Source organism: Stenotrophomonas sp. TWI1151 (assembly GCF_039673135.1).
In the GTDB taxonomy this organism is placed as follows: domain Bacteria; phylum Pseudomonadota; class Gammaproteobacteria; order Xanthomonadales; family Xanthomonadaceae; genus Stenotrophomonas.
Map to the genome: position 1 here is coordinate 1 of NZ_JBDJLA010000016.1, position 56723 is coordinate 56723.

50 protein-coding genes (1 of these 50 running past the window's edge) are annotated in these 56723 nt (G+C 67.3%); 18 read left to right on the forward strand and 32 right to left on the reverse strand.

The annotated features are described in order from the left end of the window. Positions 1-294: 294 nt before the first annotated feature. Genes murU through ABE422_RS16605 form a run of 4 tightly spaced genes read right to left on the reverse strand, consistent with a single transcriptional unit; the run spans position 295 to position 3911 of the window. The gene (gene murU, locus ABE422_RS16590; protein ID WP_346483355.1) at positions 295-1008 is read right to left on the reverse strand and encodes an N-acetylmuramate alpha-1-phosphate uridylyltransferase MurU; all 714 of its coding nucleotides are present in this window, start codon (positions 1006-1008) and stop codon (positions 295-297) included. Then, entirely contained in the window at positions 1005-2030 is a 1026-nt protein-coding gene (locus ABE422_RS16595) for a phosphotransferase (protein ID WP_346483356.1), read from the reverse strand. Before ABE422_RS16595 ends, murU begins: the two co-directional genes overlap by 4 nt. Before the next feature lie 58 nt (positions 2031-2088). Continuing rightward, positions 2089-2358, reverse strand: coding sequence for a GlsB/YeaQ/YmgE family stress response membrane protein (locus ABE422_RS16600; RefSeq protein ID WP_019185648.1), 270 nt, complete (start codon positions 2356-2358; stop codon positions 2089-2091). Between the two features lie 59 nt (positions 2359-2417). Next, positions 2418-3911 carry a M20 family metallopeptidase gene (locus ABE422_RS16605; RefSeq protein ID WP_313212597.1) on the reverse strand — a complete coding sequence of 498 codons (1494 nt, stop codon included), beginning with the start codon at positions 3909-3911 and terminating at the stop codon, positions 2418-2420. 253 nt (positions 3912-4164) lie between these two features. On the opposite strand from ABE422_RS16605, the gene ABE422_RS16610 reads away from it, so the two are divergent. The 4 genes from ABE422_RS16610 (at position 4165) to ABE422_RS16625 (ending at position 7293) form a co-directional block, all read left to right on the forward strand. Beyond that, positions 4165-4440: a ComEA family DNA-binding protein gene (locus ABE422_RS16610; RefSeq protein WP_313212612.1), complete on the forward strand. Its 276-nt coding sequence runs from the start codon at positions 4165-4167 to the stop codon at positions 4438-4440. Positions 4441-4904: 464 nt separating this feature from the next. Further along, on the forward strand, positions 4905-5909 hold the full coding sequence (locus tag ABE422_RS16615) for a L,D-transpeptidase (protein WP_313212613.1): 1005 nt from the start codon (positions 4905-4907) through the stop codon (positions 5907-5909). Between the two features lie 27 nt (positions 5910-5936). Next, the gene (locus ABE422_RS16620; protein ID WP_313212598.1) at positions 5937-6644 is read left to right on the forward strand and encodes a murein L,D-transpeptidase catalytic domain family protein; all 708 of its coding nucleotides are present in this window, start codon (positions 5937-5939) and stop codon (positions 6642-6644) included. Positions 6645-6681: 37 nt separating this feature from the next. Then, positions 6682-7293 (forward strand): HutD family protein, encoded by a 612-nt coding sequence (locus ABE422_RS16625; protein WP_346463850.1) that lies wholly within the window; start codon positions 6682-6684, stop codon positions 7291-7293. A gap of 17 nt (positions 7294-7310) precedes the next feature. Here ABE422_RS16625 and ABE422_RS16630 read toward each other — a convergent pair whose 3' ends face one another. The 18 genes from ABE422_RS16630 to ABE422_RS16715 all read right to left on the reverse strand — a co-directional run bounded on the left by ABE422_RS16630 (position 7311) and on the right by ABE422_RS16715 (position 25628). Further along, the gene (locus ABE422_RS16630; protein ID WP_346483357.1) at positions 7311-8924 is read right to left on the reverse strand and encodes a flavodoxin domain-containing protein; all 1614 of its coding nucleotides are present in this window, start codon (positions 8922-8924) and stop codon (positions 7311-7313) included. After that, the gene (locus tag ABE422_RS16635; RefSeq protein WP_313219147.1) at positions 8921-9901 is read right to left on the reverse strand and encodes an FAD:protein FMN transferase; all 981 of its coding nucleotides are present in this window, start codon (positions 9899-9901) and stop codon (positions 8921-8923) included. The genes ABE422_RS16630 and ABE422_RS16635 overlap by 4 nt, the downstream gene beginning before the upstream one ends. A 122-nt stretch (positions 9902-10023) precedes the next feature. Continuing rightward, on the reverse strand, positions 10024-10830 hold the full coding sequence (locus tag ABE422_RS16640; RefSeq protein WP_346483358.1) for a DUF4198 domain-containing protein: 807 nt from the start codon (positions 10828-10830) through the stop codon (positions 10024-10026). Positions 10831-10855: 25 nt separating this feature from the next. Then, positions 10856-11374, reverse strand: coding sequence for a DUF2271 domain-containing protein (locus ABE422_RS16645; RefSeq protein ID WP_313217466.1), 519 nt, complete (start codon positions 11372-11374; stop codon positions 10856-10858). A gap of 22 nt (positions 11375-11396) precedes the next feature. Then, positions 11397-12035, reverse strand: coding sequence for a PepSY-associated TM helix domain-containing protein (locus ABE422_RS16650; RefSeq protein ID WP_345784554.1), 639 nt, complete (start codon positions 12033-12035; stop codon positions 11397-11399). A 150-nt stretch (positions 12036-12185) separates the two neighbouring features. Beyond that, positions 12186-14609 (reverse strand): TonB-dependent receptor, encoded by a 2424-nt coding sequence (locus tag ABE422_RS16655; RefSeq protein WP_346483359.1) that lies wholly within the window; start codon positions 14607-14609, stop codon positions 12186-12188. A 139-nt stretch (positions 14610-14748) separates the two neighbouring features. Beyond that, positions 14749-15186: a hypothetical protein gene (locus ABE422_RS16660; RefSeq protein ID WP_313217470.1), complete on the reverse strand. Its 438-nt coding sequence runs from the start codon at positions 15184-15186 to the stop codon at positions 14749-14751. A 120-nt stretch (positions 15187-15306) separates the two neighbouring features. Beyond that, positions 15307-15993, reverse strand: coding sequence for a Fe2+-dependent dioxygenase (locus ABE422_RS16665; protein WP_313212606.1), 687 nt, complete (start codon positions 15991-15993; stop codon positions 15307-15309). A gap of 51 nt (positions 15994-16044) precedes the next feature. Further along, on the reverse strand, positions 16045-18366 hold the full coding sequence (locus ABE422_RS16670; RefSeq protein WP_346463860.1) for a catecholate siderophore receptor Fiu: 2322 nt from the start codon (positions 18364-18366) through the stop codon (positions 16045-16047). A gap of 146 nt (positions 18367-18512) precedes the next feature. Next, positions 18513-18893: a hypothetical protein gene (locus ABE422_RS16675; RefSeq protein ID WP_346483360.1), complete on the reverse strand. Its 381-nt coding sequence runs from the start codon at positions 18891-18893 to the stop codon at positions 18513-18515. 89 nt (positions 18894-18982) lie between these two features. Then, positions 18983-19315: a non-heme iron oxygenase ferredoxin subunit gene (locus ABE422_RS16680; RefSeq protein WP_346466299.1), complete on the reverse strand. Its 333-nt coding sequence runs from the start codon at positions 19313-19315 to the stop codon at positions 18983-18985. After that, positions 19312-19848 carry a GNAT family N-acetyltransferase gene (locus ABE422_RS16685; protein ID WP_346483361.1) on the reverse strand — a complete coding sequence of 179 codons (537 nt, stop codon included), beginning with the start codon at positions 19846-19848 and terminating at the stop codon, positions 19312-19314. Before ABE422_RS16685 ends, ABE422_RS16680 begins: the two co-directional genes overlap by 4 nt. A 106-nt stretch (positions 19849-19954) precedes the next feature. Continuing rightward, on the reverse strand, positions 19955-21211 hold the full coding sequence (locus tag ABE422_RS16690; RefSeq protein ID WP_346483362.1) for a cysteine desulfurase: 1257 nt from the start codon (positions 21209-21211) through the stop codon (positions 19955-19957). Further along, entirely contained in the window at positions 21208-22470 is a 1263-nt protein-coding gene (sufD, locus tag ABE422_RS16695; protein WP_313217484.1) for a Fe-S cluster assembly protein SufD, read from the reverse strand. Before sufD ends, ABE422_RS16690 begins: the two co-directional genes overlap by 4 nt. Continuing rightward, positions 22470-23234: a Fe-S cluster assembly ATPase SufC gene (gene sufC, locus ABE422_RS16700; protein WP_088432788.1), complete on the reverse strand. Its 765-nt coding sequence runs from the start codon at positions 23232-23234 to the stop codon at positions 22470-22472. Before sufC ends, sufD begins: the two co-directional genes overlap by 1 nt. Positions 23235-23279: 45 nt before the next feature. Continuing rightward, complete coding sequence (locus ABE422_RS16705; protein ID WP_346483363.1) at positions 23280-23690, reverse strand: lysozyme inhibitor LprI family protein; 411 nt, start codon at positions 23688-23690, stop codon at positions 23280-23282. Next, on the reverse strand, positions 23687-25162 hold the full coding sequence (gene sufB, locus ABE422_RS16710) for a Fe-S cluster assembly protein SufB (RefSeq protein ID WP_259261287.1): 1476 nt from the start codon (positions 25160-25162) through the stop codon (positions 23687-23689). The genes ABE422_RS16705 and sufB overlap by 4 nt, the downstream gene beginning before the upstream one ends. Positions 25163-25175: 13 nt before the next feature. Continuing rightward, positions 25176-25628 (reverse strand): SUF system Fe-S cluster assembly regulator, encoded by a 453-nt coding sequence (locus ABE422_RS16715; RefSeq protein WP_026070170.1) that lies wholly within the window; start codon positions 25626-25628, stop codon positions 25176-25178. A 172-nt stretch (positions 25629-25800) separates the two neighbouring features. Here ABE422_RS16715 and ABE422_RS16720 point away from each other — a divergent pair, with 172 nt between their 5' ends. Together ABE422_RS16720 and ABE422_RS16725 are read left to right on the forward strand one after the other, a co-directional pair. Then, entirely contained in the window at positions 25801-26268 is a 468-nt protein-coding gene (locus ABE422_RS16720) for an SET domain-containing protein-lysine N-methyltransferase (RefSeq protein WP_176990804.1), read from the forward strand. 121 nt (positions 26269-26389) lie between these two features. Then, complete coding sequence (locus ABE422_RS16725; RefSeq protein ID WP_313212433.1) at positions 26390-26932, forward strand: type 1 glutamine amidotransferase domain-containing protein; 543 nt, start codon at positions 26390-26392, stop codon at positions 26930-26932. 39 nt (positions 26933-26971) lie between these two features. Here ABE422_RS16725 and ABE422_RS16730 read toward each other — a convergent pair whose 3' ends face one another. The 4 genes from ABE422_RS16730 to ABE422_RS16745 all read right to left on the reverse strand — a co-directional run bounded on the left by ABE422_RS16730 (position 26972) and on the right by ABE422_RS16745 (position 29225). After that, positions 26972-27568, reverse strand: a complete 597-nt coding sequence (locus ABE422_RS16730) for a DUF1439 domain-containing protein (protein ID WP_346483364.1) — start codon at positions 27566-27568, stop codon at positions 26972-26974. A 102-nt stretch (positions 27569-27670) separates the two neighbouring features. Next, a complete protein-coding gene (locus tag ABE422_RS16735; protein ID WP_346483365.1) occupies positions 27671-28204 on the reverse strand; it encodes a hypothetical protein in 534 nt (177 codons plus the stop codon). Positions 28205-28256: 52 nt separating this feature from the next. Further along, on the reverse strand, positions 28257-28601 hold the full coding sequence (locus ABE422_RS16740; RefSeq protein WP_313217492.1) for a DUF3861 family protein: 345 nt from the start codon (positions 28599-28601) through the stop codon (positions 28257-28259). Between the two features lie 225 nt (positions 28602-28826). Next, on the reverse strand, positions 28827-29225 hold the full coding sequence (locus ABE422_RS16745; protein WP_019185677.1) for an HU family DNA-binding protein: 399 nt from the start codon (positions 29223-29225) through the stop codon (positions 28827-28829). A gap of 364 nt (positions 29226-29589) precedes the next feature. On the opposite strand from ABE422_RS16745, the gene ABE422_RS16750 reads away from it, so the two are divergent. Both ABE422_RS16750 and ABE422_RS16755 read left to right on the forward strand, forming a co-directional pair. Continuing rightward, the gene (locus ABE422_RS16750) at positions 29590-30024 is read left to right on the forward strand and encodes an OsmC family protein (protein WP_123728599.1); all 435 of its coding nucleotides are present in this window, start codon (positions 29590-29592) and stop codon (positions 30022-30024) included. 85 nt (positions 30025-30109) lie between these two features. After that, positions 30110-31783, forward strand: a complete 1674-nt coding sequence (locus ABE422_RS16755; protein WP_346483366.1) for an amidohydrolase — start codon at positions 30110-30112, stop codon at positions 31781-31783. A gap of 16 nt (positions 31784-31799) precedes the next feature. On the opposite strand, the gene ABE422_RS16760 is transcribed toward ABE422_RS16755, so the two are convergent. Continuing rightward, positions 31800-32675 carry a PhzF family phenazine biosynthesis protein gene (locus ABE422_RS16760; protein ID WP_346463878.1) on the reverse strand — a complete coding sequence of 292 codons (876 nt, stop codon included), beginning with the start codon at positions 32673-32675 and terminating at the stop codon, positions 31800-31802. A gap of 205 nt (positions 32676-32880) precedes the next feature. Here ABE422_RS16760 and ABE422_RS16765 point away from each other — a divergent pair, with 205 nt between their 5' ends. The 3 genes from ABE422_RS16765 to murD are packed head-to-tail and all read left to right on the forward strand — an operon-like array spanning position 32881 to position 38260. Beyond that, positions 32881-35484: a bifunctional aspartate kinase/diaminopimelate decarboxylase gene (locus tag ABE422_RS16765; RefSeq protein ID WP_313217499.1), complete on the forward strand. Its 2604-nt coding sequence runs from the start codon at positions 32881-32883 to the stop codon at positions 35482-35484. Between the two features lie 33 nt (positions 35485-35517). After that, complete coding sequence (murL, locus tag ABE422_RS16770) at positions 35518-36870, forward strand: UDP-N-acetyl-alpha-D-muramoyl-L-alanyl-L-glutamate epimerase (protein WP_346483367.1); 1353 nt, start codon at positions 35518-35520, stop codon at positions 36868-36870. Beyond that, positions 36851-38260 carry a UDP-N-acetylmuramoyl-L-alanine--D-glutamate ligase gene (gene murD / locus ABE422_RS16775; protein ID WP_346483368.1) on the forward strand — a complete coding sequence of 470 codons (1410 nt, stop codon included), beginning with the start codon at positions 36851-36853 and terminating at the stop codon, positions 38258-38260. The genes murL and murD overlap by 20 nt, the downstream gene beginning before the upstream one ends. 48 nt (positions 38261-38308) lie before the next feature. Here murD and ABE422_RS16780 read toward each other — a convergent pair whose 3' ends face one another. Then, on the reverse strand, positions 38309-38905 hold the full coding sequence (locus ABE422_RS16780) for an SMI1/KNR4 family protein (protein WP_346483369.1): 597 nt from the start codon (positions 38903-38905) through the stop codon (positions 38309-38311). A 149-nt stretch (positions 38906-39054) separates the two neighbouring features. On the opposite strand from ABE422_RS16780, the gene ABE422_RS16785 reads away from it, so the two are divergent. Further along, positions 39055-39855, forward strand: a complete 801-nt coding sequence (locus tag ABE422_RS16785) for a dienelactone hydrolase family protein (protein WP_346463885.1) — start codon at positions 39055-39057, stop codon at positions 39853-39855. Positions 39856-39885: 30 nt separating this feature from the next. On the opposite strand, the gene ABE422_RS16790 is transcribed toward ABE422_RS16785, so the two are convergent. After that, on the reverse strand, positions 39886-40884 hold the full coding sequence (locus ABE422_RS16790; protein ID WP_313212422.1) for a polyprenyl synthetase family protein: 999 nt from the start codon (positions 40882-40884) through the stop codon (positions 39886-39888). 304 nt (positions 40885-41188) lie between these two features. Here ABE422_RS16790 and ABE422_RS16795 point away from each other — a divergent pair, with 304 nt between their 5' ends. Continuing rightward, a complete protein-coding gene (locus ABE422_RS16795; protein ID WP_313217509.1) occupies positions 41189-42802 on the forward strand; it encodes an alpha glucosidase in 1614 nt (537 codons plus the stop codon). An 810-nt stretch (positions 42803-43612) separates the two neighbouring features. On the opposite strand, the gene ABE422_RS16800 is transcribed toward ABE422_RS16795, so the two are convergent. Both ABE422_RS16800 and ABE422_RS16805 read right to left on the reverse strand, forming a co-directional pair. Beyond that, positions 43613-46372 carry a TonB-dependent receptor gene (locus ABE422_RS16800; protein ID WP_313217511.1) on the reverse strand — a complete coding sequence of 920 codons (2760 nt, stop codon included), beginning with the start codon at positions 46370-46372 and terminating at the stop codon, positions 43613-43615. A gap of 266 nt (positions 46373-46638) precedes the next feature. After that, a complete protein-coding gene (locus tag ABE422_RS16805) occupies positions 46639-48705 on the reverse strand; it encodes a glycoside hydrolase family 97 protein (protein WP_346483370.1) in 2067 nt (688 codons plus the stop codon). A gap of 233 nt (positions 48706-48938) precedes the next feature. Here ABE422_RS16805 and ABE422_RS16810 point away from each other — a divergent pair, with 233 nt between their 5' ends. The 5 genes from ABE422_RS16810 to ABE422_RS16830 all read left to right on the forward strand — a co-directional run bounded on the left by ABE422_RS16810 (position 48939) and on the right by ABE422_RS16830 (position 55398). Beyond that, positions 48939-51140 (forward strand): Six-hairpin glycosidase-like protein, encoded by a 2202-nt coding sequence (locus ABE422_RS16810; protein ID WP_346483371.1) that lies wholly within the window; start codon positions 48939-48941, stop codon positions 51138-51140. After that, complete coding sequence (locus tag ABE422_RS16815) at positions 51137-52624, forward strand: MFS transporter (RefSeq protein ID WP_346483372.1); 1488 nt, start codon at positions 51137-51139, stop codon at positions 52622-52624. Before ABE422_RS16810 ends, ABE422_RS16815 begins: the two co-directional genes overlap by 4 nt. Beyond that, complete coding sequence (locus ABE422_RS16820; protein ID WP_346483373.1) at positions 52624-54345, forward strand: alpha-amylase family glycosyl hydrolase; 1722 nt, start codon at positions 52624-52626, stop codon at positions 54343-54345. The genes ABE422_RS16815 and ABE422_RS16820 overlap by 1 nt, the downstream gene beginning before the upstream one ends. A 91-nt stretch (positions 54346-54436) precedes the next feature. Further along, a complete protein-coding gene (locus tag ABE422_RS16825) occupies positions 54437-54934 on the forward strand; it encodes a GNAT family N-acetyltransferase (protein ID WP_313212077.1) in 498 nt (165 codons plus the stop codon). 71 nt (positions 54935-55005) lie between these two features. After that, a complete protein-coding gene (locus ABE422_RS16830; protein ID WP_346483374.1) occupies positions 55006-55398 on the forward strand; it encodes an SseB family protein in 393 nt (130 codons plus the stop codon). 9 nt (positions 55399-55407) lie between these two features. Here ABE422_RS16830 and ABE422_RS16835 read toward each other — a convergent pair whose 3' ends face one another. Next, a protein-coding gene (locus ABE422_RS16835; RefSeq protein WP_346483375.1) for a M1 family aminopeptidase crosses the window boundary here: on the reverse strand, positions 55408-56723 show its final stretch. The gene runs 2269 nt beyond the window's last position; 1316 of the gene's 3585 nt are visible here — the last part of the coding sequence; its start codon lies off the right edge, out of view; its stop codon occupies positions 55408-55410.

Below are 56723 nucleotides of genomic sequence, written 5' to 3' on the forward strand. Positions count from 1 at the left end.
GGCGGAGAGCAGCCGACCAACGGTCGGCTCTACCATCGGGCGGAGAGCAGCCGACCAACGGTCGGCTCTACCATCGGGCGGAGAGCAGCCGACCAACGGTCGGCTCTACCATCGGGCGGAGAGCAGCCGACCAACGGTCGGCTCTACCATCGGGCGGAGAGCAGCCGACCAACGGTCGGCTCTACCATCGGGCGGAGAGCAGCCGACCAACGGTCGGCTCTACCATCGGGCGGAGAGCAGCCGACCAACGGTCGGCTCTACCACCGGGTCGCCCAAAGGGGGGGGGGCGGTGTTTTATCCGTGCGGGGATTGCAACTGGGCGTCCAGCTGCGCCAGACGCTCCGGCGTGCCTACGTCGGTCCATCGGCCGCGATGGTGCTGGCCGGTCACACGGCCCTGCGCCATCGCGTGGCGCAGGAGGGGGACGAGGCTGAACTGCGGCGGTGTCGCGCCGGCCCCGGTGGTGTCGCCGATCACCGCCCGCCAGCCGTCGAGGATCGCCGGGCGGTACACGCCGATACCGGCATAGGTGAGTCGCGCGCTGTCGCCGTCATCGCTGACGCGACCATCGGCGTGCAGGATGAAATCACCGCGCGGGTGCTGCGCGGGATTGTCGACCAGCACCAGATGCGCATCGCCGGCAGGCGTGCGCGGCAACGTGGCGACCTCCATATCCGTCCACACATCGCCGTTGATCACCAGGAACGGTGCCTCGCCGAGAATCGGCAGGGCATTGAGGATGCCGCCACCGGTTTCCAGCGGCACGGCGCCCTCATCGATGAAGTGCAGGCGCAGCCCCCAGCGCGCACCGTCGCCCAGCGCGGGTGCGAACTGGTCACCCAGCCAGGCGGTGTTGATCACCACCTCATCGATGCCGGCGGCAGCGAGCCGTTCCAGGTGCCACACGATCAGCGGCTTGCCCCCGACCACCAGCAGTGGCTTGGGCGTGTGCAGGGTCAGCGGGCGCATGCGCTCGCCCTTGCCGGCCGAGAAGATCATGGCCTTCATGGGCGCGCCTGCACCGGTTCGGCGATGCGGGCCAGGGCCGGTTTGATGCGCAGCTCGAACAGGTCGTGCAGTGGGGCCAGCTCGGGATGGCGCGGCAGCACTTCATCCAGATAGCGGATGAAACGGGGTGCATCCTCGAAGTAGTGACCCTTGCCGTCGCGGTCGCGCAGGCGCACGAACAGGCCGAGAATCTTCAGGTGGCGCTGCACGCCCATCCAGTCGGCGTCGCGCAGGAACTGCGGCCACGGCCGCACCGGCAGGCCGGCGGCCAGGGCGAGCGCGTGATAGCGCGCCAACCACGCGTCCACGCGTTCGATCGGCCAGCTCAGGAACGCATCCTTGAACAGGCTGACCGGGTCGTAGGCGATCGGCCCGCGCACCAGATCCTGGAAATCCAGCACGGCCGGCCCGCCGTCGATCGGCATCAGGTTGCGCGGCATGAAATCGCGGTGGGTCAGCACCTGCGGCTGCTGCAGGGCGTTGTCCATCAGCAGGCGGTGCATGCGCTGCAGGTGCTCGATCTCGCCGCCGTCCAGTGCCAGGCCGAGGTGACGTTGCAGGAACCATTCGTCGAACAGCCCGGCATCACGCTGCAGCAGCGCCTCGCCGAAGCTGCCCATGCCCTCGGGCACCGGGATGGACTGCAGCCGGATCAGTTGCGCGAAGGCGGCATCGAACCAGGCATCGGCGTTGTCGGTGTCGATATGGCGGGCCAGCGTCGGGCCGCCCAGGTCTTCCAGCAGCAGGAAGCCGTTGTCTTCATCGCGTGCCAGTACCTGCGGCACGCGCACGCCGTTGGGCTCGAGCAGGTCGTGCATGCGCAGCCACGGGCGCACATCCTCCAGCCCGGGCGGGGAATCCATCACGATGTGGCTGCCGCGCGCGCTGGTGGCGCGCCAGTAGCTGCGGAAACCGGCATCGACCGACGCACGGTCAAGCGCGGTGGCCGGGTCGCCGAGGGCGGCGCAGGTCCACTGCCGGCGGTGTTCGGCGCGCAGCGGATCGGAAGCGGGATCGTTCATGGACGGGTACGTCGAAGCGGCGCCGGAAGGCGCGCGGGAAGAAAGAAGAGGGCGATGCTCAGCGCTTGCTGCTGAACAGCCGGAGCACGGCCAGGACCGCGACCGCACCGAGGATCGCGCCGATGAAACCGGCAGGCTCGCCGCGGGCATACCAGCCCATGTACTGGCCGAACCAGCCGGCCAGCAGGGCGCCGACGATGCCGAGCACGATGGTCAGCAGGCAGCCCATGCGGTTGTTGCCGGGCATGAAGAAGCGCCCGAGCAGACCGACGACGAAGCCGACCAGGATGATGTAGAGCCAGCTGGTGCTGCCAAACAGTCCGTTCATGCCAAATGCGTCAGTAGAGGTGGACGCAGCCTAGCAAGGCCAGGCTGCGTCCGCCAACGTCAGCAGCAGCCGTGACCACCGTGACGGGTGCCGCTGTCGGCGGCGACCGGCGAACCGCTGGTCTCGCCACGCAGGCTGGCCGCGTAATGCTCGCTGATCACCTTGGACACGCAGGAGGTCACGCGCTTGCCCATCGGGATGTGCAGGAACTCGTTCGGGCCGTGTGCGTTGGAGTGCGGGCCGAGCACGCCGGTGATCATGAACTGCGCGCCCGGGAACTTCTCGCCGAGCATGCCCATGAACGGGATCGAGCCGCCTTCGCCCATGTACATCGCCGGCTTGCCGAAGAAGGTCTGGCTGGCGTCGTCGATCGCCTGGGTCAGCCACGGCGCCATCGCCGGGGCATTCCAGCCGCTGGAGGCCTTCTCCAGGTCCAGCTTCACTTCCGCACCGTTCGGCGGATCGCGCAGCAGGGCTTCTTTGAGCAGCTCGCCGCAGGCTTTGCCGTCAGCGGTCGGGGGCAGGCGCAGCGACAGCTTCACCGCGGTATGCGGGCGCAGCACGTTGCCGGCCGAGGCCAGCGGCGGCAGGCCGTCCACACCGGTGACCGACAGCGCCGGGCGCCAGGTGCGGTTGAGCACCAGTTCGGCCAGGTCGTCGTTCATCGGGCGCAGGCCATCGACCATCGGGAATTTCTCGAAAATCGCGGTGTCCACCACTTCAGCGGCACGCTTGGCCTGTTCCTGGCGCTCGGCCGGGATTTCGACATTCATGCCGTCGATCAGGATGCGGCCGGTGTTCTCGTCCTCGATGCGCGAGATCAGCTGGCGCAGCAGGCGGAAGCTGGACGGGATCACGCCGGAGGCATCGCCGGAATGCACGCCTTCGTTGAGCACCTTGACCGAGAAGTTGCCGCCGGTCAGGCCGCGCAGCGAGGTGGTGCACCACAGCTGGTCGTAGTTGGCGCAGCCCGAATCCAGGCACACCACCAGCGAGGGCTTGCCGATGCGGTCGGCCAGGTGGTCGACATAGGCGGGCAGGTCGTAGCTGCCGGATTCTTCGCAGGCTTCGATCAGGATCACGCAGCGCGCGTGCGGCAGGCCTTGTTCCTGCAGCGCCAGCACGGCGGCCAGCGAACCGAACATCGCATAGCCGTCATCGGCGCCGCCGCGGCCGTACAGCTTGTCGCCGCGCAGCACCGGGATCCACGGACCCAGGTCGTCGTCCCAGCCGGTCATTTCCGGCTGCTTGTCCAGATGGCCGTACAGCAGGATGGTGTCGTCGCCGGTCTCGGCGCCGGAGGCCGGGATTTCCAGCAGCAGCAGCGGGGTGCGGCCTTCCAGGCGCACGACCTCGACGGTCAGGCCCGGCAGGTTCTGGGCGCGGGCCCAGGTTTCCATCAGGGTGACGGCCTGTTCCATGTAGCCGTTGGCGACCCAATCGGCGTCGAACATCGGCGATTTGTTGGGGATACGGATGTAATCGACCAATTGCGGGACGATCTCGTTGTCCCACTTTTCACTGACGAATTGGCCGAGCTTGGCGCTGTCCATCTGAACTCCGGAGTGCTTTTGACAAGTCCCGCCATTCTACGCCTGCGCTGGGGTAGGTATTTCCCTACACCACGTCGGGTGTTAGGCCTGCTGTGTGAAGGTGCCGTGGACGATAGGCTGTGTGTATGTGGCGAGGGACGCTGGAACCTTCGACAGGATTGCCGGCAGGGGCCGGTTCCGAGCCACAAGGAGTTACACGGTGGGACCTTGGTTTTCGTGCAGGGCGCTGGTGCTGGGACTGCTGTTGAGCGGAATGGCCTTCGCGGCCGATCGGATCAACATCAATACGGCGGACGCGTCGACGCTGCGGCAGGGACTGGCGAACGTGGGGCCGATGAGGGCCGAAGCGATCGTCGCGTACCGGCGACAACACGGACCCTTTGAACACGTCGAGGATCTGGCGCGGGTGAAGGGGATAGGGACAGCTACCGTCGAACGGAATCGACAACGGATGACGACCGGGGCCAGGCAGGCGCCGGCCGAGGCACCGCCCAGGAGGGCAGCGCCGGCCTCCGTACCAAGGCGCTGAACAACAGGACAGGTCGGGACAGGCAGGACGCCGGTCACTGGTCGCCACGGCAGGATGCCGCGGCGGCACCGACAGCTGCAGGGAGGCAGCACGCAGGGAGGCGGCGCGGAAGGATTGGCGCGGACCCACCAGGACGGTGGCATCCAGACCCCGGGAAGGGTTGAGATGGCGGAAGCATATACGGCCGAGTGCAGGACGCATGGCCGGCACCCAGACTGGGCAGGATGCACAGGGGGAAGGCGGGATGCCGACAAGGATGTATCGATTGCCCGGTCTGCACAGGATGTGTGGCCGGGCAATTACTTTTTGGGGCGCACGAAAACCGGCAGCAGGGCTGCGCGTGTTTTCGCGAACGCATGCAGGCACTTCGTGTAGCGTGGCGGCATCTCTTCGAATGGATGCACGACATGGCAGTACGCAGCACGCTGTTGAGTCTGGCCCTCGGGACGCTGCTGGCGACCGGGATGCTTCCCGCCACGGCCGCCAACAGTGCGCCGACGGCCAGCAAGACGACCGAGGCCCCGCGCGGTCCCACCGATCTCAAGCCCGGCGAGTTTCTCTGGCATCCGGAGATCTCCCCGTCCGGCCCGATCGTGCTGGTGGTCAGCCTCGATGAGCAGCGCGCCTACGTGTACCGCAACGGCATCGCGATCGGCATGAGCACGATCAGCTCGGGCAAGACCGGGCATGAAACCCCCACCGGCGTGTTCACGATCCTGCAGAAGGACAAGGACCACAAGTCCAACCTCTACAACAGCGCGCCGATGCCCTACATGCAGCGCCTGACCTGGGACGGTATCGCGCTGCACGGCGGCAGCCTGCCCGGTCACCCGGCCTCGCACGGCTGCGTGCGGCTGCCACAGGCGTTCGCGCAGAAGCTGTTCGGCGAAACCCACCGTGGCGATACCGTGGTGGTGGCCGATGCCAAGAGCGCGCCGATGACGCTGGCCTATCCGGCCGTGCTGGCGCCGGTCAGCAGCACCGGCAAACCGCTGGTCGAGAGCACCGACGCCCCGGCGCATTACTGGAACGATGCGGCGGCCCCGGCCGGCCAGGTCGGCATTCTGGTCAGCCTGCATGATCAACGCCTGTATGTGCTGCGCGATGGCGTGCTGATCGGCGAGTCGCGGTTGGAGGCCAAGGCCTTGCCGGCGTTCGAGGGCACCACGTTGTTCGTGATGGGCCAGGGCTACCAGGACAACCCCAGCCCGCTGGACCCGCACCGCCCGCTGCACCGCTGGACCGCCTACCCACTGCTGGGCCAGACCGCCGCCAATGCCACCCCGGACCTGCTCGCCACGCCGAGCCTGCCGATGGCGCTGCCGCCGGAATTCGCCGAACAGCTGTACAGCGTGCTGGTGCCCGGCACCACGCTGCTGGTGACCAGCCTGCCCGCGGTTCGCCCGGTGGCCGATGAACAGAACCTGCAGCCCGTCTTGGAATCCGACGCCGGCGGGTCCACGTTGTAAGCGTTGCCTCCGGTTGGTGTGCTGCCCATGCCCGTTGTGAAATTGCTGCCTGCCGCGTTCTGCGGCCTGATCGCGTCCGCCACGGCGGGCGCGGCCAGCCCTGCGCCGGCCCCGGAGGCGAATCCGGTGCAGATGGCCGAGATGCTCTCCAAGGCCGCACCGGCTGCGGACAAACACGTGTTGCAGCTGGCGGCCCGCGCGATGCGCTGTGCGTTGCGCCGGCCGGAACTCGGCGTCGACCCGGGCAAGTTGAGCGTGATCGATTACTCGCGGCCGTCGACCGAACCGCGCATGTGGATTTTCGATCTGACCCGCCAGCGGCTGCTGTTCGAGGAGTGGGTCGCGCATGGGCGCAACAGCGGTGACAACCGTACCCAGCACTTCTCCAACAAGGACGGCAGTTTCATGTCCAGCCTGGGCGCGTTCACCGCCAAGGAAACCTACATGGGCGGCAACGGATATTCGCTGCGCCTGGAAGGGCTGGAGCCGGGCTTCAATGACCATGCCCGCGACCGCGCGATCGTCATCCACGGCGCGCCGTACGTGAATCCGGCGATCGCGCGCCTGCAGGGCCGGCTGGGCCGCAGCCTGGGGTGCCCCGCTGTGCGGCTGTCCGTGGCGCGGCCACTGATCGACAGTCTGCGCGGCGGCACGATGGTGTTTGCGTATTACCCCGACAAGGACTGGCTGGCGCGTTCGCGCCTGCTGGAACCCGATTGCGGCGGCGTGTCCTGAGGCAGCTCTGCTGCGTCGGCTCAGGCACACTGGCGCCATGTCGACCGATACCGTCCTGAGCGCGGCCAGCCGCGTCATCCCCTCCTTCGAATACCGCCGCGAACGCTGGCGCAACGGCCTGGGCTGGACCCGCGAGATCCTGCGCGTGCCCGACAACGACGATTGGCAGGTGCGCCTGTCGATCGCCGAGATCGAGCAGGACGCCGCGTTCTCGGCCTTTCCCGGGATCGACCGCGAACTGGTGCTGCTGCGTGGCGAAGGCCTGCACCTGCGGTTCGCCGATGGCGCACTGCATACCCTGATGCCGCCGCACGACCGCCTGCGGTTTGCGGGCGAAGCGCAGGTGACCGGCGAACTGATCGACGGGGTGACCCACGATTTCAATCTGATGTGGCGGCGCGATGCCGTGCAGGCCGAGCTGCTGCACCGGCCGCTGGTGGGCAGCATGTTCTTCTTCACCGAACCGGCGGCGGCGTGGGCGATTCATCTGCTTGCCGGCCAGGCCGAATTCGAAGGCGAGCCGTCGCTGGCACCGCTGGCCGCCGGTGATACCGCCTGGTTGGCCGCCGGTGAGCGCCGCCGGTTTGCCTTGCACGGCGGCGGCGAGTTGCTGGCGATCCGTGTCACTGCGGGGGGCCGCAACGCCTGAGGGCCTGCCGACAATCCTCAGTACACGTCGCGCCGGTAACGTCCGGCCACGATCAAGGCCTCTTTCCCGTCGCGGCCCAGCGCCTGCTCGATCACCGCATCCACCGCCGGGGCCATGCCCTGCAGGCTGCCGCAGACCAGGATCGTGGCACCGTCGTGCACCCACTGCTGCAGCGTGTGGATCTGCGCCTGCAGCCGGTCCTGCACGTAGTGATGCTCACCACCGTCGCGACTGAACACCGTATCCAGACGCGCGATCCAGCCGTCGCGCTGCCAGGCGCGCAGGTCGTCGCCGAAGAAGAAATCGTGCGCGGCCGTACGCTCGCCGAACAGCAGCCAGTTGCGGCGCGCGCCGGCACTGATGCGCTCGCGCAGGTGGGCGCGCAGGCCGGCGATGCCGGTGCCGTTGCCGATCAGGATCAGCGGCGTTGCCGCTGCCGCACCGTGGAAGTTCGGGTTGCTGCGGAAGCGCAGATCGATGCGGCCCTCCAACGCAGCGTGATCGCACAGCCAACCACTGCCCAGCCCCGGGGTGCCATCAGGACGCAGCTGACGGCGCAGCAGCAACTGCACCTGGCCTTCGGCAGGCAGGCTGGCGATGGAGTACTCCCGGTGCGGCAGCGGGCGTAGCGCGGCGACCAGTGCGTCTGTGTCGGTAAACGCGGCCGTCTCGTCGCTGCTGGGCAGATGCGCCCGCGCGAGATGCGCACGCAGCGGCTGTCCATCGATGTCCGCATCGCCCTCACAGGGGGTATCGCGCAGCCAGGCCTCGACCTCGGCCGGCGAATGCTGCGGCCCGATCTCGACCACGTCGCCGGCCTGCCACGTCGGCAGCACGCCATCGGCAGGCACCAGGGTGATGCGGTAGGTCGGTGCGCCCGGGCTGCCCGGGTTTTCCAGATGGCGCGCCTGCAGTTGCCAGGGCAGATAATCGGCCGGGGCCCAGTCCGGCAGTTCGGTCGCTTCACCACCGAGCTGGCCGAGCAGTTGCTGCCAGTGGCGCAGTGCGCCGGGATCGGCATTGTCCACTTCGACGGTATCGAACAGCGGATGCGCACCGTGCTGACGCAGCCACGCATCGAGCTGGTGGCCAAACGCGCAGAAATGCCCGTAGCTGCGATCACCCAGTGCCAGCACGCCGTACTGCAGCTGCGGCAATGCGAGCGCCTGTGGCATCACCTTGCGCAGGAAGGGCAGGGCATGATCCGGCGCATCGCCTTCGCCGGTGGTGCTGACCACGAACAACACCTGCCCGCTGCGCTGCAGAAGCTCGGCCGTCACCGCATGCAGCGCGCGGATGCGGACCGGCAGGCCGGCAGCGCGCAACGCCTGCGCACTGCGTTCGCACAGCTGCTGCGCGAAGCCGGTCTGGCTCGCCCAGACAAGCAGGATCGGTGCGGGTCCGTTGTCGGCCACGTGGTCTTCGCGCGCGCGCCCGCGCCACCAGATCAGCGTGCAGAACGCGGCATAGCCCACCAGGCTGCCCGCTGCCCAGCGCCACTGCGAGGCCAGGGGTGCGCTCTGCCACCACGCGTCACCCAGATGCAGGCGCAGCAGCGCCCAGGCGATGACCGCCAGCAACAACATGACCGCCAGGTTGCCCAGCCACGCACGGGAAGGACGCAGACTCATGCCGCGCCCACGCGGTCGTCGGCGAGCAGGTGCTCGAATGCGGGACTCATCTGTTCCTCGATCCCGTGCGCGCCCCGGCTGACAACGCGGGCGGCCAGTGCATGGGTGCGCGCAAATGTGATGCCCTCGTCGGGGCCCATCACCGTCAATGCGGTGGCCCAGGCATCGGCCTGCATGGCACTGTCGGCGACCACGGTGACCGCGGCCGCAGCGCGCGTGACCGGTGCACCGGTGCGCGGATCCAGTGTGTGGCTGAACTGCTCGCCGCCCTGTTCGAAGTGATGCCAGCGATCACCGGAGGTGGCCACCGCCCGATCTCCCAGCGCGAGCACGCGTGGCGGATGGTCTGCCTGTGCATCGTCTTCCGGGGCCGATTCCACCAGCACGCGCCACGGCTGGTCATCAGGCTTGCGGCCAAAGCCGTGCAGCTCGCCGCCGACCTCCACCAGTGCGGCGTGCACCCCGTTCCCGCGCAGCCACCTGCTGACCTGATCGACACCAAATCCCTTGGCAATCGCCGACAGATCCAGCGCCAGCCCACCGGGTTGCAGCAGGCGACCGGGCTGCCACTGCAGCCGTTCCCACCCACACCGCGCACGGGTGGCGGCGAGGGCGGCCGCATCGGGAATGCGCCGGGCCTGCGCCTGTGCGCCGAATCCCCACAAGGCCACCAACGGGCCGATGGTCGGATCGAAGGCGCCGCCGCTGCGCTGTGCGATGTCCAGCGCGCACTGCATCACGGTGTCGAACAAGGGCGGCAGCGCCTGCCACTCACCCGCGGGCGCACGGTTGAAGCGCGCGATATCGCTGTCGGCTTCCCACGTGCTCATCTGCGCCACGATGGCGTCCAGCTGCGCCTGGATGCCGGCGTGCAGCGGGTGCAGGTCGCGGCTGCGCGCCACGGCCAGCTTTACCTGCCAGGTGGTGCCCATGGTGTGGCCGCCGAGGCTGGCGATGTCGAGATCCGGGTTGTTCATGGGGATGGGCACGTCGGGCCTAGTAAGCCCGATGGCCGGACTGCGTCGGGTGAAAAGCCCCCGTCGTGTCGACGGGGGCGGGGTGAGGTGGACGGCGCGTGCAGCGGCCGCGCCGAAGGCCGTTACTCGGGCAGCACTTCCAGCGTGGCCACGTAGCTCAGGCGACGCTTCTTGGCTTCCTTGATCGAGGTCTTGCTGTCCTCGGTGCCGGTTTCCAGCCAGTACATGCCTGCTTCCGGCCAGGTGACGACGAACTCGCCCTTGGCATCGGTGCTGACCTTGATCTCGTCCTGGGCGTTGCGGTACCGGGTGCCGCCGCGGGTGATCTCGAACGCCAGGCCGGCGGTCGGCTTGCCGTCGACCAGCACGCGGAAGCGCGCGGCTTCACCGGCGACCAGATCGTTCGGGTGAGCCAGCGCGATCATCTCGATGCCCTGGTTGGTCGGCTTGAGCGCGGTGTCGTTCGGGGAGCCGTTGGTGACGAAGGTTTCCACGCGACCGACCGACTGCGAGACCTGCAGGTTCCTGGCGTTCTTCGGCACTTCGGTGGCGAAGGTGGCCGGCGTACCGCGCCAGCGCTTGGGCTTGCCGTCCTCTTCCCAGCTGGCCGACAGACCGTTGTTGATCGTGGCCAGGCGGTAGGTGCCCTGCTGGGTCAGCTCGACATCGAACACGCTGCGGAACTTGCCGGTCGCCGCGTTCTGCGGCTGCACGGTGCTGCCGTCCGGCGCGGTGATGACCAGGCTGTCCAGGCGCAGCGGCACGTGGTTGAAATAGAACAGGTCGTTGGAGACCGCCGCATCGACGGTGATCCACGGGTTGGTGCCCGCGATCACGGTCTGCGAGGGCTGCAGCCAGGCCTTGTGGGCCAGGGCGGAGAACGGAAGTGCGGCGGCCATGGCGGCGGCGAGGACGAGCGTGCGCTTCATCGAAAAACTCCAGGTGGATGGGGGATCAGGGCTTGGCGGTCAGGGTGACCAGACCGAGTTCGGTCGCGCCCTGGGCCTTGCCGGACTGGGCGGACGTGGCCGGCCAGGTGAAGGGGATCTTGAGCAGTTCGCGGCCGCCGACTTCGCGCACCGCTTCCACCACGAGGGTGTAGTTGCCCGGTGCCAGCGCCTTGAGCGCCGGCTGCTTGTCGCTGAAGGAGAGCGCGTGCTTGCCGACCGGGCGGGTCGGGCCGGTCACGCCGTCCACCGGCACCTCCAGCGTGCGGCCGCTCTTGCGCCACCACTGGCGCAGGTCGGGCAGCCACTTGGTGCCATGGCCTTCGGCGTTGCCGGTCTGCTGGTACCAGACGGAGAGGTTGGCGGCGACCTTCTGGTCGGCCCCTTCCAGCCACACGGCCACATACGGGCGGTGGTACTCGGCCACGTTGAGCTTGGGCACCTCGACGTTGATGTCCAGGGTGGTGGCATAGGCCGGCGAGGTGGCCAGCAGGCCGCTCAGGGCGATGGTCAGGGTGACGCGCATGGTGCGGCTCCGGAAGGGACGGTCAGTGGATGAGGATCAGGGCGATCAGCAGCGGGATCAGCAGGCCCAGGCCGACCAGCGGCCAGGTCATGCGGCGCTGGCGGGCATGCAGGTGCAGCAGGAACAGGCCGGTGATGCAGAACACCAGGCAGGCCACGGCGAAGATATCCAGGAACCAGCCCCAGGCGGGCCCGGCATTGCGCCCTTTGTGCAGATCGTTGAAATAGGACACCCAGCCGCGTGCGGTGGATTCGTATTCCACGTCGCCCGTTTCGCGGTCGATGCTCAGCCAGGCATCGGCCCCCGGGCTGGGCATGGAGAGATAGATTTCGCCATCGGACCATTCGGCCGGGCGGCGCCCGATCGAGATGCCGAGCTGCGCATCCAGCCAGCGGCTGGCCACCCGGGGAATGGGCGCGTGGCCATCGGCGCGGTCGCCCAACTTGCCGAGCAGGTCAGCAGGCAGCTCGAGCTGGCGGCTGACCACCTGCGGCGTGGCTTCGATCCTGGCCGCGTGGTTCAAGGTGATGCCGGTCGCGGCGAACAGCAGCATGCCGATCAGGCACACCGCCGAGCTGATCCAGTGCCACTGGTGCAGCGTGCGCAGCCAGAAGCCGCGGCGTTGTTGTTGCACGCTGGAAGAAGGAGCGCTGGTGGCCACGGTCGGGAGAGAGAGTACTGAGGGGCGAATTACACCATTGATGAGAATGATTCGCAATTTGTGAAAAAAGAAGGCAGCGTTCCGTCGCCGGCGCGCTGCCCGAGGTCAAGGCCAGCGGCGACGTCACTCAGGACGCCGCCGCGGTGTGCCTCAGAACTTGGCGTTCAATGAGATCCAGTAGCTGCGACGCTGATCCTTGGTGGCGTAATCGTCCACGCAGCTGAACTCGCTGTCGCTGATCAGCACGCATGACTGCGAGACGAAGTCCTTGTCGAACAGGTTGTTGACCCGCGCGTTGACGGTCAGCCACTTATTGATATCCCAGCTGCCGCCGAGGTGGAAGATCGTGTAGTCCTCGTAATAGCGGGTCTGCGAGCTGCTCACGCCGCCGACGTTGCTGACCAGCGTGTCGCGGTAGCGGTCGTAGCGGCCTTCGCCGATCAGCGACAGGCTCACCGCCTCGCTGATCTGCCAGTTCAGGCTCGCATTGGCCATGTGCTTGGCCGGGTTGCCGGTGATCGGCAGGCCCTTGCCGGTGCCGCTGGTCTGCTCGCTCTTGGTCCAGGTGTAGTTGCCGCGCAGCTGCAGGGTGTCCAGCAGATCGACCTGGGCGGCGGCTTCGACGCCGCGGGTTTCGGCCTTGTCGATGTTCACGCTCTGGCCGAAGGTGCTGTAGCCCAGCTCGGCCCAGCCCGGACCGATGTCCACGCAGTAGCTGCCATCGTTCGGGGCGACTTCGCAGTTGGCGAAGGTGCCGCCGCTGGCGATCTTGTCATCGAACTTGTTGAGGAAGCCGGTGAGGTTGAAGCCCCAGCGATCGCCTTCGTAGTAAGTGGCGATTTCGTAGTTGGTGCTGGTTTCCGGCTTCAGGTTGGGCGAGCCGACCAGCGGGGTCACGCCCTGGCCGCCGAAGCCGACGATGCCCGGGAACAGCTGATCCGGACGCGGGGTCTTGTAGCCCGTGCTGACGCCGCCCTTGACAGTCCAGGCATCGCTGGCGTTCCACACCAGGTAGGCGCGCGGGCTGACGTGGCTGCCGAAGATGTTGTGATCGTCATAGCGCACGCCGACCGTGGCGGTCAGGGTATCGGTCAGCGACCAGTTGTCCTCGGCGAACAGCGCCCACATGCGGTGCTGCTGCTTGACGTTGTTCTTGTAGCCGTTGCCGTCCATGCCGAACACGCCATCGACCATGTCGGTGTCGTTGTACTGGCCGCCCACGGTGAGCTTGTGCGCGCCGAAAGTGAGATCGAGCATGGTGTCCAGCACGTTGCCCTTCAGCTCCATCGTGCGCAACGGGCGCGGCAGGAAGGCCTGCAGGCGCGCCAGTTCGGCGGCGTTGAGTGCGCCCAGTCCGTTGCGTGCGCCGGCCGCGCAGTTGGCGGCGGCACCGGTGCGGCGGCAGACGTCGTTCCACAGGCCCTGCAGATCGGCGCGTTCGTCCAGGGTCAGCGGCAGCGAGCGGCCGAGGTTGTTGCTGGTGATGTGGGTCAGCGTGGTCTGCCAGGTGCCGAACTCATAGCGGCCCTGATGGGTCAGCGCCAGCTGGTCGCGCTCGTAGCGCTGGTAGGCGGTGTAGCCCACGCGCGGCTGCACCACGCGGCGGGTGATGTTGCCCGGGCCGTTCGGATTGCGGATCGTCGCATTGCCGACGCGCCACAGGCTGGCCAGGCTGTCCAGGGTGCCGGTCTGGCCTTCGCTGTTGTCGTACTTCTGGCGCGACACGTCGTAATCCAGCCACAGCTCGTGGTCGTCATTGACGATGAAGTTCAGGCGCAGGCCGGTGTTCCAGTTGGTGTTGGCCACCGCCTTGCCGCCGCCACCGAAGCCGATGCTGCGCGACCACAGCGTGCCGTCCGGCAGCGGCAGGTCATCCCATTCCGGGTTGGAGGCTTTGGCGTCGTAGTAGCTGCCGCGCACCGACAGGCCCAGGCGGTCCTTGACCAGCGGGCCACTCAGGTAGACATCGGTGCTGCGGGCATCACCGAACTGGTCGTCCTGCTGCATCGTGAAGCCTTGGGTGACCGCGCCATGCCACTCGGTCTGGTTGCGGCGGGTGATGATGTTGATCACCCCGCCCATCGCATCGGAGCCGTACAGGGTCGACATCGGGCCGCGGACCACTTCGATGCGTTCGATCGCATCCAGCGGTGGCATGTACGAGAACTGGCCGCCACCGAAGTTGTTCGGGTACAGGTTGCCGGCGTTGCTCTGGCGGCGACCGTCGATCAGCACCAGGGTGTAGTCCGAGGGCATGCCACGCATGGAAATGGTGGCGCGGCCGTTCTTGTCGGTCGGCTCCATGCCCACGTCGATGCCTTCCACGTCGCGCAGTGCATCCACCAGGCTGGTGTACGGGCGCTTGCTCAGCTCCTCGCGGCTGATCACGCTGATGCTGGCCGGGGCATCGGCGATCTTCTGCTCGAAGCCGGCGGCGGTCACGACCACCTTGTCCAGCGTGGTCGGGGCGGCGGCCTCGCCGTTGGCGAAGGCCGGGGCGCTCAGCGCACCGAGCAGGGCGATGGACAGGGTGCAGCGGGACAGGGACGTGCGACGACGATGGCGCTGGGCCATGGGGGTAACCTCGGAAAGAAGAACGCGGACGCAACGCGGCAGGCCGCAGGGCGGCAACACGCGCAGGAATCAGGGAGGCCCGGAACGGGCAGAGCGTGCGTGACCGCGCGGGGCGCGATGGCGCCGCGGGCAGTCGGGTTCAGCCCTGCGGAGGGGCCTGGCCGCGCTGGACGCGCAGGCCGGGTGCAGCAGGCAGCGGCGTGGCCGGTGCCGAATCAATGGCGGGTACGACCCGTGGCGGCTGTGCTACCAGCGTGGCCATCAGCGCATCCAGCGATTCCACGACCGGTGGCAGCGACGGCTGCGGCGGTGGCGTGGAAGCAGGGCGCGCGCTGGCGACCCGGCGCGGCTTGGCCGGGGTGTCTTCCTGCACCGCGGTCTCACCGCCGCCGACAGGGCGCTCGTCCATTGGCATCTGCAGGACCATCACGGTGCTGCCCGGGGCAACGCGCTCGAGTACCGGCAGGCCGGTAAACAGCATCGCCAGCACCGCCAACCACGCCAGCACCACAGGCAGCGCCGGGCGCTGCCCGCGCATGGCGGTGGCAAAGCTGCGATGGCGGTGGGGGTGGCGCAAGGGAAGATCCCGAAAGGGCGGACCGGACCTCCGGTTCGCAACGCGCCGAGATTGTAGTGAGAAATGTTCCCAAGCGCAAATGGGAATGATTTGCGATTGCGGGGGCCTATGGCGCCAGGCTCAGATCTCGCTCCAGCGTCGCAGGAGATTGTGATACACGCCGGTCAACTGCAGCACGGCCGCGCTGTCGGCACCGGTGGTGCGCAGCGTTTCGATCGCACTGTCCATCTCCAGCAGCGTGCGCCGCGCGCTGTCATCGCGCACCATGCTCTGCACCCAGAAGAATGAGGCCAGCCGCGACCCACGGGTGACCGGATTGACGCGGTGCAGGCTGCTCGAGGGATACAGCACCAGATCGCCGGCGGGGAGCTTCACCTCGTGCTCGCCGTAGGTATCGCTGATCACCAGCTCGCCGCCGTCATAGTCGTCCGGCGCGGTGAGGAACAGCGTGCACGATACGTCCGAGCGCAGATGACTGCGCTGTCCGTCCAGCTGGGTAATCATCACCGCCCCATCCACGTGGAAGCCGTACTCGCCGCCGCCCTGGTAGCGGTTGAAACGGGGCGGCAGAATCCGCAGTGGCAATGCCGCCGCGAAGAACAGCGGATGCCGGTCCAGGGCGCCCAGCACGATCCGGCCCAGCTCGGCCTTCAGGGGCGAGGCGTCGGGCAATTGTTCATTGCGCTTGACCTGCGCGCCCTGCGCGCCGACGGTCTCGCGCCCATCGGCCCATGCCGCCTCGGCCAGCGCGCGCTGGAGGTGGGCCAGTTCATCCGCGCTCAGTATGTCGGGAACATGCAGCAACATGACAGGGTCCTTGTACGACGCAGGGGAGGGCTCCCCTGCGTCGGCCGGTGGTCAGAAGCGGAAGTCCGCACTGAACAGGACGGTGCGCGGGGCACCCGGGGTGTAACGGTAGCCGCTCTTGTTGATCGCAGCCACGTACTGCTTGTCGAACAGGTTGTAGGCGTTCAAGCGCAGCACCAGGTGCTCGTTGATGGCATACGAAGCCACCGCATCGTAAACCGTGTAGGACTTGGTGAAGGCCGGGGTACCGACCGCACCGTCGGTGCCGCGATGCATCTGGCCGGCGTAGCGCACGCCGCCGCCGATCGTCAGGCCGGACGGGAAGGCATAGCTGGTCCAACTGGTGAAGGTGTCGCCCGGGGTGTAGGTCAGGTTGCGGGTGCCGTCGGCGGCGACGTTGGCGCCTTCTTCCACCTCGGTATCCAGATGGCTGTAACCCGCCGAAACCGACCAGTTGTCGGTGATGCGGCCCACGGTGGAGACTTCGATGCCCTGCACCGACTTCTTGCCGGTTTGGGTCGGGTTGCCCGCATCGTCCAGGACCTGCGTGTTGATCTCGTTGCTGACCTCGGTCTTGAACAGCGCCACGTTGAAAGCGAGTGCGTCATCGAGGAAGGCCCACTTTGTCCCCACTTCGACGGTCCTGGCTTTCTGCGGCTCCAGGCTCGGATTGTCAGCGCTGCTGGTAGAGGCGCTCAGCTGGAAGTTGCTGCCGCCCGGCGGCTGCTGGGAGAGGGCGTAGTTGGCGTACAGGCTGACGATGTCATCGACCTTGTAGACCGCGCCGAGCTTCCAGTTGAGCAGGGTGTCCGAATGTTCAAGCGAGGGATTGGCGATCACGGTGCCAACCGGGTTGGCGCCACAGGCCGGACCACGGCCGCCGCACACCGACGCACTCTGGTACTCGGTCGAGTAGTGGTCCGCGCGCAGACCTGCGGTGACCAGCAGGCTTTCGCCGAGGTTGAGGGTGTCGAAGAGATAGATCGAGGAGGTGGTGGTCTTGCCGTGGCTGTCGGCGCCGTTGTGTGCCCAGGTCAGTCCGGTCGCGTTCCAGTCCGGGGCATACAGGTTGGCCGGCGACCAGGTGGTGCCACCGGTGGCGGCCTGGCCGAAGCTCTTGAGCTCCTCGCGGGTGAATTCCAGGCCGGCGCTCAGGTTGTGCACGATCGCCCCGGTGGTGATATCCGCCCGCAGGTTGAGCTGGTCGGTCAGGATCGTGTTCTGCTGGTCCTTGAAGGTCGGCAGGCTGCGCGCGATGGTGTAGCTGGCTGGATCGGCCGGGTTGGTGAAGCGGATGTTGCCGGTCGGTGCGCCATTGGCACCGCGCGTGCCGGTACCCATGAACGCGGTCAGCAGGTAATCCTGGTCGGTGCGGCCCCAGCGGGCGGTGTTGGTCACGCGCACGGCGTCGTTGATGTCGTGCTCGATGCGGAACGTCGCCATCTTCGCGGTGACATCGTCGTGGTCGGCGCGGGTGCCGTAGAAATTCTCCGGATCGACCGGCTGGCCGGCCAGCTGCTCCAGGCTGGGCTGCGGCGTCCAGCCCGGCAGGCCCAGGGTCGGCACGCCGCCGTCGGGCACGTTGTCCTGGTCCACGTAGAGCAGGTTGAGGAAATAGCGCGTGCTGGTGCCCAGGCCGAACGCCAACGACGGTGCGATGCCCCAGCGGCGGTTGTTGACGTGGTCGCGGCCGGGTTGGTCGCTGTCCTGCCACATCGCATTCACGCGCAGCGCACTGGTTGCGCCGAGCGCCTGGTTCCAATCGGCGGTGCCGCGCTGCTGGCTGTCGGTACCGGCCGAGACCGTGCCCGACACGGCGTTGTGCAGGTTGGCCTGTTTGCTGACCATGTTGATCGCACCCGTGGGTGCCGAGCGTCCGTTGTCGGTGCCGGCCGGGCCCTTGGCTACCTCCACCTGCTCGGTATTGAACACATCCCGCGAGATCGAGCCGAGGTCGCGCACGCCATCGACGAAGATGCTGCTGGAGGTGTCGAAGCCGCGCATGAAGATGCTGTCGCCGGTGTTGGTGTTGCCGTTCTCACCCACGTAGAACGTACCCACCCCCGGGCTGTTGCGCAGCGCATCGGTCAGCGTGGTCGCGCCCTGCTGATTGAACAGGTCGCTGGTGATCACCTGGATCGTCTGTGGGGTGTCCTGCAGCGACTGGGTGAACTTCGGGGAAGCGACCTTGTCGGCCTTGAAGCCGCGCACGCCGCGCACATCGATCTGATCCAGGGTCTGCGGCGTGTTGCCACTGGACTGGGCGTGCGCGATGACCGGCAGGACAGCCAGGCTCAGCCCGGTGACCAGGCCGGCAGTGGCGCGACCGGCAACGGTGCGCGGAAAGGAAGAATGCTTGCGGCTCTTGATCATGGTGTGGACGATCCGGGAAGGGAAAGACGGGCGGCGCGGCGCGCGCGGGGAACAGCGGCCGGCAATGGAGACGCGGGCACGCGAAGCCGTTCGCACTGCGCACAGGCGCAGGCACGGCACGCCCCACGCGGTGCGTGGGGCAGGGATCAGGCGTGGGGAGGCGCGTGGCCGGGATTGAGCCGCAGCGAAGGTTCCAGCCGCTGCCGCCGCAGCGCATCGGACGGCCACAGCGGGACCAGGGTCGTCCAGGCGGTGCGCCGCTGACGCAGGGGCACGCCGACATGGCCGAGTTCGGGATCGGGGCCGGACTCGGCGGCCGACGGGGGCTCTGCCGCCGGGAGCTCGGGCACGGGCATGGCCGGGGCGGTCGCCGTCGGCGAGATGTCCCAGGCCAGCGAGGTCCGTGCCGGCGCCTTGCCTGGCTCAGCGCTGCGCTGGGGTCCGCTCAGCCCGCGGCACGCCAGCAGCACCACGCAGAGCGTGGCCCACAGGGCAAGAGCGCCAAGAAGAGAGCGGTGGGCGGACACGGGCTACCGGACGGGCGCGACCGGCTGGCCGCAATGCCTATCGTAATAGGAATAATTCGCGTTTTCAAAAAGCCGCCGTTCAGCCCGGCTCAGTCGCGGTCGTCGCGGGCCCAGACCGCGTCGTGTTCCCGCTTGACCGGGAACTTCGCGACCGGCGAGTAGGCGGGGGCGCACAGCGCGGCGCCGTCGCGGATATCGAAGCGGGCCCCGTGCAGGACGCACTCGATGCTGGCCTCGCCGATATCAAAGGTGCCCGAGGACAGCTCGAACTCGTCGTGGGTGCACTGGTCTTCCAGCGCGTACAGCTCGCCGTCCAGGTTGAACACCACGATCGGCGTGCCGGTCACTTCATCAAAGGTGCTCTTCATCTCGCCCGGCAGCAGCTCGGCGCTGGCGCAGACGAAGGTCCAGGTGTCGCTCACGCCGGCACCGCCAGCGGCTTTTCCAGGATCTCGAAGCGCAGGTCGTCGCGCTTGGGGATGCCGAAGCGTTCATCGCCATACGGGAAGGGCTTCTTGATGCCGGTGCGCTGGTAGCCGCGGCGCTCGTAGAAGGCGATCAGTTCGTCGCGGATGTCGATCACCGTCATCTGCATGACCGGCACGCCCCACTCGCGCGCGGCGTGGGCTTCGGCGGCCAGCATCACCTGCTTGCCGACGCCGCCGCCCTGCTGGGTCGGGTCCACCGAGAACATGCCGAAGTAGCCCTTGCCCTGGTCATCGGCGATATGTGCGCAGGCCAGCAGCTGGCCCTCGCGCTCGGCCAGCAGGATGGTGCTGCGCGGGCGCTCGATGTCGGCCTGAAGACCCTGCGGGTCGATGCGGGCGCCATCGAGGAGGTCAGCCTCGGTGGTCCAGCCGGCGCGGCTGGCATCGCCCCGGTAGGCGGAGGTGACAAGGGTGACGAGGGCGGGGATGTCGGCCAGCGTGGCGGCGCGGTAGGTCAGGGTGCTCATGCCGCCATTTTAGGCTGGCCGGGGCCCGGACGGAAACGACCGGGGCGGGCAACGAAAAACGCCGTGGCAGGCCACGGCGTTCCAGGGGGGCACAGACGAGGCGGGCTCAGCCCAGCAGCTTGCGCACCTTGTTCAGCGCCACGATGAAGCGCTCGATCTCGTCATGCGTGTTGTAGAACGCCAGCGAGGCGCGGCAGGTCGCGGCGACGCCGTAATACTGCAGCAGCGGGTGCGCGCAGTGCTGGCCCGAGCGCACGGCAACACCTTCCAGATCCAGCAGGGTGGCCAGGTCGTGCGAATGCGCGCCCTCCACCAGGAAGGAGACCACCGCCGCCTTGTCCGGCGTGGTGCCGAAGATGCGCAGGCCGTCGATCTTGCCCAGTTCTTCGTTGAAGTGCGCCAGCAGCTCGGTTTCGCGTGCTTCCACGTGGTCCAGGCCGAGCGATTCGAGGTAGTCCACCGCCACGCCCAGGCCGATGAAACCGGCGATGTTCGGGGTGCCGGCTTCGAACTTGTGCGGGGCATCGTTGAACACGGTGCCCTCGAAGCTCACTTCCTTGATCATCTCGCCGCCACCAATGAACGGCGGCATGGCGTCCAGGTGTTCGCGTTTGGCCCACAGCGCGCCGGTGCCGGTCGGGCCGCACATCTTGTGCCCGGTGATGGCATAGAAGTCGCAGCCGATCGCGGGGATGTCGACCTTGCGGTGCGGTGCGGCCTGCGAGCCGTCCACCACGGTGATGATGCCGCGCTTGCGGGCCTCGCGGCAGATCTCGCGGACCGGATTGACCGTGCCCAGCACATTGGACACATGGGCAACGGCGAGCAGCTTGACCTCGGGGGTCATCGCCGCACGCAGTGCGTCCAGATCCAGGGCACCCTCCGGGGTGATCTCGGCCACGCGGATCGTCGCGCCGGTGCGCTGGGCGACCAGCTGCCAGGGCACGATGTTGGCGTGGTGTTCCATGCGCGAGACCAGGATGACATCGCCGGCCTTCAGCCGCGGCAGTGCCCACGAATAGGCGACCAAGTTGATCGCGAAGGTGGTGCCGCTGCACAGCACGAGCTCGCTGGCGCGCACATTGAGGAAGCGTGCCAGCTTGTTGCGTGCGCCTTCGTAGGCATCGGTCGCCTCGGTGCCGAGCGCATGCACCGCACGGCTGACGTTGGCGTTGTAGCGGCGGTAGAACTCGTCCAGCGCGCCGATCACCTGCACCGGCTTCTGGCCGGTGTTGGCGTTGTCGAAGTACACCAGCGGCTTGCCGTGCACTTCGCGCATCAACAGCGGGAAGTCCAGTCGCACGCGGTCCCAATCGGGCGCGGCGCCGGTATCGGCGACCGGGCGCGGCGTGGACAGGTTCATGCCACGCCCGCCAGGGCCAGTGCACGGGTGAGCTGGGCGGTGAGCTGCTCGGTCAGGCGTGCGTCGAGCGCGTTCAACGGTTCATGGCAGAACGCCGCGCTCAGCAGCTGCTGCGCGCGATCGGCCGGCAGGCCGCGCGAGCGCAGGTAGAACAGCGCATTCGCATCGAGCTGGCCGACCGTAGCACCATGGGCGGCCTTCACTTCGTCGGCGTCGATCACCAGCGTGGGCTGGGTATCGATCTCGGCATCGGCCGACAGCAGCAGGTTCTTGTTGGACAGGTTGGCGTCGGTGCCATCGGCGCCTTCGCGGATGTGGATGCCACCGTGGAAGACCACGCGGCTGCGGTTGGCCGCCACACCACGCCAGACCATTTCCGAGGCGGTATCGCGTGCGATGTGCTCGATGCCCAGGCGGGTATCGACATGGCGGCGGCCGTTGCCGAGCAGCACGCCGTTGGCGGTCAGCTGGGCGTTGTCGCCTTCCAGGCGGACGTTGAGCTCATGGCGGCTCAGCGCGGCGCCCAGTTCCAGATCGACACGACGGTACTGCGCGTTGCGGGCCAGCACGGCGTCGGTGCGCAGCAGCGAGGTGGCGCGGGTGGCGTCGGCCTGCACACGGGCGTGCGAGAGCACGGCATCCTGTGCCAGGTGGACGTGCACGAGGGTGTTGTCCAGGTGCGCGGCATCACCGACATGCAGGTGGTGCTCGACCACGCCCAGCGCAGCGCCAGCGCGAAGTTCGATCAGGTGGCGGTGGTGCCAGGACAGATCGGTCTCGCCAGCCACGCTGATGAAGACCAGCTGCAGCGGCGTCTCGACCTGCACGCCGGCTTCCACGCGCAGCAGCACGCCTTCATCGGCGAGCGCGGCGTTGAGGCGGGCGAACACTTCCTCGCTGCGCTCGAAGCGGCGGCCGAGGAAGCGAGCGGCTTCATCGCCCGCGGCCAGCGCCGACGACAGGGTCGCCAGCTGCACACCGGCCGGCACCGCGGCGACATCGCTCAGCGCGCCGGACGGGCGACCATTGACGAACACCAGCCGCGGCGACGGAATGTCGGCCAGCAGGGCGGCATCGACCACGGCCGGGGCGAGCGGGGCGGGCTGGAAGCTGCGACGCTCCAGCTGGCGCAGGGAGGTGTATTTCCAGGCTTCGGTGCGCGGGCCGGGCAGGCCGGCCTGCAGGGCGGCATCCAGCTCGGCGCGACGTGCATCGCTGCCGCAGAAGCCGCTGGCGAGGGAATCGAGCAGGGCGCTCATCAGACCGCTGCCTCCGGCACCACGCGGTCCTTCAGGAAGTGGTAGCCATGGGCTTCCAGTTCCAGGGCCAGTTCCGGGCCGCCGCTCTGCACGATCTTGCCGTCGGCCAGCACGTGCACCACGTCCGGCTTGATGTAATCGAGCAGGCGCTGGTAATGGGTGATCACGATGAAGGAGCGGTCCGGCGAACGCAGCGCGTTGACGCCGTCGGCCACGCTCTTGAGCGCGTCGATATCCAGGCCGGAGTCGGTTTCATCTAGGATCGCAAGCTTCGGCTCGAGCACGGCCAGCTGGAAGATCTCGTTGCGCTTCTTCTCGCCACCGGAGAAGCCTTCGTTGACGCCGCGGTGCAGCAGCTCGTCCTTCAGGTGCAGCACGGCCAGCTTCTGGCGGACCAGCTTGAGGAACTGCATCGAATCCAGCTCTTCCTCGCCGCGCGCCTTGCGCTGGGCGTTGAGCGCCGCGCGCAGGAAGTAGGTGTTGTTCACGCCGGGGATTTCCACCGGATACTGGAAGGCCAGGAACAGGCCGGCGGCGGCGCGTTCTTCCGGCGCCAGCTCGAGCAGGTCACGGCCTTCGAACTGCACGCTGCCTTCGCTCACGTCATAGCCGTCGCGGCCGGCCAGGACGTTGCCCAGGGTGGACTTGCCGGCGCCGTTGGGGCCCATGATGGCGTGCACCTGGCCGGGCTTCACGTCGAGCGAGAGGCCCTTGAGAATCTCTTTTTCGCCAATGCGTGCGTGGAGGTTGTCGATCTTCAACATGTCGATAATCGTCTTGTCAGATAGGGGAACTGGAGGCAGCGCGACTCAGAGGTCGTATTCGCTGCGCTCGAGGAATTCGTTGCGCAGGTAAGTGACCCGCGTGGTGGTCAAGGCCGCCTTGGCGCCGGAATACAGCATCGGATACATCGAGCCGTACAGCAGGCGCGGGTTCTCGTCATCGCCCACCGGGTAGCGCGCGTCCAGATCGGCGTCGCGCAGCTGGACCCACAGGCGCTGCGCTGCTTTCATCTTTGCCAGTGCGACCGGCTCGCCGGCCAGCTTGGCCACGATCTGACGGTACACCGCGTTCAGCTCGGCATCGGCCTGCTTGAGCGCGTTGTCGGCGCAGGCATTGAGCTCGAGCTGGTTGCCACCCGGATCGCATTGCACGTCCTGCGCGGCCACCGGCGCCACCGCGCCCAGCAGCAGACCCAGGCTGATCAGGGCACGGATCATCCGACCGAGCCTTCCAGGCTGACTTCCAGCAGCTTCTTGGCTTCCACGGCGAACTCCATCGGCAGCTCGCGGAAGACCTGCTTGCAGAAGCCGTCGACGATCATCGAGACCGCGTTTTCCTGGTCGATGCCACGGGCGCGGCAATAGAACAGCTGGTCGTCGGAGATCTTGGAGGTGGTCGCTTCGTGTTCGACCGTCGCGCTGGGGTTCTTCACCTCGATGTAGGGGAAGGTATGCGCGCCGGACTTCTTGCCGATCAGCAGCGAATCGCACTGGGTGTAATTGCGCGCGCCTTCGGCGCCGCGATCGATCTTCACCAGGCCACGGTAGGTGTTCTGGCCATGGCCGGCGCTGATGCCCTTGCTGACGATCTTGCTCTTGGTGCGCTTGCCGATGTGGATCATCTTGGTACCGGTGTCGGCCTGCTGACGATGGTGGGTCAGCGCGACCGAGTGGAACTCGCCGACCGAATCATCGCCAAGCAGCACGCACGACGGATACTTCCAGGTGATCGCCGAGCCGGTCTCGACCTGGGTCCAGGTGACCTTGCTGCGCGCACCACGGCACTCGGCACGCTTGGTGACGAAGTTGTAGATGCCGCCCACGCCGTTCTCGTCGCCCGGGTACCAGTTCTGCACCGTGGAGTACTTGATCTCGGCGTCTTCCAGCGCGACCAGCTCGACCACCGCGGCATGCAGCTGGTTCTCATCGCGCATCGGCGCGGTGCAGCCTTCCAGGTAGGACACGTACGCCTTGTCTTCGCAGATGATCAGCGTGCGCTCGAACTGGCCGGTGTGGCCGGCGTTGATGCGGAAGTAGGTGCTCAGTTCCATCGGGCAACGCACGCCCTTGGGGATGAACACGAAGCTGCCGTCGGAGAACACCGCCGAGTTGAGCGCGGCGAAGTAGTTGTCGCCGACCGGCACCACGGTCCCCAGGTACTGCTTGACCAGTTCCGGGTGTTCCTTGATCGCTTCGGACATCGAGCAGAAGATCACGCCCTTCTCGGCCAGTTCCTTGCGGAACGTGGTGCCGACCGAAACCGAATCGAACACCGCATCCACGGCCACGCCGGCCAGCTTGGCGCGCTCATGCAGCGGCACGCCGAGCTTGTCGTAGGTGTCCAGCAGCTCCTTGGGCACATCGTCCAGCGAGGCGTACTTCGGGCCCTTCGGCGCGGAGTAATAGCTCAGCGCCTGCAGGTCGATCTGCGCGATCTGCAGCTTGGCCCAGTCCGGCATCGGCATGGTCAGGAAGTGGCGGTAGGCGTCCAGCCGCCACTGCGTCATCCACTCCGGCTCGTCCTTCTTGGCCGACAGGGCACGGATGGTGTCCTCGTCCAGGCCGGGCGGCAACGAGTCCGATTCGATGTCCGTGATGAAGCCCGCCGAATACTTGCGGCCGAGCTGCTCATGGATCTCGCGGTTGGGGGTATCGCCGGTGGCGACGGTATCGAGGGTATCGGTGGCCATGGGGGCTGCCTGATCAGGAGACGACATCCGCCGCGATCGCGCGGCGGTGGGCGTCAACAAGGGGAAGAGGGGGCAGGATCTGCGCCAGGGTGACCGCGCGCAGCGCTTCGGACACCACGTCGTTGATCATCCGCCAGCTGCTGCGCGCGCCACACTGCAGCTCGCGGCCGCACTGGCTGTGGTCGTGGGCGCACTCGGTCAGGCCCAGCGGCCCTTCCATGGCTTCCACGATCTCGAACAGCGTGATCTGGTCTGCCGCGCGGGTCAGCCGGTAGCCGCCACGGACGCCGCGCAGGCCTTCGACCAGACCGGCCTGGGCCAGCGGCTTGAGCAGCTTGCTGACGGTGGGCGGTTCCAGACGGGCGAACTCGGCCAGTTCAGTGGCACTGAGCACCTCGCCCGGGCGGGCAGCGAGCACGGTCAGCACGACGGTGGCGTAATCGGTGAGCTTGGTGACGCGGAGCATGTGGGGTGCAGAACCATAAAGCGGACTGAAATTGTACGCTTTTCTCCGGCGGCATCCAACCCGCCCGTTCAGGCGCCCGCAGGGCGGCCCTGGGCGCGTATTGAACCGCATCGCTTTGGCAATCACAAAGATTAAGCGAGAATCGGGGCTTCCCACCGCAACGGTCAGCCAGATGCCCAAGAAGATCCAGGCCCGCAAGTCCACCATCCATGGCAATGGCGTGTTCGCGCTGGCGCCGATCAAGAAGGGCGAGCGGGTCATCCAGTACAAGGGTCTGCTGCGCAGCCACGCCGACGTGGATGCCGACGACACCGGGGATGTGGAGAGCGGTCATACCTTCCTGTTCACCCTCAACGACGACTACGTCATCGATGCGAACTACAAGGGCAACGACGCGCGCTGGCTCAACCACAGCTGTGATCCGAACTGCGAAGCGGTGATCGAGGAAGCCGAGGGTGACAACCGCCGCGAGGACAAGGTGTTCATCGAGGCGATCAAGGACATCAAGCCGGGCGATGAATTGACCTACAACTACGGCATCACCCTGGCCGAGCGTCACACCGCGCGCCTGAAGAAGATCTGGGAATGCCGCTGCGGGTCGAAGAAGTGCACCGGCACGATGCTGCAGCCCAAGCGCTGATCCCTCCGGTCGCCACCGGCCGTGGGCCGGTGGCTGTCCCGACACGATGTGCACATCGTGGTCACCGCCGCCCAATGCGGCCGTGGCCACACTGAGCGCTCCTACTTACTGGAGCCGCTCCATGGCACACGTACTCAACGGCAAGCACATCGCGATCCTCGCCACCGATGGCTTCGAACAGTCCGAGCTGCAGGAACCCAAGCGCCTGCTGGAATCCTGGGGCGCTTCGGTCAAGGTGATCGCCCCGGGTGACGCCCGCACGATCCGCGGCTGGAAAGACAAGGACTGGGGCGAGGAGGTCACGGTCGATGCACCGCTGAAAGGCGCCAAGGCCGACGATTACGACGCGCTGGTTCTGCCCGGCGGCGTGATCAATCCCGACAAACTGCGCATCGACACCGATGCGGTCGCGCTGATCAAGGCCTTCGGTGGGGCGGGCAAGCCGGTGGCCGCGATCTGCCACGGCCCGTGGCTGCTGGTCGAGTCTGGCCTGGCCAAGGGCCGCAAGGTGACCTCGTGGCCGTCGCTGAAAACCGATCTGGGCAATGCCGGTGCGGAGTGGACCGATGCCGAAGTGGTGGTGGATGGTGGCCTGATCACCAGCCGCAAGCCGGGTGATATTCCCGCCTTCGCCGATGCGGTGGCCAAGGCGTTGGCCGGTTGATCGTGTGGGCACCGACCCAGGTCGGTGCCCACCATCGCGTTAGTTGCTGAGCAGCCCGGCCGGCACCAGCGCGCCGAGATCCTGGTTGAAGGTGACCACCAGCTTGCCGTTCTCCACCTGCGCCGACTGCACCTGCAGCGTGCCGAGCACCGCGGCCACGCTCGGGTCGATCTTGTAGATCGGCTCGCGCTGGGCGTAATCGGTGAGCCAGGCATTGAGCAGGCCGCGCGTACGCGAATCCAGCTTGCCGCCGTTGTTGGCCGGGGTGAAATCGTCGACCGTCGGCTCCTGCAGGTGGAAGCCCTGGGTCTGCGCGTCATAGCGCAGGCCGCTGCTCAGCTTCACTTTGCCCAGCGGCGCCGGGTTGCCGCCGGCGGTCGCCATGGCGACATCGAAGCCCAGGTCCAGCCGGCTGCCCTGCGGAAGGGTCAGCTGCGGATGGCTCACCGTCATTGCGATCAGGCCCCCCAGCGCATTCTGCGTGCGCGGGAAGCTGCCATCGAGGTACTGCTGCACATCGGCGGCGCCGACCGACAACTGGCGGCCGGAGACGCTGGGCGCGGCCTGCGCGCCGATGGCGGCGGCCAGCAGCACGGTGCAGGCGGCGAGGCGGGACAACAGCGGGCGAACGTTCATGGCGGCAGGCCGTGGGGAATGAGATGCCAACAATAGCGCGCGTGGCTGAATCCAGCTTTGACGTGCGCGGTCAGGATGCGCCGGTGCACCCTGCCGATGCAGTCAGTTCAGTACCGGCTGGATCGAGGCGCCGTGGATCTCCCACCCGCTCCCATCCGGGCGAGGCTGCAGCCGATACCAGCCCTCGAAACGCAGCGTGCTGGTCCCGGTGCTGACCCGGATCTGGACCGGCACTTCGCGCAGCCGGGAGGGCTCGGCGGTGTCCCGTGCGATCGGGGCGCTGGTCTTGATGCGCAGCCCGCGGAAGTCGGGCAATGCGCGAAGAGCGGCATCGTCCGGGTGGCCGCCCGGGCCGCCGCCGGTCCACTGTGCGTCGGCGGTGGCGACGTCGCCCTGCCCCAATGCACTCAGATAGCGATGCACCAGCGAGGGCTCATCCAGTGCGTCCGCGGCCACTGCGCTGAGTGGGGTCGGTGCCGCGGCGGTGGGTGGGGGCGTCGGTGCACTGTGCTGTGGCACGTCATCGGCGTGCGCTGCGCCTTCGCGCGCCGCAGCTGACTCGGTCAGGGGCGGCTGCTGCTGGCAGGAGCAGCCGTGCAGGAACAGCAACGGAAGCAACAGGACGGCGCGGCGCATGCAGGACTCTCCCCGGAGAGCGCCGAGTGTAGCGCCACGCCAGGCGCTTGGCTCAGGGCGCGCCCTGGATCGACTCCAGCGCGGCGAGCACCTCATCCAGCTGCGGTTGCAGCACGGTGAGCGGGTGGCTGGGTTCCTCGGCGTGGCGCTGGGCGAGATCGCGCAGCAGCTGGGTGGCCACGATGGCCGCGGCACGTTCGTCACCGCTGAGCCCGGTGTTGCGCCGCGCGATTTCCAGCAGGCGCATCCAATCCTGCTGCGCACGATGCTCCAGCTCGATGGTGCAGCGCCCGCTGCACTGCAGGCCGTCCTTTTCGATCGGGGTGACGGTGATGCGGTAACGCTGGGAAGAAGAGCTGGCCATGGCTGCCTGCGCGGTGGGGGACAAGGCCACCATAGGCTGCGATGTGTGCCGCGGCGACAGGCGCGGTCGCACGCAGTGTTCCACCCTGTGCGTTCCGCTCGGTTCTGCGATGCCGTGGATCGCGGCAGGACAGGCATCTTCGCGCCACGTGGGCGCCGCACACGTCTCTGGCAACGCTGTGTTTCGCTGCGCGCGCGTCACCAAAAAAAACGGGACGGCATATGCCGTCCCGTCCGGGTGCTGCAGGAAGCGCGCAGATTAGAGCGCGGCATCCTTGAGCTTCTTGAGCGGACGCACCTTCAGCTTGGTGGACGCCGGCTTGGCGGCGAACCACTGCTCTTCCTTGGTGAACGGGTTGATGCCCTTGCGCTTCGGCTTGGCCGGCACGCTGACGGTGGAGATCTTCAGCAGGCCCGGCAGGGTGAAGCTGCCCGCGCCCTTCTTGTGCACCGAAGCGGCGACGGCGCCTTCCAGCGAGGCGAGCACGGCGCGCACGTCCTTGGCGACAACGCCGGACGCTTCAACGATGTGTGCAACCAGACCAGACTTGCTCAGCACTTCCTTGATCGGCTTGGGAGCGGCCGGCTTCGCGGCTGCCTTCGTAGCGACTTTCTTTACTGCCTTCTTCGGGGCAGCCTTCTTAGCGGTCTTTGCCATGGTTTCCTGTTCCGTGAACGGTTGGTTGTTTGGTCGCGCCGAACCCCGTCGGCAAGCGAAATGTAGGGCAACTATGGGGCGCCGCCAATAGGCAAACGCATAAAAATTGGTGATTTCCACGCCCTTCGTTACCGCAGTGCATCAGGTCATAGCCAAAAAACAGGGTCCGCCCTCGCGGCGGAGGCCATCGGTCATGGACCGTCGCACCCCGACTGTCGCACGAAAACTACTTGAAAACAGCATCGATCTTGATGGCCGATTCAGCTGGGAGCGCCGCCTGCCGTGGCGCTGACGGCGGCCAGACACGGTGCTAACGCGGGGCGGTCTAGGCTGGCTTGGCCATTCATCCCGCAGGAGATCAACGATGGGTATTTCGCGTCATGCCACCGCGCATTGGGAAGGTGACCTCAAGACAGGCAAGGGACAATTGAGCACGCCCCAGAGCGGCTTGATGGACAAAACCCGCTATGCCTTCAGCAGCCGCTTCGGTGATGAGAAGGGCACCAACCCGGAAGAACTGATCGCCGCCGCACACGCCGGCTGCTTCACGATGGCGCTGTCGGCCAAGCTCACCGAGGCCGGTTTCGTGCCGACCTCGCTGGATACCGAAGCCAAGGTGGACCTCTCGATGGAGGGGGGGCCCCAGCTGTCGCAGATCACGTTGAAGGTGAAGGCCGTAGTGCCGAACATCGAGGCCACCCAGTTCCGTGCCATCGCCGATGACGCCAAGCAGAACTGTCCGGTGTCCAAGGCGCTGAGTGCGGTACCGATCAGCCTTGAGGCCGAGTTGGCCGGCTGATCCGCGCCCGCCATTGGTGCACAGCAGATTGTGATGGGAAAGCGGCGGCCGCATAGTCGCCGCTTTCCTGTTGTGGGGTATCTGCATGCGTCCGACCGCTCTTGCGGCCCTGATGGCCTGCCTGCTGGCCGGCACCGCGCAGGCCGATGTGCGCCTGCTGACCGCCGCGACCATCCATACCGGGGATCCCGACGCGCCCGCCGCCACAGCGCTGGCGTGGGATACCGGCACCGGGCGCGTGCTCGCCGTCGGTGATCGCCAGGCACTGTTGACGCTGTATCCGCTGGCAGCGCTGACCGACGTCGGCCACGCCACCGTGATCCCGGGGCTGATCGATGCGCATGCACACCTGATGTTCCTGGGCGGCACCCTGATGCAGGCCGACCTGACCGGCGCGGCCGGCACCCAGGACATCGTGGCGCGCCTGCAGCGCTTTGCGGCCGACAATCCCGAGGGCTGGCTGCTGGGCAGCGGCTGGGACCAGAACCGGTGGCCGGACAAACGGTTCCCGACGGTGGCCGATCTCGACGCGGCGTTCCCGGACCGGCCGGTCTGGCTGGGTCGCATCGATGGTCACGCGGGCTGGGGCAACAGTGCGGCACTGCGCGCGGTCGCACGGCAGCCGGGCCAACGCGCGTTGAAGGGCAACTGGCAGCCGGCCGGTGGGCGCATCGTGCGCGATGCCAAGGGGCAGCCGAGCGGGGTGTTCATCGATGAAGCGATGAGCCTGGTGCAGGCGGCGATCCCAACGCCCAGCGACGCCGCCCGCGAGCAGATGCTGACCCGCGCACTGGATAAAGCGGTCAGCCAAGGCCTGACCGGTGTGCACGACATGGGCGTATCGCGCGCCGATCTGGCCCTGATGCGCCGCTTCGCCGATGCCGGCGCGCTGCCGCTGCGCATCGATGCGTATGCCGATGGCAATGGCGATGCCCTCGCGGATCTGTGTGCGCAGGGCGCGTACCAGCATGCCGGTGGCCGCCTGGAAATGCGCGGGGTCAAGCTCTTCATGGACGGCGCGCTGGGCAGCCGCGGTGCCGCGCTGCTGGCCGATTACAGCGACGATCCGCACAACCGTGGGCTGCTGGTGACCTCGCCGGCCGATTTCGAAACGGCGGTGCGCAAAGCCGATAGCTGTCATGTCCAGGTCGCCACCCATGCGATCGGGGATCGTGGCAACCGGATCGCACTGGATACCTATGCCAGGGTGCTGGGCGAGCGCCGTGGCAGCGACCATCGCTGGCGGATCGAGCATGCGCAGGTGGTGGCGCTGGAGGACATTCCGCGCTTTGCCCACCTCGGCGTGATCGCCTCGATGCAACCTGCCCACGCCACCTCGGACATGGGCTGGGCGCAGGATCGGGTCGGTCCCGAGCGCATCCTCGGGGCCTATGCGTGGCGGCGGATGCTGGGCTCCGGTGCCCGTCTTGCGCTTGGTTCGGATTTCCCGGTGGAACAGGTGGATCCCCGCCTGGGCCTGTATGCCGCGGTCACCCGCCAGGACCGTGCCGGCCAACCGCCGGCGGGCTGGCAGCCCGATCAGCGCCTGACCGCGGCCGAAGCGCTGCGGGGGTTCACTGCCGACGCCGCGTGGGCAGGCCATGACGAGGCCCAGGTCGGCCGGTTGCAGCCCGGCCTGCGCGCGGATTTCGTCGTGCTCGATCGCGATCCGCTCAGCATCGCGCCTACCGAACTGGCGGACCTGCAGGTGCGCTCGACCTGGGTCGATGGCGCACCGGTGTACGACGCGGCGCGTTGACGCGCCGCCGCCGGGATCACCAGTCCAGCGTGCCGCGGATGACGGTCTGCACCTGGCCGCCGGACCAGACATCGCCATGGTCATCGATGCGCAGGGTCAGGCGCGCATCGTGGCCCACTTCGCGACCCTGGCTGACCACATAGCCGTGCGCGGTGCCAGGCAGCGCGTCGCGGCTGTCCAGCCACGCAGCCAGCACCGCATTGGCCGCACCGGAGGCGGCATCTTCAAAGCGGCGACCGTTGCCGACGAACGCACGCACCGCAAGATCCCACGCCTGGCCCTGGCTGCGTGCATAGGCGAAGACCCCCATGCTGTCGGTGGCCTCGGCCAAGGTCGCCACGGCATGCCAATCCGGGGTGAGCGCGCGCAGGGCGGCCTCGTCAGCGAGTTCGACCACCCACCAGCTGCGGCCACCGGCCATGCGCGCCGGCGGCAGATGGCCCAGCGGCCAGCCCGCCAGCGCGGCCTGCAGGCGCGGGTCGGCGGCCGTGGTCACTTCGGCCACCGCGGCGCGCGGGGTACGGATCGCGATGGTGCGGGCCTCACCGCTGCCGTCCACGCGTAGCGGCAGGGCCCCGGCGATGCCGTCCTGGACCAGCATGCCCTCGACCGGTGCGGCCACGCCCAGCTCCAGCACGGCATGCGCGGTGCCCACGCTGGGGTGGCCGGCGAACGGGACTTCCTTCTGCGGGCTGAACATGCGGATGCCGTAGCTCGCGCCCGGGGCTGCAGGCGGGAACACGAAGGTGGTCTCCGGCAGCCGGGTCCAGCGGGCGATGGCCTGCATCGCCGTCTCGTCCAGGCCCTGTGCATCGAGCACGACGGCCAGCGGGTTGCCGGCGCCGGGGTAGGGCGAGAACACATCCAGCTGCAGGAAACGACGGGAGGTCATGGCGGGGCGCTCAACGAAAAACGGGCGGGCAGCTTACCAACCGGGGCCGTGTTCCGGGCCCTGTGTGGCGGCCTGCGCACCGGTCCGGGGACAAATCCACCCGACCTGGGCCGCCCTGGCCCTGCAACGGGCAGGCTTGGCATAGAATCGGGGGTTCGGCCCGGCGTGCCGGGCGATCCCCCTCACTACCCAAACCTCCACCTCCATGTCAGCTTCCCCCCTTGTCGATCGCTGGATCGTACTGAAGTTCGGCGGCACCTCCGTGTCGCGTCGTCACCGCTGGGACACCATCGGCAAACTGGCGAAAAAACGGGCGGAAGAAACGGGCTCGCGCGTGCTGGTGGTGGTATCGGCGCTGTCCGGGGTGACCAATGAACTCACCGCGATCGCCGATGGCGCCGCCGACAGCCGCGACCGTATCGCCGCGCTGGTCGCGCGCCACCGCGAATTCCTGACCGAGCTGGAGCTGGACGCCACCGCGCTGGACGTGCGTCTGGACGCGCTGGCCGGGCTGCTGGACGATCCGCGTGCCGCTGGTCGGCCGCTGGAGTGGCAGGCCGAGGTGCTGGGCCAGGGCGAACTGCTGTCCTCCACCGTCGGTGCGGCCTACCTGCGCGCCAGTGGCCTGGATTTCGGCTGGATGGACGCGCGCGAGTGGCTCGATGCACTGCCGCCGCAGCCCAGCCAGAGCGAGTGGTCGCAGCGCCTGTCGGTGAACTGTCAGTGGCGTGCCGAGGCCGATTGGGCCACGCGTTTCCGCGCCCAGCCGACCCGCATGCTGATCACCCAGGGCTTCATCTCCCGCCATGCCGATGGCGGCACCGCCATCCTCGGTCGCGGTGGTTCGGATACCTCGGCGGCGTACTTCGGCGCGCTGCTCGGTGCCAGCCGCGTGGAGATCTGGACGGATGTGCCGGGCATGTTCAGCGCCAACCCGAAGGACGTGCCTGACGCGCGCCTGCTGACCCGATTGGACTATTACGAAGCACAGGAAATCGCGACGACCGGCGCCAAGGTGCTGCACCCGCGTTCGATCAAGCCGTGCCGCGATGCCGGCGTGCCGATGGCGATCCTGGATACCGAGCGCCCCGAGCTGCCGGGCACCAGCATCGACGGCAATGCCGCGGCGGTGCCGGGCGTAAAGGCGATCAGCCGCCGCAACGGCATCGTGCTGGTCTCGATGGAAGGCATCGGCATGTGGCAGCAGGTCGGCTTCCTGGCCGACGTGTTCGGGCTGTTCAAGAAGCATGGCCTCTCCGTGGACCTGATCGGTTCGGCCGAAACCAACGTGACCGTCTCGCTGGACCCGTCCGAAAACCTGGTCAGCACCGATGTGCTGGCCGCGCTGTCGGCCGATCTGTCGCAGATCTGCAAGGTCAAGATCATCGTGCCGTGCGCGGCGATCACTCTGGTCGGCCGCGGCATGCGCTCGATGCTGCACAAGCTCTCGGACGTGTGGGCCACCTTCGGCCGCGAACGCGTGCACATGATTTCGCAGTCTTCCAACGACTTGAACCTGACCTTCGTCATCGACGAAGCGGATGCGGACGGCCTGCTGCCGATCCTGCACGCCGAGCTGATCGACAGCGGCGCGATGCCGGTGGAAGAGGGCGAAGTGTTCGGCCCGCGCTGGCGCGAAATCGCCGGCACCATCCGCCCGCGCGAAACCGCCTGGTGGCGGGGCCAGCGCGAGCACCTGCTGACGCTTGCCCAGGCCGGTACGCCGCGCTACGTCTACAACCTGCCGACGGTACGGGCGCGTGCGCGCGCGCTGAACGCGATCAAGGCGATCGACCAGCGCTACTACGCGATCAAGGCCAACTCGCACCCGGCCATCCTGGAGGTGCTGGAGCAGGAAGGCTTCGGCCTGGAGTGCGTGTCGCACGGCGAGCTCAAGCACGTGTTCAACACGCTGCCGACGCTGTCGCCCAAGCGCGTGCTGTTCACCCCCAGCTTCGCGCCGCATGCCGAGTACGATGCCGCGTTCGCGCTGGGCGTGACCGTTACCCTGGACAACGTGGAAGCCCTGCAGCGCTGGCCGGAACTGTTCAGCAACCGCGAGCTGTGGCTGCGCGTGGACCTGGGCCGTGGCGAAGGCCACCATGCCAAGGTCCGCACCGGCGGCAAGGACTCCAAGTTCGGCCTGCCGATCGCCCGCGTGGATGAGTTCGTGCGCATTGCCGGCGAGCTGGGCACCCGCGTGGTCGGCCTGCATGCGCACCTGGGCAGCGGCGTGGAAACCGCGCAGCACTGGCGGCTGATGTGCGATGAACTGGCTGGGTTCGCCCGCCGCATCGGCAGCATCGAGACCATCGATATCGGCGGTGGCCTGCCGATCCCGTACAGCGCCGACGACGAGCCGTTCGATCTGGAGGCCTGGGCGATCGGCCTGGCCGAAGTGAAGGCCGTGCACCCGGCGTTCCGCCTGGCGATCGAACCGGGTCGCTACCTGGTGGCCGAGTCCGGCGTGCTGCTGGCGCGGGCCACCCAGGTGGTGGAGAAGGATGGCATCCGCCGCGTCGGCCTGGATGCAGGCATGAACACGCTGATGCGTCCGGCGCTGTACGACGCCTGGCATGACATCGAGAACCTCAGCCGCCTGAGCGGCTACTCCGAAGCGATGTTCGATGTGGTCGGCCCGATCTGCGAATCCAGCGATGTGTTCGGCAAGCGCCGCCGCCTGCCGGCCTCGACCGCGCCGGACGATGTGATGCTGATCGCCGACGCCGGCGCGTATGGCTACGTCATGGCCAACACTTACAACCAGCGCGAGCTGCCGCGCGAGGACGTCATCGATGATGGTCCTTGACCGCTGCCTGCCGCCTTCCAAACCGGATACACCATGACTGCTTTTGATAAACACCAGGTTGCCGTTTTCCGCTTCGTCCGCTGCGACTTCGCCGCGGACACCGGCGTGGCGCAGCTGGTCTACGCCTTCGATGACGGCCCGGAATTGATCGAGACGGTGACCATTCCGGGCGCGCCGTTCGTGCTCGAGGGTGACCGCGCCGAGGCAGTGCAGCGCGCCCTGCGCCTGCTGCACCTGATGGCCGGCGTGAGCTACTACAAGGCCGGCGTGCCCGAACAGGTGCGTATCGACAGCTACACGATCGATGCGGCCACCGCTGCGCTGGTCGAGACGGTGTACCTCAACGGTCTGGGCGAATTCGCCTACCGCAATGGCCTAAACCTGCGTGGCCGCTTCCGCCTGCCGGTGGAGGGCGAGGCCTTCACCGCACCGGTGCTGGGCCTGCGCGAACACGCGCTGGTCGCCATCGGCGGCGGCAAGGATTCGCTGGTCAGCATCGAAGCGCTGCGCAGCCTGGGCATCGCCGAAACGGTCACGTGGATCGGCGGATCGCAGCTGATCCGTGCCTGCGCCGAGCGCACCGGCCTGCCGATCCTCAACATCGGCCGCACGCTGGCCCCGGAGCTGTTCGAGCTCAACCGCCAGGGTGCCTGGAACGGCCATATCCCGGTCACCGCGGTGAACTCGGCGATCCTGGTGCTGGCCGCGCTGCTGCAGGGCGTGGACCAGGTGGTGTTCTCCAACGAGCGCTCGGCCAGCTATGGCAGCCAGATTCCGGGCACCGGCGAGGTCAATCACCAGTGGTCGAAGGGCTGGGCGTTCGAGCAGGCCTTCGGTGAGCACCTGGAGCAGCATGTCGCCGCAGACCTGCATTACTACTCGCTGCTGCGCCCGCTCTCGGAGCTGGCGGTGGCGCGTCAGTTCGCCAAGCGCGATGGCTACGACGCGCATTTCTCCAGCTGCAACCGCAATTTCCACATCCTGGGCGAGCGCCCGGTGAACCGCTGGTGCGGCGTCTGCCCGAAGTGCCACTTCGTGTTCCTGGCGCTGGCCCCGTTCATGCCCAAGATGCGCCTGGTCGGCATCTTCGGCCGCAACCTGCTCGACGATATCGAGCAGGCCCCGGGCTTTGATGCGCTGCTGGAATTCCAGGACCACAAGCCGTTCGAGTGCGTGGGCGAAGGCCGCGAATCGCGCGCCGCGATGGCGACCCTGGCCGCGCGCCCGGAGTGGAATGAAGACGCATTGGTGATGCGCTTCGTCCACGAGATCCGCCCGCAGCTGGACGCTACTGAACTGCAGATCGAACCGCTGCTGGCACTAGAAGGCGAGCACCGCATTCCGCCGGCGATCTGGGAGCGTCTGCGTGCGAATTTCGCAGCTTGATGGCAAACGCGTTGCATTGTGGGGATGGGGACGTGAGGGACGCGCCGCGTTTCGCGTCCTGCAGCAGCGGCTGCCGTCGCTGCCGCTGACCCTGTTCTGCCCGGAGGCCGAGGCCACCGATGCGCGCGAGGAAACCCACGGCGCGCTGACGGTCCGTTCGGATGTCACCGGCGAGGCGCTGGCCGCGTTCGAGGTGGTGATCAAGTCGCCGGGCATCAGCCCGTATGGCGACGCTGCGTTGCACGCCACGGCGCAGGGCACGCAGTTCATCGGCGGTACCTCGCTGTGGTTCGCCGAACAGGCCGCCGCCGACGGCATCGTGCACGATACCGTGTGCGTGACCGGCACCAAGGGCAAGAGCACCACCACCGCGCTGCTGGCGCATCTGCTGCGCGCCTCGGGCGCGCGCACCGGGCTGATCGGCAACATCGGCCTGCCGCTGCTGGAAGTGCTCGACCCGCAGCCGGTGCCGCAGTACTGGGCGGTGGAGCTCTCCAGCTACCAGACCGGCGAGGTTGCGCGCAGTGGCGCGCACCCGCAGGTCGCCATCGTGCTGAACCTGTTCCCCGAGCACCTGGATTGGCACGGCAGCGAAGCACGCTACATCGACGACAAGCTGCAGCTGGTCACCGGGGCCGCGCCGCGGATCGCGGTGCTCAATGCGGCCGACCCGCACCTGGCAGCGTTGTCGCTGCCGGAGAGCGAGGTCATCTGGTTCAACCAGCCGCTGGGCTGGCATATGCGCGGCGATGTCGTGCATCGCGGCGAGCAGGCCGTGTTCGACACCTCACACACGCCGCTGCCCGGCCGACACAACCGCGGCAACCTGTGCGCGGTGCTGGCGGCGATCGAGGCGCTGGACCTGGACGCGGTGGCCCTGGCCCCGGCGGTGCAGGCCTTCCGCCCGCTGCCCAACCGCCTGCAGACCATCGGTGCGCGCGAGGGGATCACCTTCGTCAACGATTCGATCAGCACCACGCCGCACGCAAGCCTGGCGGCGCTGGAATGCTTCGCCGGTCGCCGCATCGCGCTGCTGGTGGGCGGCCATGATCGTGGCCTGGACTGGCACGACTTCGTCGCGCACATGGCCCACGACGTGCCGCCGGTGGAGATCGTCACCATGGGCGCCAACGGCCCGCGTATCCACGCGCTGCTGCAGCCGCTGGCCGATGCCGGCCGTTTCGGTCTGCATGCCGCTACCGATCTGCCCGACGCCATGCGGCTGGCGCAGGCCGCGCTCGGCGGGCAGGGCGGGGTGGTGCTGCTGTCGCCGGGTGCGCCGAGCTACGGCGTGTACCGCGACTACGTCGCGCGTGGCCGGCACTTCGCCGAACTGGCGGGGTTTGATCCCGATGCGATCACGGCGATCCCGGGCATCGGGATCGCATAACGTGCCACGGTAGAGCCGACCGTTGGTCGGCTGCGTGGGATCCTGCAATCAGGCTTCTTCCTCATCGATGAACGCGTAATCCCCGTCGATGAGCTGCTGCAGGTACGCATCGAAACCCGGTGCGATCACGGCATAGCTGTCCGGGTCGTGCAGGTAGCGCACCACCTGGCCGACCGTGCCGCCCGGCGCGGGGTCGAAATCCAGGTACAGCATCGACGTGCCGCCGTTGTTCATGCAGTGCGAGAAGCACAGGCGCTTGCCCATCGGCAGATCCGCATCGATGCCCTCGCCGAGGATCTCGGGGTCTTCCTCCAGCCATTCCTCGTAGATCGAGCGGATGCTGTCATCCCACTGCGCGCTGTCCTCGAATATCTGGTCCACCGAACGCAGGTAGTAGGGGTAACGCCCCTCCTCGACATCCGAGCCCAGCATCAGTACCACCGCCTCGCCACCCGGGTAGGTGCGGAAATGCGTGCCATCGACCCGCCCCAGCAGCGCCACCAGGCTCTCGGGCACCTGCGGCCAGCGCTCGCGCAGGCGCTGCAGATCGGCCGTGCTGGCGCCCTCGACCCAGGCCCACATCCGCGCATCGTCGTGGGGCAGGCGCGGCACCAGGCCGGAAAGGAAACGATCGACAAGGCTCATGCGGGGTTCCATGCAAAGGGGGCGGCCAGCCTGCCATAACAGGGACGGAGGTAGTCAATTCACGGGGTTGCACGTCGCGCCGGCGCTTCTACACGGTCTCGTCAACCGGCCGTCATACACTCGGGGCTCTTTCTGTCGGGAGCAGACGCATGAACAGGCAATGGCGGTGGGGTGCGGCGGTGCTGTTGGGCATGACGGCGCTGCCCGCGCTGGCGGCGATGCAGGCCAAGCCGGTGGAGTGGACCCAGGACGGCACCACCTTCAGCGGGGTGCTGGTCTACGACGACAGCGACAACGACAAACGCCCGGGCCTGGTGATGGTGCCCAACTGGAAGGGGGTCAACGATTCGGCCATCGCCAAGGCCAAGCAGCTGGCCGGCGATGACTATGTGGTGCTGGTGGCCGATGTGTACGGCAAGGGTGTGCGTCCGAAGACCGATGCCGAGGCCGGTCCGGTGGCGACCAAGCTGCGCAATGACCGTCCGGTGCTGCGGGCGCGTGCGCTCAAGGCGATCGAGGTGTTGAAGGCCCAGGCCGGCAAGGCACCGCTGGATGCCAGCCGGATCGGCGCGGTCGGGTTCTGCTTCGGCGGCACCACAGTGCTGGAGATGGCACGCGCCGGCGCACCGCTGGCCGGTGTGGTCAGCCTGCACGGTGGGCTGGGCTCGCCGCTGCCGGCCAAGGCCGGTGGCACCCATCCCTCCGTGCTGGTGCTCAATGGCGCCGACGACAAGAGCGTGAGCAAGGACGACATCGCCAGCTTCGAGCAGGAAATGAACGCCGCCCAGGTCGACTGGGCGTTCACCAACTACAGCGGCGCGGTGCACTGCTTTGCCGAGTCGGATGCGAACAGTCCGCCGGGGTGCCAGTACAACGAGCGCGCGGCCAAGCGCGCGTGGAAGGCGCTGGATGAGTTCTTCGAGGAGCGGTTCGAGACGACACGCCGGTAGGTGCCGACCGTTGGTCGGCACGCTTTCCGATCAATGCGAGCGCTGCACCGCGTAACGGGCCAGCCCGCGAAGCGCGGCCACGGCATCGTTGTCGGCCAGGCCGTCGAGCGCACGCTCGGCGGCATCGGCGTATTCCTCGGCACGGGCGCGGCTGTACTCCAGCCCGCCGGTGGCGTGGATGGCCGCCAGCACCTCCGGCATCGCCTCGGCGTCACCGTTCTGCACGATCTCGCGCAGGCGCTCACGGGTGGTCGCATCGGAATGCGCCATCGCGTGGATCAGCGGCAGGGTGGCCTTGCCCTCGGCAAGGTCGTCGCCCAGGTTCTTGCCCAGCTCATCGGCATTGGCCGAGTAGTCCAGCACGTCATCGGCGATCTGGAAGGCGTAGCCCAGGTTCATGCCGTAGTCGTACAGCGCCTGCTGGGTGGCTTCGTCCACGCCGCTGGCCAGCGCGCCCAGACGGGTGCCGGCAGCGAACAGCACCGCGGTCTTGCGCTCGATCACGCGCAGGTAAGCGGCTTCGTCCGTATCCGGGTTGTGGACATGCAGCAGCTGCAGTACCTCACCCTCGGCGATCCGGTTGGTGGTGTCGGCCAGGATGCGCATGACCGGCATGCGGTCCAGTTCGACCATCAGCTGGAAGCTGCGCGAGTACAGGAAATCGCCTACCAGCACGCTCGGGGCATTGCCCCACAGCGCATTGGCGGTGCTGCGGCCACGCCGCAGGCTGGATTCGTCCACCACGTCGTCATGCAGCAGGGTCGAGGTGTGGATGAACTCGATGATGGCCGCCAGCTGGTGGTGTTCCGGGCCGGCCTGGCCGACCGCGTGGCCAGCCAGCATCACCAGCATCGGGCGCAGGCGCTTGCCGCCGGCCGAGATGATGTGGTCGGCGATCTGGTTGATCAGCACGACATCCGAGGACAGTCGGCGACGAATCAGCGCATCGACGGCGTCCATGTCGGGCGCGGCGAGCGTCTGGATCTGGGGCAGGCCCAGCGCGGGGCGGGTGTCTTCGGTGATGGTCATGCGGTCTGACTTTCAGGCTTGGGCGGAATTATAGGCGGTGCGCTCGTATTCCGCCTGCGAAGACGCGCCGGCGGCCCGATCAAGGCGCGGGGCAGGGCGCCGGATCGTGCCGACCTTGGCCGCCGGCCCCCGGCCATGTGCCGGGCGAGCCGCCGCCTGACCGAAGGCCCGGAACGCCCCGCGCACCGCGATCCGGCGTGAATACGTATGCATGCGACCCCACCGCTGGAGGCACCCCGCTAAGCTTGTCGGGTTCGTTTCTGGCCCCCTCGCGGGTGCCGTGGAAGCCCGAAGGGGGGCCCCAATGTCGCAGTCTCCATGGTGGCGCGGTGCCGTCATCTATCAGATCTACCCGCGCAGTTTCCTGGACGCCAACGGCGATGGCGTGGGCGACCTGCCCGGCATCATCGAGCGCCTGGACTATGTCGCCGCGCTCGGCGTCGACGCGATCTGGGTGTCGCCGTTCTTCAAATCGCCGATGGCCGACTTCGGCTATGACATCGCCGACCACCGCGACGTCGATCCGTTGTTCGGCACGCTCGCCGATTTTGACCAGTTGCTCGCCAAAGCGCACGCGCTGGGCCTGAAGGTGATGATCGACCAGGTGTTCAGCCATACCTCGATCGACCATGCCTGGTTCCAGGAGAGCCGGCAGGACCGCACCAATCCCAAGGCGGACTGGTACGTGTGGGCCGATCCACGCGAGGACGGCACCCCGCCCAACAACTGGATGTCGATCTTCGGCGGCGTGGCCTGGCAGTGGGAGCCGCGCCGCGAGCAGTATTTCCTGCACAACTTCCTGGCCGACCAGCCCGACCTGAACTTCCACAATCCGGCGGTGCAGCAGGCCACGTTGGATTACGTGCGGTTCTGGCTCGACCGTGGCGTGGATGGCTTCCGCCTGGATTCGATCAACTTCTGTTTCCACGACGCACAACTGCGTGACAACCCGGCCAAGCCGCTGGAAAAGCGCCTCGGCCGTGGCTTCAGCGCGGACAATCCGTACGCCTATCAGTACCACTACTACAACAACACCCAGCCGGAGAACATCGGCTTCATCGAGCGGCTGCGCGTGCTGCTGGACGCGTACCCGGGCTCGGTCAGCCTGGGCGAGATCTCCGCGGAAGATTCGCTGGCGACCACGGCCGAGTACACCGCCCCGGGCCGCCTGCACATGGGCTACAGCTTCGAGCTGCTGGTGAAGGATTTCAGCGCCGGTTACATCCGCGACACCGTGTCACGGCTGGAAGCCACCATGACCGAAGGCTGGCCGTGCTGGGCGATCTCCAACCACGATGTGGAGCGTGCGGTGACGCGCTGGGGTGGCCATCCGGCCCAACCGCGCCTGGCGCGGATGCTGGTGGCCATGCTGTGCTCGCTGCGCGGTTCGATCTGCCTGTACCAGGGCGAGGAACTGGGGTTGGGCGAGGCGGACGTGCCGTTCGAGGCGCTGCAGGACCCGTACGGCATTACGTTCTGGCCGAACTTCAAGGGCCGCGACGGTTGCCGTACGCCGATGCCGTGGCTGGATGCGCCGAAGGCGGGCTTCACGACGGGCGAGCCGTGGCTGCCGATTCCGGCGGCGCATCAGGCCGCGTCGGTGGCGACGCAGGAACAGGATCCGCATTCGGTGTTGAACGCGTTCCGTCAGTTCCTGGCATGGCGGCGGACGATGCCGACGCTGTTGGTGGGGGATATTCGTTTCCTGGAGTGCGCCGAGCCGGTGTTGATGTTCGAGCGGGTGCACGGGGAGGAGACGTTGCTGTTGGCGTTCAATCTGTCGGCCGGGACGGCTCGGGTTGCGCTGCCGGTGGGTGATTGGCAGGCGATGCATGTGCCGGGTCCGGATGTCGGCGAGGTGGTCGGTGGTGAGTTGGTGTTGCCGGCGCAGTCGATGTTTTGCGCGCGACGCGGCTGAGTGGGTTTCCGGTGGTATTGAGAGGGCGGGGCCGGGTGCCTCGCCCTTTTTTTGTCTTGCGTTCGTGCGTTGGGCCACATCAATAGCAACAGCAACAGCCACGGCAACGGCAACGGCAACGGCAACGGCGCGTTGGGCTGCGCTTGTGCTGGTTTGGGCGGGCACGGGTGGGTTGGCGGGACCCGCCGCAAGTACGTCCGTGTAGGCTCATGTCGCGCCATCCATGGCGCTCATGGTCCCGCCAACCCACCCGTGCCCGCCCTTTGACAATGGGCTGGTGCGCAAGGGAAAAGCGACGCTAGCAGCTGAAGCATGCGCAATGGTCGGATCGGCCAGCGCGGTCGAGATGATCGGGTTGATCGGTCTGGTCGGTGGAGCGGAACAGTCCGGGCGGTCAGGGCAATCGGGGCGTTCGACGTGGTCGGCACGGTCAAAAGTGTCGAGGCGGCGGAACTGCTCGAGCTGGCCCTAACCGCAGATACCGCGTTCGATCCTCCGCCGCGTCGCGTCGCGTTGCGTTGCGTTGCGTTGCGTTGCTTCGCTTCGCTTCGCACTGCACTGCCATGGCAACCAACCACCTGTCGAAGGGCGGGGGTGTGTGGGTTGGCGGGACCGTTGTGCCGCAGGGATGCGGCTCACGAGCCCCCATGGATGGGTTTACGGCGCGTCCCGCGAACCCACACACCGCCGACCAGGCCAATGACAGCCGGCGCTGACGCTCTTCAGGGGCAGAGAAAAGCCAACAAAAAAACCCGCTGCACAAGCAGCGGGTTCTTCGATGTTGCCATTACGTCGCTGAAGCAAGCTCAATCAGAACTTGTAGTTCACACCCAGCATGTACGTGCGGCCCCACTCCACGTACTCCAGCGGTCGATCCTTCGTGCCAGCGTAGGTGCGATACGGCTCGTTGGTCAGATTGCTTCCCTGCAGCAACAGCGTCAGCCCATGCAGACTGCTGCTGTCCGCGAAGGTGTAGCTGACCTGCGCATCCGTCACGTTCTCACCGACCACATACCGCAGCGTCCGGTTGCCGTTGAAGTTGCCGATCTCACCGATGAAATCCGAACGGCGGCGTTGGCTCACGCGGGCCTCGAACCCACTGCGCTCGTAGTACGCCGTGAAGTTGTACACGCGCTCGGACAGGCCGGGCAGGCTGATCGGATCGCTGCCCACGCTGGACGCGCTTTCCGGATCCAGGATCTTGATGTCGCTGTCGTTGAACGTCGCACTGGCCTGCACGCCGAAGCCGCGCAAGGTCTCGGTCAGCATCTCCAGCGGGAACGAGGCGGTCAGCTCCAGGCCCTTGAGCTTGCCACCCTGGCCGTTCTGCGGGGCCGAGAAGGTGCCGGTCGGCAGCACCGGCACGATCATGCCCGGCGGTGGTACGTAGCTGGCCAGCAGATCGCTGAAGTCGTAGTCATCGCGCGACTGCGTGTAGACGTAGGACTTGAGATCCTTGAAGAACACCGCAGCCGCCACATACGCCTTTTCACCGAAGTACTTTTCGTAGGACAGATCGATCGCATTGGCGCGCCACGGATCCAGCAGCGGGTTGCCGCCGCTGCCGCCGGGCTTGCCGGTGGCGGTGTCCACGCCGAACTCCAGGCCGGCGCGCATCTGGTCCACGCGCGGGCGTGCCACCTGCTTGGCCACGGCGAAACGCAGCGTCTGCTGGTGCGGGAACATGAAGGCCAGGTTCAAGCTCGGCAGCCAATCGGTGTAGGTCTTGCCGTCATCGATCGGCAGGATGTTCTGGCCGTCCGGACGCGAGCGGTCGAAGTAGTTGGACTGCGAGCTCTGGTCGGTGCGCACCATCTGCACGCCGATGTTGCCGCGCAGGCCCACCTCGCCCAGGTCGGTGTTGATGTTGGCGCGGATCCAGGCGGTGCTGGTCTTTTCCTGCACCGTCCAGGCCTTGGGAATCAGGTAGTCCAGGTTGGTGACCGGGTTGAAGACCATGTAGCGGTCCACCGCGGCCGGGACGTTCCAGGCGGGGATGTAGCCGATGCCGGCGAAGCCCAGGTTGACCGGTGCGTACTGCAGGTCACCGGCGATGTTGGCATCGCCCTGGTCGCCGAGCAGGATGTTGCCCTCGGCCTGGGTCTTGTCCTTGCGGCGGTCGGCGTAGTTCACGCCCACGTCCACATCGGAGAACCACGGCAGCGAATCGGGCATCGCAAAGGTGGCCTGCAGGCGGGCGCCCTTCAGGCGGTCTTCGACCATCGGCACCTTGCCGTAGCCGGAGCCGTAGATGGTGTTGGTCAGGAACAGCGCGTCCGGGTTGGAATAGTCCAGCCCCGGGCTGATCTGCGAGAACCCGTCCGGCTTGACCACCACCCCGACCGAATCCAGCTGCGGCATCGGCGTGAGCTGCAGGTTGTTCTCCAGGTTCAGTTCGTTGCGCGTGGCCTTGGAGTAGTTCACATCGGCGACAACCTTGACCCGCTCGAAGTTGAACTCGTTGTTCCAGCCGAACGCGTCGATCTTGTCCTTGCGCTTGTTGTACATGCCGCGCACCAGCGGATACACGCCGGTCGCCACGCCGCCGGCGAAGGTGCCATCGGCGTTGATCTGCGGGTTGGTGATCAGCAGGCCCGGGGTATAGCCGCCGTTGTAGTTGCTGAGGTTGACCTCGAACTGGTTGGCGGTATCGATCTGCTCGGCTTCGGTGTGGAACGCATCCAGGGTGCTGGTCCACACGTTCGACGGGCGGAACTGGACGGTGGCCATCACGCCGTCGCGCTCGTTGTTACCGGTGCGGCGCAGCGCCTTGATGCCGTCGGAGAACACCGTGCCCGGGGCCAGGCCGGGGCGGTTGCCCTGGTCGGTCTGCTCGGTGGTCCACGGTTCGTACAGCCCGACCTGGTTCTCCTGGATGGGCATGTCGCTGTGCGCGTAGCCGATCGAGATGCCCAAGGTGTTGTCGAGGAACTGGTCGATGTAGCTGGCGCTGAAGCGGTTGCCGTACGGATCGACATTGGCGGCCTTGCCCAGCGAGCTCTTCTGGTAGCGGCCGCTGATCGCGATCACGCGCTCGGCGAAGCTCAGCGGGCGCACGGTCTGCATGTCGATGGTGCCCGACAGGCCCTGGCCGACCAGGGCGGCGTCCGGGGTCTTGTACACGGTCACGCCGTTGACCAGCTCCGAGGGGTACTGATCGAACTCGACGCTGCGGTTGTCACCGGTGCTGACCACTTCGCGTCCATTGAGCAGCGTGGTGGCAAAGTCGGGCGACAGGCCGCGCACGCTGATCACCTGGGCACGCCCGGCCACCCGCTGGGCGGCCAGACCGGGCAGGCGGCCCAGCGATTCGGCGATGCTCACGTCGGGCAGCTTGCCGATGTCCTCGGCCGAAATCGCTTCGACCACCGAGGTCGCGTCCTGCTTGATCGCGATCGCGTTCTCGATGCCGCGGCGGATGCCGGTGACCTGGACGGTGTCCAGATTGGTCGCCGCGGTGCCGGTCCGTGCAGTGGTGGTACTGGGTTCGGCGGTCTGCGCCGACGCCATCAACGGCGTCAGGGCGACGGCCAGCGCGAGACTCAGCGCGCTGCGCTTGCGGTTCAACATTTTCCCCTCCCAGGCAATGTTGCCAATCGATTTTTTGGTTGCCCGGAGGACCCGGGAGCGTCATGGCGCGGTGGCCGTTGACTGCGTGGCTATGGTAGGCAGCGCATCGGCTGTGGGAATCACCCTGCATACGTATTCAATGACGTTTGCAGCGTTGGAAGCGATTACAGGTGCGTTATTGCAGCCGCACCGGCGTACACGCGCCAGGTAGGTGCCGACCGTTGGTCGGCACGCCGCATCCACGCACGCGGCGCTGGCTGAGCGACTTACAACGGGGTAAAGCGGATCGCCTGGCCGCCGCCCGGTGCAAGCACCAGCGTCAGCGCGTCGGCGCTGGTGACCTCGCGCGTTTCGCGCACGAAGGCGAAGGGATTGCGGCGGAAATCCGCGCCGTCGCCATCGCGGTAGATCTCCGCGCGGTAGCGCACACCCGGCGCCAGGAAGCCCAGCGAGACCGGGAGCACGCGGCCGTGTTCATCGGTGATGCTGCCCAGGAACCAGTCGCGGCTGTGGCGGTCCTTGCGCACGATGGTGACGTAGTCGCCCACCTCGCCGTTGAGCACGCGGCTGTCGTCCCAGTCCACCGCGACGTCCTCGATGAAGCGGAAGGCTTCGCGGTGCTGCTCGTAGTGCTCGGGCAGGTCGGCCGCCATCTGGATTGGGCTGTAGATCGTCACGTACAGCGCGAGCTGCCGGGCCAGCGTGCTGGGGATCGCCTGACCGCCGCGGCCCTTCAGACTCAGGATGCCGGGGGTGTAATCCAGTGGCCCGGACAGCATCCGGGTGAACACCAGGTTGACCTCGTGCTCGGGCGGGTTCGGCGGTTGGCCCCAGGCGTTGTACTCCATGCCACGCGCGCCTTCGCGGGTGATCCAGTTCGGGTAGGTGCGGCGCAGGCCGGTGTCCTTGATCGGCTCGTGCGGATTCACCGCGATATGCCGCTTGGCTGCTTCCTGCACCACCTTGAGGTGATGGCGGGCCATGAACTGGCCGTCGTGCCACTCGCGCCACAGCGGCCCACCGGCCGGGTTGCGACGGTCGACCTGGCCGTCATCGCAGACATAGCCGCTCTTGAATGCATCCACGCCCAGCCGCGCATACAGATCCAGCGCCGCGCCCAGCTGATCTTCGTAGTGTTCGATCGCGCAGCCGGTTTCATGGTGGCCGATCAGGTGTACGCCCTTCTTCGCGCCGTAAGCCGACAGTGCCTCGATATCGAAGTCCGCGGTGGGCCGGGTGAAATCGAAGGCATAACCATTGCCGACCCAGTCACCGTTCCAGCCGGGATTCCAGCCTTCCACCAGTACGCCACGGAAGCCATGCCGGGCGGCGAAGTCGATCACGCGTCGGGTCTTGGCGGTGGTCGCGGCGTGCCGCGGGCCGGTGGCCCAGCTCTCCTCATCCAGATGCATCGACCACCACACGCCCAGGTACTTGGAAGGCTTTACCCAGCTGACGTCGCCCAGCACATTGGGTTCGTTGAGGTTGAGGATCAGGCTGGATTCGACCAGCCCGCCGGCGGTGTCGCTGATCTGCAGCGTGCGCCAGGGGGTGTCGAAGGGCAGGTTTCGCCGCACTTTCCAGCCCTCGGCCGAGGGCGACAGCTGCGCGCGCAGGCGTTGGCCGTCGGTGCGGCGCAGCCACATGCCGGCGTAGTCCACCAGCGCGGCTTCGTGGATGGCGACATGCAGGCCATCGCGGCTGCGCAGCGTCATCGGCGTATGTGCCAGTGGCACCTGATCCAGCGGCGTGCGCTGGTAGAGATATTCGTAGTGAATCGGCTCACCGGCCGGAATCCACCAGGCGGTGGAGGCGGGCGCGATCGCGAACTCGGTCAGCTCATCGTCGATGATCGCCTCGCGCATGCCCGGCTGCTCGGGGAAGTGGTAGCGAAAGCCGAGGCCGTCGTCATAGACCCGGAACACCACATCGATGCGGCGCTGGGCGCCGCTGCGTTCGGCCAGCTGCACGACGACTTCGTTGAAGTGATTGCGGGTCAGCCGGCGCTCGCCCCAGGGCTGTTCCCAGGTTTCATCGACGCTGCGCGACTGCTGGCCCACCACGGCGAGATCCCGGTCCAGGCGGCCATCGCGCAGCTGGAAGCCGAGCTTGGAGCTGTCCACCACGGCCTCGCCGAAACGTTCAACCCGATAGCTGGGGTTGCCGCCGTCCAGTTGCAGCGACACGCGCAGTACCTTGCCGGGCGACTCGACGTTGGCGACAGTGACCGGTTCCGCCGAGACGGTGGCGCTGAATGCGCAGAGGATCCAGCCGAGCAGGGGCCGGCGACAACGTGCGAAAGGCCCGTTTGTTGGATGCGACAGTGACGGCATTTCCCCTCCCAAGGCGGCCGAAAGCACCCCCGGACTATAGCGATGCGGTCACGATTGCCGACCGCCCTGGCCATGAATACGTATGCAGCTCGATGCAGGCTGCGGCGTGCCGTCTACCATGGGCCCAAGGCACCCTGGGAGGGGGCCGCGAGCGCATTGCCGCGAGGCGGTGCGGACCTACAACGCGAGCAAAGGGGAGGGAGGCAACAGGCGCGAGCCGGTTCGCCACTTCGATGCTGAAGATGATCTGCCTGACCGTTGCCCTCGGGGCAGCGATGGGGTCCACCGCACGTGCGGCCGACCTGGACTTCGATGGCCGCCATGCGCGTGCCGAGACCGCCGCTGAAGGTGGCTACCGTCTGCATGCACCGCAGGGCGAGGTGCGCGTCAGCGCGCAGCCGATACGCAGCGAGACCGGCAGTGTGCTGTTCGATGCGCTGTTCGGGCTGGCCCAGCAGGAGATGGATGCCGACCGCGTGGATGCGATCCGCGACCCGGCCTTCAATCACGGTAAGCCCGTGGACTGCGAGTGCTTCCAGACCGGCGCGCGCTGGCCCTATGTGTGGACCCGCGATGTGAGCTTCGCCGCCGATCTGGCGCTGTCGCGTCTGGATCCCGTACGCACGCGCCAGTCGCTGCAGTTCAAGCTGTCCACCGCACGCGATGGGCATACGCCCGGTCTGTTCGTGGCACAGGACACCGGCTCCGGTGGCAGTTGGCCGATCAGCAGCGACCGCGTGGTGTGGTTCCTGGCCGCACGTGGGCTGCTGGATGACGCGGCCTTTGCCGAGCAGGTCTGGCAGGCACTGCAGGCCACCCTGGCACAGGATCGCGAGGCGGTGTTCGAGGCGCGGATCGGCCTGTATCGCGGCGAGACTTCGTTCCTGGATTGGCGCGAGCAGACCTATCCGGACTGGACCCGCGCGGATGTGCGCTTCATCGGCGAGTCCTTCGCGCTCTCCACCAACGTGCTGCATTACCAGGCGCTGCGACTGGCCGAGCAGCTGGCACGCCAGCGCGGCGACGCGCGCGCCATCACGTACGGCGAATGGGCCGATGCGCTGGCCCGCCAGATCGACGCACGCTTCTGGCGCGAGGAGGCTGGCCAGTACATGAGCTACATCGGCGAGGCGGCCCACCCGGTGCCGTACGCCAAGTACGACCTGCTCGCGCTCTCGCTGGGCGTGCTGGCCGATGTGTTTCCGGCCGATCGCGCACGCCGCGCGCTGGCGAATTACCCGGCCGTGGCCGGTGGCAGCCCGGTGGTCTGGCCGCAGGAAGCGCAGCAGCCGATCTACCACAACCGCGGCATCTGGCCCTTCGTCAGCGCGTACTCGCTGCGGGCAGCGCGCCGGTTGGACGATGCCCCGCGCATTGCCATGGAGATCGAATCGCTGATGCGCGGCACCGCGCTGGCCGGCTCCAACATGGAGAACTACGAGATGCGCACGCTGGCCGTGCATGTCGATGATGGCGCCCTCAGCGGCCCCGTGGTCAATTCGCCGCGGCAGCTGTGGTCGGTGGCCGGTTACCTCTCGATGGTGCTGGAAGGGGTGTTCGGCGTGGAAGACGACGGCCGCATCGCGCCGAAGCTGCCGGTGTCGCTGGTGCCGACGCTGTTCGGTGCGCATGACCGCATCCGCCTGGACGATGGCAAACAGCGGTATGTGCTGGTGCGACCGAAGCAGCTTGCCGGCGAGCTGCTGGTGGCGGGTGATATCCAGCGCGACGGCAGCACCACCACAGTGCAGCTGGTGCCGTTGCATGCGACGGGGGCGACACCATCACCGGCCATCCTGCGTCCCTCGGCGGTGTTCGCCCCGGCCACCCCGGCCACCCCGGTGCCGCGCGAAACGACGGCAGGCTGGCAGATCACGGTGCCTGCCGGGCACGTGCTGTGGCGCGACGGCCAGACGCTGGCGCCCACACGGGGTGTCGCCACGATTGCCAGGGACGGTGCCAGTCACTGCCTGAGCCTGACCCGCCGGGAGGGCGCGCTGGAATCGCTGCACAGCCCGATGACCTGCATCGGCCCGCAGCAGGTGCTGGCCGGCGACACGCACTGGCAGTGGACCGCACCGACCGCCGGCCGCTGGCGTGCACGCCTGCGCTACGACAATCCCAACGGCCCGATCAACACCGGCGTGACCGCGGCGGTGAAGACGCTGGTGCTGCAATGCGAGGGTCAACCGGAGCAGCGCCGCCCCATCGTGATGCCGCACAGCGTGGGCGAACAGGACTCCACGGCGGTTGAATTCGAGCTGCCGGCACGCGCCTGCCGCGTCACGTTGGACGAGGGCTTCAACATGAGTGCGTTGACCCACTTCGCGCAGTACAACGGCGGCAAGGGCGGCAGTGAGGGCGTGCTCAATCAGGCCCGCGTGTCCGCGCTGACCCTGATGCCGGTCGCAGCCTCGCCGGAGCCGCGCCCATGAGCCGTTCGCCCAAACCGACGCTGTCGTTCTGGCAGATCTGGAACATGTGTTTCGGCTTCCTCGGCATCCAGTTCGGCTTTGCCCTGCAGAACGCCAATGCCAGCCGCATCTTCGAGACGCTCGGCGCCCCGATGGATGCGGTGCCCGGGCTGTGGATCGCCGCGCCATTGACCGGCCTGCTGGTGCAGCCGGTGATCGGCTACCTGTCCGACCGCACCTGGACGCGCTGGGGCCGCCGCCGCCCGTTCTTCATGATCGGTGCGGTACTGACCACGCTCGCCCTGCTGGTGATGCCGAATTCGCCGACGCTGTGGATCGCCGCAGGCACGCTCTGGGTGCTGGATGCCTCGATCAACGTATCGATGGAGCCGTTCCGCGCGTTCGTCGGGGATCAGCTGGCCCCCCGGCAACGGCCGACCGGTTTTGCGATGCAGAGCTTCTTCATCGGCACCGGTGCGATCGTCGCCAGCTTCCTGCCTTTCATCCTGGCCCACCTCGGCGTGGCCAACACGGCGGCCGCAGGGCAGGTGCCCGATACCGTGCGCTACGCGTTCTACTTCGGGGCGGCGGTGCTGCTCGCGGCGATCACCTGGACCGTGGTCAGCACCCGGGAATACTCGCCGGCCGAGCTGGCCAGCTTCGATGACGCCGAGCCGTCCGCGGTGCACCAGAGTGCGCGCGTGGCAGGACCGCCGCCGTGGGCGCAGATCGGCGGCTGGGTGGCGGTGGGCATCGTGCTGGCCGCCGCCATCGCGGCGCGGCAGGGTGACCGCATGCTGTATGTGCTGGCTGGCCTGTGCATCGCCTATGGCGTGCTGCTGGGTGTGGCGCGCTGTGTGCCGGGGGCGAACATGCTGGCCACCATCGTCGACGACCTGCGTGCGATGCCGCGCACCATGCGTCGCCTGGCCTGGGTGCAGTTCTTCTCGTGGTTCGCGCTGTTCGCGATGTGGATCTACACCACCGCCGCCGTCGCCGGCACCCATTTTGGTTCCACCGATACCGGCTCTGCCGCCTACAACGAGGGCGCCAACTGGGTCGGCGTACTGTTCGGTGCCTACAACGGCTTCGCGGCATTGGCCGCGCTGCTGATCCCGCTGATGGTGCGCTCACTGGGGCTGCGCTGGAGCCACCTGGTCAACCTGTGGCTGGGCGGGCTGGGGTTGATCTCGATGCTGTTCATCCGTGATCCGCACTGGCTGCTGCTGTCGATGGTCGGCGTCGGTTTCGCATGGGCGTCGATCCTCTCGTTGCCGTATGCACTGCTGTCCGACAGCGTGCCGGCGGCCAAGATGGGCATCTACATGGGCCTGTTCAATTTCTTCATCGTGATCCCGCAGCTGGTCGCGGCCAGTGCGCTTGGCTTCCTGCTGCGCACCTGGCTGGGCGGCGATCCGATGCACGTGCTCGCACTCGGGGGTGGCAGCCTGCTGCTGGCCGGCCTGTGCGTGCTGTATGTGCCATCCCAACAGGAGGTTGTCTGATGCCCCGGTATTCGTCGTTGTCGCTGGCCCTGTCATTCGCGCTGTCCGCCAGCCCCGCCCTGGCCATCGAACGCCCGGACTATGTCGGCACGCGCGAGCCGTTCGCCAGCCAGGCGGTCTACTTCGTGGTCACCGACCGCTTCGTCAATGGCGATCCGTCCAACGACCACCGCGACCAGGGCGGGGCGCATCCCACCTTCGATATCCCGGTGCCCTGCCCGGACAAGGTCGATGGCAACATCGGCTACCTCGGCGGCGACTTCAAGGGCGTGCTCGACAATGCCGCGTACATCCGCAACCTGGGCTTCGGCGCAGTGTGGATCACCCCGATCATCGACAACCCGGACCAGGCCTTCACCGGCAGCAAGCCGATCAGCTGCACCAGCACGCTGACCGACCGCGGCAAGACCGGCTACCACGGCTACTGGGGCGTCAACTTCTACACGCTCGACGAGCATCTGCCGAGCAAGGACCTGGACTTTGCCGCGTTCACCCGCGGCCTGCATGCCGCCGACCTGAAGGTAGTGCTGGATATCGTCGGCAACCATGGCTCGCCCGCGTGGACGATGCCGGTGGCGCAGCCGCAGTTCGGGCAGATCTTCGACAAGGACGGCCGCTTGATCGCCGACCATCAGAACCTCCCGCCGCAGCAGCTGGACCCGCTCCATAACCCGCTGCATGCGTTCTACAACAACATTGGCCCGGTCGACGGCAAGGACGGCTCGATCTTCGACGGCAACCTGGCCGAGCTGTCCGACTTCAACGAGCACAACCCGGCGGTGATGGACTATCTGGTCGGCGCCTACCTGCAATGGACCGCGCAGGGCGTGGATGCGCTGCGCATCGACACCATCGGCTGGCTGCCACACCCGTGGTGGCATGCCTTCGTCAACCGCATCCGGGCCGAGCATCCCGGCATGTTCATGTTCGGCGAAGCGTTCGACTACGACGCCAGCAAGATCGCCGAGCACACCTGGCCGGCCAACGCGAACGTCAGCGTGCTCGACTTCCCGCTGCGCGGCGCCCTGTCGTCCGTGTTCGGCAGGGAGCAGAAAGGCTTTGAGACCCTGGCCGAGCCGCTTCACCTGCTGGATGGGCCGTACGCCAATCCGTATGAGCTGATGAGTTTCTACGACAACCACGACATGGCCCGGCTGGATGCCAGCGATGCAGGGTTCATCGACGCCCACAACTGGTTGTTCACCGCGCGCGGCATTCCGGTGATCTATTACGGCTCGGAAACCGGCTTCATGCGCAGCCGTGCCGAGCATGCCGGCAACCGCGCCTACTTCGGCCAGCAGCGCGTCAACAACGCGCCGAAGAGCCCGATCTATGCGCCGCTGCAGCGCATCGCCAAACTGCGTGAGGCCACACCCGCACTGCAGCGTGGTCTGCAGGTCAACGAGCGGCTGCAGGACGATGAAGCGGTGTTCTTCCGCGTGCTGCAGCAGGGCGATACCGCACAGACCGCCCTGGTCCTGCTCAACAAGGGCGACACCGCCCGCACCGTCGAGGTGCGCCGCTATCTGCAGGCCGGGACCTGGCGCGACGCGCTGGGTGGCGCCAGCCAGACGGTCACCGGCGCACTGAAGGCCGAGGTGCCTGCGCATGGCGTGCGCGTGTTCGTGCTGGATGCGCAGGTCGACCAGACAGCGCTACAGCAACAGTTGAAGGCGGCGATGGAGGACCAGCAGGCCCGCACGAAACGCCTGGCGAAGTAGCCGGGGAATGCCCGGTCTGCCGTTCGCGGTGGGCCGGGCACTACAATCGGGCTCGCGATCGCGCACTGCGGTCCTTTTGAGCACGCTCTCCATGTCACGCCTGTCCCTGCGCCCCGCAACGCCCGACGACGCCGAGCGCCTGTTCCATCTGATGCAGTTCTACTACTTCGAGGCGTCGGCCTGGAGCGGAGAAGAAGTACGCTCCGACGGCCTGTTCGACTGTGATCGGAGCGATGTCGAGGCCTCCCTGCGCAACGCCCCGCAGTGGGCGCGGTTGTTGTTCGTCGACGAGGCGCTCGCCGGCTTCGTGCTGGTGGACCGGGTGGAACGGGACGGCCACCACTATCCTGAACTGGCCGACCTCTTCGTGCTGCCCAAGTACCGGCGGCAAGGGTTGGCCGCGTATGTGGTCAACGCACTGGTGCGTCCCGGCGAGGGGCAATGGCTGCTCGCAGTGTTCCGCGGCGACGTGGCTGCGCATGCCCACTGGCTGCGGACCCTGCCGCGTCTTGGTCTGCCCCACGTCGCGCTGGCCGACGATGACCCGCGGTTCCATCTCTACCTGATCGGCGGTCCACCCAGTCTGTAGTGCCGGCCGCTGGCCGGCTCCCGACACGCCCGGCGGTACACTAGCGGCCCCCACCCACACCCCCGCATTCCATGAACGACGCCGCCCCCCAGACCCCGATCGAAACGCTGCTCAAGACCGCGATGGACGGTCAGCTGCCGATCGGCCTGTTCATGAAGGCCTTCGTCGCCTCCGAGGTGGTGTTGCTCACCGGCAGCCTGGTGACGCCGGATGGCAGCGGTTTCGATCCGCTGCTGTTCGACAAGCAGGGCGTGCTGCACGTGTCCGTGTTCACCGATATGAGCCGCGTCGGTGTCCACAGTCAGCAGGCCCCGCATACCATCCGCATGCTGATGCTGGAGGTGCTCAGGCGCGTCCCCGGCGGCTACGGCGTGGTGATCAATCCGGGCACCTCGCTGGGCTTTGAAATCTCGCCGTCCGGCGTCGGCGAAATCCTCAAGGACTTCGCTGACGCCCCGCGCTGACGCTGCGTTTTACTGCAGCGTCACCTTCCGCCGGTTATCCGACGACACCCGATCGATCAGTTTGTTGTACGGATCAAAGCCTGCCTCATCCGGCTTGCCCTCCACCGTCACCGTGATGGAGGGATTGGCCTCGGTGACGTGGTGGCGCTGCAGGTACAGCACCTTCTGATCGCGCTCCTTGCCCGACGGCGCATTGGCGAACACGCCCACCTCGATCCAGTCGTCCATCGTACCGGCGGTCTCCTTGCCGCCACCGTCGGCATAGCGCTTCTCGGCGTGCAGCTTCAAGGTGACGTCGTACTTTCCATCGGCACGCTTCTGCACGCTCGCGGTGAGGACACGGTTGTCGTAGAAGCTGATCTTCTCGAACAGGTCCGTCACCAGCTGCTGGCGGTCGGCCGGCGTCTCGGCGCGGATGTAGGTGAGCAGTTCGGTGGAGGTGGTGTAGGGCGGCGGCTGGAAGCCCTTGTCCTGCAGATAGCGCTTGAGGGCGCGATTGAGGGCGGCTTCGCCGATCTCCTCACGCAGCCGGTAGAACGCCAGCGAGCCCTTCCGGTAGTGGATGTACTGCTGGTTCTCCACCCGTGCCAGCGGCAGTTCTTCCACGCCTTCGCCACCACGCCCGGACAGGTACCCGTCCAGCTCGTTCTTGAGGAACTGGCGCATGTGCTGTCGGCCGTACTCCTTCTCCATCACCATCAGCGCCGAGTACTGCGACAGCGACTCGGACAGCATCGTGGCGCCCTGTACGTTGGCACCGATCACCTGGTGCGCCCACCACTGGTGTGCGATCTCATGTGCGGTGACATAGAACACGTAGTCCACCTTGTCCGGATCGCGCAGGTCGGCGATGAAACCGATCGATTCGGAGTAGGGGATCGTGTTGGCGAAGGACTGCGCGAAGCTCTGGTAGCCCGGGAATTCGATGATGCGCACCTGACGGTGCTGGTAGGGCGTGAAGTTGGCTTCGTAATACGCCAGCGACTTCTGCACCGCATCGATCATGCGGTCCACGTTGTAGCCGTGCTGGGGGTCGTAGTAGATCTCGACCGGAATGCCCTTGTAGGCCGCGCGTTTCACTTCCCAGCGGGCAGACAGGTAGGCGTAGAAGTTCAGCATCGGCCGGTCCATGGCATAGCTGAAGCAGCGGCGGCCGTTCACGGTCGTCTCCCGCACCAGGTATCCCGGTGCCAGCGCAACCTGGTCCGGCGCGGTGCAGATGGTGCTGCGGAAGTCCAGCCAGTCGGCATCGTCGCTGACGTAGTTGTTGGCGCGTGCGGCCTGGTCCTCCAACTTGGGCATGCGGGTCGGCTCGCCAAGGCCGC

Excerpts from the sequence above, each read along its gene's own strand:
- murU (WP_346483355.1), bottom strand. The coding sequence starts at position 1,008 with ATGAAGGCCATGATCTTCTCGGCCGGCAAGGGCGAGCGCATGCGCCCG.
- ABE422_RS16595 (WP_346483356.1), bottom strand. The coding sequence starts at position 2,030 with ATGAACGATCCCGCTTCCGATCCGCTGCGCGCCGAACACCGCCGGCAG.
- ABE422_RS16600 (WP_019185648.1), bottom strand. The coding sequence starts at position 2,358 with ATGAACGGACTGTTTGGCAGCACCAGCTGGCTCTACATCATCCTGGTC.
- ABE422_RS16605 (WP_313212597.1), bottom strand. The coding sequence starts at position 3,911 with ATGGACAGCGCCAAGCTCGGCCAATTCGTCAGTGAAAAGTGGGACAAC.
- ABE422_RS16610 (WP_313212612.1), top strand. The coding sequence starts at position 4,165 with ATGGCCTTCGCGGCCGATCGGATCAACATCAATACGGCGGACGCGTCG.
- ABE422_RS16615 (WP_313212613.1), top strand. The coding sequence starts at position 4,905 with ATGCTTCCCGCCACGGCCGCCAACAGTGCGCCGACGGCCAGCAAGACG.
- ABE422_RS16620 (WP_313212598.1), top strand. The coding sequence starts at position 5,937 with ATGCCCGTTGTGAAATTGCTGCCTGCCGCGTTCTGCGGCCTGATCGCG.
- ABE422_RS16625 (WP_346463850.1), top strand. The coding sequence starts at position 6,682 with ATGTCGACCGATACCGTCCTGAGCGCGGCCAGCCGCGTCATCCCCTCC.
- ABE422_RS16630 (WP_346483357.1), bottom strand. The coding sequence starts at position 8,924 with ATGAGTCTGCGTCCTTCCCGTGCGTGGCTGGGCAACCTGGCGGTCATG.
- ABE422_RS16635 (WP_313219147.1), bottom strand. The coding sequence starts at position 9,901 with ATGAACAACCCGGATCTCGACATCGCCAGCCTCGGCGGCCACACCATG.
- ABE422_RS16640 (WP_346483358.1), bottom strand. The coding sequence starts at position 10,830 with ATGAAGCGCACGCTCGTCCTCGCCGCCGCCATGGCCGCCGCACTTCCG.
- ABE422_RS16645 (WP_313217466.1), bottom strand. The coding sequence starts at position 11,374 with ATGCGCGTCACCCTGACCATCGCCCTGAGCGGCCTGCTGGCCACCTCG.
- ABE422_RS16655 (WP_346483359.1), bottom strand. The coding sequence starts at position 14,609 with ATGGCCCAGCGCCATCGTCGTCGCACGTCCCTGTCCCGCTGCACCCTG.
- ABE422_RS16665 (WP_313212606.1), bottom strand. The coding sequence starts at position 15,993 with ATGTTGCTGCATGTTCCCGACATACTGAGCGCGGATGAACTGGCCCAC.
- ABE422_RS16670 (WP_346463860.1), bottom strand. The coding sequence starts at position 18,366 with ATGATCAAGAGCCGCAAGCATTCTTCCTTTCCGCGCACCGTTGCCGGT.
- ABE422_RS16685 (WP_346483361.1), bottom strand. The coding sequence starts at position 19,848 with ATGAGCACCCTGACCTACCGCGCCGCCACGCTGGCCGACATCCCCGCC.
- ABE422_RS16690 (WP_346483362.1), bottom strand. The coding sequence starts at position 21,211 with ATGAACCTGTCCACGCCGCGCCCGGTCGCCGATACCGGCGCCGCGCCC.
- sufD (WP_313217484.1), bottom strand. The coding sequence starts at position 22,470 with ATGAGCGCCCTGCTCGATTCCCTCGCCAGCGGCTTCTGCGGCAGCGAT.
- sufC (WP_088432788.1), bottom strand. The coding sequence starts at position 23,234 with ATGTTGAAGATCGACAACCTCCACGCACGCATTGGCGAAAAAGAGATT.
- ABE422_RS16705 (WP_346483363.1), bottom strand. The coding sequence starts at position 23,690 with ATGATCCGTGCCCTGATCAGCCTGGGTCTGCTGCTGGGCGCGGTGGCG.
- sufB (WP_259261287.1), bottom strand. The coding sequence starts at position 25,162 with ATGGCCACCGATACCCTCGATACCGTCGCCACCGGCGATACCCCCAAC.
- ABE422_RS16715 (WP_026070170.1), bottom strand. The coding sequence starts at position 25,628 with ATGCTCCGCGTCACCAAGCTCACCGATTACGCCACCGTCGTGCTGACC.
- ABE422_RS16720 (WP_176990804.1), top strand. The coding sequence starts at position 25,801 with ATGCCCAAGAAGATCCAGGCCCGCAAGTCCACCATCCATGGCAATGGC.
- ABE422_RS16725 (WP_313212433.1), top strand. The coding sequence starts at position 26,390 with ATGGCACACGTACTCAACGGCAAGCACATCGCGATCCTCGCCACCGAT.
- ABE422_RS16730 (WP_346483364.1), bottom strand. The coding sequence starts at position 27,568 with ATGAACGTTCGCCCGCTGTTGTCCCGCCTCGCCGCCTGCACCGTGCTG.
- ABE422_RS16735 (WP_346483365.1), bottom strand. The coding sequence starts at position 28,204 with ATGCGCCGCGCCGTCCTGTTGCTTCCGTTGCTGTTCCTGCACGGCTGC.
- ABE422_RS16740 (WP_313217492.1), bottom strand. The coding sequence starts at position 28,601 with ATGGTGGCCTTGTCCCCCACCGCGCAGGCAGCCATGGCCAGCTCTTCT.
- ABE422_RS16745 (WP_019185677.1), bottom strand. The coding sequence starts at position 29,225 with ATGGCAAAGACCGCTAAGAAGGCTGCCCCGAAGAAGGCAGTAAAGAAA.
- ABE422_RS16750 (WP_123728599.1), top strand. The coding sequence starts at position 29,590 with ATGGGTATTTCGCGTCATGCCACCGCGCATTGGGAAGGTGACCTCAAG.
- ABE422_RS16755 (WP_346483366.1), top strand. The coding sequence starts at position 30,110 with ATGCGTCCGACCGCTCTTGCGGCCCTGATGGCCTGCCTGCTGGCCGGC.
- ABE422_RS16760 (WP_346463878.1), bottom strand. The coding sequence starts at position 32,675 with ATGACCTCCCGTCGTTTCCTGCAGCTGGATGTGTTCTCGCCCTACCCC.
- ABE422_RS16765 (WP_313217499.1), top strand. The coding sequence starts at position 32,881 with ATGTCAGCTTCCCCCCTTGTCGATCGCTGGATCGTACTGAAGTTCGGC.
- murL (WP_346483367.1), top strand. The coding sequence starts at position 35,518 with ATGACTGCTTTTGATAAACACCAGGTTGCCGTTTTCCGCTTCGTCCGC.
- ABE422_RS16780 (WP_346483369.1), bottom strand. The coding sequence starts at position 38,905 with ATGAGCCTTGTCGATCGTTTCCTTTCCGGCCTGGTGCCGCGCCTGCCC.
- ABE422_RS16785 (WP_346463885.1), top strand. The coding sequence starts at position 39,055 with ATGAACAGGCAATGGCGGTGGGGTGCGGCGGTGCTGTTGGGCATGACG.
- ABE422_RS16790 (WP_313212422.1), bottom strand. The coding sequence starts at position 40,884 with ATGACCATCACCGAAGACACCCGCCCCGCGCTGGGCCTGCCCCAGATC.
- ABE422_RS16795 (WP_313217509.1), top strand. The coding sequence starts at position 41,189 with ATGTCGCAGTCTCCATGGTGGCGCGGTGCCGTCATCTATCAGATCTAC.
- ABE422_RS16800 (WP_313217511.1), bottom strand. The coding sequence starts at position 46,372 with ATGTTGAACCGCAAGCGCAGCGCGCTGAGTCTCGCGCTGGCCGTCGCC.
- ABE422_RS16805 (WP_346483370.1), bottom strand. The coding sequence starts at position 48,705 with ATGCCGTCACTGTCGCATCCAACAAACGGGCCTTTCGCACGTTGTCGC.
- ABE422_RS16810 (WP_346483371.1), top strand. The coding sequence starts at position 48,939 with ATGCTGAAGATGATCTGCCTGACCGTTGCCCTCGGGGCAGCGATGGGG.
- ABE422_RS16815 (WP_346483372.1), top strand. The coding sequence starts at position 51,137 with ATGAGCCGTTCGCCCAAACCGACGCTGTCGTTCTGGCAGATCTGGAAC.
- ABE422_RS16820 (WP_346483373.1), top strand. The coding sequence starts at position 52,624 with ATGCCCCGGTATTCGTCGTTGTCGCTGGCCCTGTCATTCGCGCTGTCC.
- ABE422_RS16825 (WP_313212077.1), top strand. The coding sequence starts at position 54,437 with ATGTCACGCCTGTCCCTGCGCCCCGCAACGCCCGACGACGCCGAGCGC.
- ABE422_RS16830 (WP_346483374.1), top strand. The coding sequence starts at position 55,006 with ATGAACGACGCCGCCCCCCAGACCCCGATCGAAACGCTGCTCAAGACC.